54 protein-coding genes and 1 pseudogene (2 of these 55 only partly in view) are annotated in these 57,671 nt (G+C 39.0%); 42 read left to right on the top strand and 13 right to left on the bottom strand.

What is annotated here, in order from left to right; translation table 11 throughout:
• The 6 genes from FF105_RS03115 to FF105_RS03090 form a co-directional block, all read right to left on the bottom strand.
• A protein-coding gene (locus FF105_RS03115; RefSeq protein ID WP_010278514.1) for a methionine ABC transporter permease crosses the window boundary here: on the bottom strand, positions 1-49 show its beginning. It extends 647 nt beyond the left edge of the window; only the first 49 of its 696 coding nucleotides appear in the window; the start codon lies at positions 47-49; its stop codon lies beyond the left edge, outside the window.
• Positions 46-1,134 (bottom strand): methionine ABC transporter ATP-binding protein, encoded by a 1,089-nt coding sequence (locus FF105_RS03110; protein ID WP_010278516.1) that lies wholly within the window; start codon positions 1,132-1,134, stop codon positions 46-48. The genes FF105_RS03115 and FF105_RS03110 overlap by 4 nt, the downstream gene beginning before the upstream one ends.
• Entirely contained in the window at positions 1,131-2,462 is a 1,332-nt protein-coding gene (locus FF105_RS03105; protein WP_010278518.1) for a M20/M25/M40 family metallo-hydrolase, read from the bottom strand. The genes FF105_RS03110 and FF105_RS03105 overlap by 4 nt, the downstream gene beginning before the upstream one ends.
• Positions 2,463-2,511: 49 nt before the next feature.
• Positions 2,512-3,351: a MetQ/NlpA family ABC transporter substrate-binding protein gene (locus tag FF105_RS03100; RefSeq protein WP_010278519.1), complete on the bottom strand. Its 840-nt coding sequence runs from the start codon at positions 3,349-3,351 to the stop codon at positions 2,512-2,514.
• A gap of 45 nt (positions 3,352-3,396) precedes the next feature.
• Entirely contained in the window at positions 3,397-4,242 is an 846-nt protein-coding gene (locus tag FF105_RS03095) for a MetQ/NlpA family ABC transporter substrate-binding protein (protein WP_139967281.1), read from the bottom strand.
• Positions 4,243-4,675: 433 nt separating this feature from the next.
• Positions 4,676-5,332 (bottom strand): YoaK family protein, encoded by a 657-nt coding sequence (locus FF105_RS03090; protein ID WP_290046338.1) that lies wholly within the window; start codon positions 5,330-5,332, stop codon positions 4,676-4,678.
• Positions 5,333-5,478: 146 nt separating this feature from the next.
• On the opposite strand from FF105_RS03090, the gene FF105_RS03085 reads away from it, so the two are divergent.
• From FF105_RS03085 to FF105_RS03070, 4 genes are all read left to right on the top strand, one after another.
• Positions 5,479-7,326, top strand: a complete 1,848-nt coding sequence (locus FF105_RS03085) for a DUF2207 domain-containing protein (protein WP_010278640.1) — start codon at positions 5,479-5,481, stop codon at positions 7,324-7,326.
• 254 nt (positions 7,327-7,580) lie between these two features.
• Positions 7,581-10,244, top strand: a complete 2,664-nt coding sequence (locus FF105_RS03080) for a cation-translocating P-type ATPase (protein ID WP_010278639.1) — start codon at positions 7,581-7,583, stop codon at positions 10,242-10,244.
• 7 nt (positions 10,245-10,251) lie between these two features.
• Positions 10,252-10,695, top strand: coding sequence for a hypothetical protein (locus FF105_RS03075; RefSeq protein ID WP_010278637.1), 444 nt, complete (start codon positions 10,252-10,254; stop codon positions 10,693-10,695).
• Between the two features lie 234 nt (positions 10,696-10,929).
• Positions 10,930-12,267, top strand: coding sequence for a PTS sugar transporter subunit IIC (locus FF105_RS03070; RefSeq protein ID WP_010278635.1), 1,338 nt, complete (start codon positions 10,930-10,932; stop codon positions 12,265-12,267).
• Between the two features lie 10 nt (positions 12,268-12,277).
• Here the strand turns inward: FF105_RS03070 and FF105_RS03065 are convergent, their stop codons facing one another.
• Positions 12,278-13,282 (bottom strand): sugar transferase, encoded by a 1,005-nt coding sequence (locus FF105_RS03065; RefSeq protein WP_010278633.1) that lies wholly within the window; start codon positions 13,280-13,282, stop codon positions 12,278-12,280.
• Positions 13,283-13,455: 173 nt separating this feature from the next.
• Here FF105_RS03065 and FF105_RS03060 point away from each other — a divergent pair, with 173 nt between their 5' ends.
• The 22 genes and pseudogenes from FF105_RS03060 to FF105_RS02955 all read left to right on the top strand — a co-directional run bounded on the left by FF105_RS03060 (position 13,456) and on the right by FF105_RS02955 (position 38,989).
• Positions 13,456-14,511 carry a BMP family lipoprotein gene (locus FF105_RS03060; RefSeq protein WP_010278630.1) on the top strand — a complete coding sequence of 352 codons (1,056 nt, stop codon included), beginning with the start codon at positions 13,456-13,458 and terminating at the stop codon, positions 14,509-14,511.
• A gap of 186 nt (positions 14,512-14,697) precedes the next feature.
• Positions 14,698-15,684 carry a GMP reductase gene (locus FF105_RS03055; RefSeq protein WP_010278627.1) on the top strand — a complete coding sequence of 329 codons (987 nt, stop codon included), beginning with the start codon at positions 14,698-14,700 and terminating at the stop codon, positions 15,682-15,684.
• A 74-nt stretch (positions 15,685-15,758) separates the two neighbouring features.
• A pseudogene (locus FF105_RS03050) lies at positions 15,759-17,202 on the top strand (ABC transporter substrate-binding protein/permease).
• Entirely contained in the window at positions 17,199-17,945 is a 747-nt protein-coding gene (locus FF105_RS03045; RefSeq protein ID WP_004915796.1) for an amino acid ABC transporter ATP-binding protein, read from the top strand. Before FF105_RS03050 ends, FF105_RS03045 begins: the two are co-directional and overlap by 4 nt.
• A gap of 54 nt (positions 17,946-17,999) precedes the next feature.
• The gene (locus FF105_RS03040) at positions 18,000-19,454 is read left to right on the top strand and encodes an ABC transporter substrate-binding protein/permease (RefSeq protein ID WP_010278619.1); all 1,455 of its coding nucleotides are present in this window, start codon (positions 18,000-18,002) and stop codon (positions 19,452-19,454) included.
• A 47-nt stretch (positions 19,455-19,501) separates the two neighbouring features.
• Entirely contained in the window at positions 19,502-20,503 is a 1,002-nt protein-coding gene (locus FF105_RS03035; protein WP_010278617.1) for a competence protein CoiA, read from the top strand.
• Between the two features lie 77 nt (positions 20,504-20,580).
• The gene (gene pepF, locus FF105_RS03030; RefSeq protein WP_010278615.1) at positions 20,581-22,371 is read left to right on the top strand and encodes an oligoendopeptidase F; all 1,791 of its coding nucleotides are present in this window, start codon (positions 20,581-20,583) and stop codon (positions 22,369-22,371) included.
• A gap of 58 nt (positions 22,372-22,429) precedes the next feature.
• The gene (locus FF105_RS03025) at positions 22,430-22,822 is read left to right on the top strand and encodes a cytidine deaminase (protein ID WP_010278613.1); all 393 of its coding nucleotides are present in this window, start codon (positions 22,430-22,432) and stop codon (positions 22,820-22,822) included.
• Between the two features lie 11 nt (positions 22,823-22,833).
• Positions 22,834-23,274, top strand: coding sequence for a nucleoside 2-deoxyribosyltransferase (locus FF105_RS03020; protein WP_010278612.1), 441 nt, complete (start codon positions 22,834-22,836; stop codon positions 23,272-23,274).
• Positions 23,274-24,203, top strand: a complete 930-nt coding sequence (locus FF105_RS03015) for a phosphoglycerate dehydrogenase (protein ID WP_010278610.1) — start codon at positions 23,274-23,276, stop codon at positions 24,201-24,203. The genes FF105_RS03020 and FF105_RS03015 overlap by 1 nt, the downstream gene beginning before the upstream one ends.
• 63 nt (positions 24,204-24,266) lie before the next feature.
• Positions 24,267-24,635 carry a winged helix-turn-helix transcriptional regulator gene (locus tag FF105_RS03010; protein ID WP_010278609.1) on the top strand — a complete coding sequence of 123 codons (369 nt, stop codon included), beginning with the start codon at positions 24,267-24,269 and terminating at the stop codon, positions 24,633-24,635.
• Between the two features lie 256 nt (positions 24,636-24,891).
• The gene (gene pheS, locus FF105_RS03005; RefSeq protein ID WP_010278606.1) at positions 24,892-25,941 is read left to right on the top strand and encodes a phenylalanine--tRNA ligase subunit alpha; all 1,050 of its coding nucleotides are present in this window, start codon (positions 24,892-24,894) and stop codon (positions 25,939-25,941) included.
• A 2-nt stretch (positions 25,942-25,943) separates the two neighbouring features.
• A complete protein-coding gene (pheT, locus tag FF105_RS03000) occupies positions 25,944-28,400 on the top strand; it encodes a phenylalanine--tRNA ligase subunit beta (RefSeq protein WP_010278603.1) in 2,457 nt (818 codons plus the stop codon).
• Between the two features lie 80 nt (positions 28,401-28,480).
• Positions 28,481-29,767, top strand: a complete 1,287-nt coding sequence (locus tag FF105_RS02995) for a UDP-N-acetylglucosamine 1-carboxyvinyltransferase (RefSeq protein ID WP_010278601.1) — start codon at positions 28,481-28,483, stop codon at positions 29,765-29,767.
• A 92-nt stretch (positions 29,768-29,859) separates the two neighbouring features.
• The gene (locus FF105_RS02990; RefSeq protein WP_010278597.1) at positions 29,860-30,126 is read left to right on the top strand and encodes a type B 50S ribosomal protein L31; all 267 of its coding nucleotides are present in this window, start codon (positions 29,860-29,862) and stop codon (positions 30,124-30,126) included.
• A gap of 39 nt (positions 30,127-30,165) precedes the next feature.
• Positions 30,166-31,557 (top strand): 23S rRNA (uracil(1939)-C(5))-methyltransferase RlmD, encoded by a 1,392-nt coding sequence (rlmD, locus tag FF105_RS02985; RefSeq protein WP_010278594.1) that lies wholly within the window; start codon positions 30,166-30,168, stop codon positions 31,555-31,557.
• A 1-nt stretch (position 31,558) separates the two neighbouring features.
• Complete coding sequence (locus FF105_RS02980; protein ID WP_010278590.1) at positions 31,559-32,887, top strand: UDP-N-acetylmuramoyl-tripeptide--D-alanyl-D-alanine ligase; 1,329 nt, start codon at positions 31,559-31,561, stop codon at positions 32,885-32,887.
• 23 nt (positions 32,888-32,910) lie between these two features.
• The gene (locus FF105_RS02975) at positions 32,911-34,053 is read left to right on the top strand and encodes a serine hydrolase domain-containing protein (RefSeq protein WP_010278586.1); all 1,143 of its coding nucleotides are present in this window, start codon (positions 32,911-32,913) and stop codon (positions 34,051-34,053) included.
• A gap of 35 nt (positions 34,054-34,088) precedes the next feature.
• Positions 34,089-35,639: a DEAD/DEAH box helicase gene (locus FF105_RS02970; RefSeq protein WP_010278583.1), complete on the top strand. Its 1,551-nt coding sequence runs from the start codon at positions 34,089-34,091 to the stop codon at positions 35,637-35,639.
• A gap of 131 nt (positions 35,640-35,770) precedes the next feature.
• Positions 35,771-36,952, top strand: coding sequence for a bifunctional folylpolyglutamate synthase/dihydrofolate synthase (locus FF105_RS02965; RefSeq protein WP_010278581.1), 1,182 nt, complete (start codon positions 35,771-35,773; stop codon positions 36,950-36,952).
• A complete protein-coding gene (locus tag FF105_RS02960; protein WP_010278578.1) occupies positions 36,942-38,339 on the top strand; it encodes an MFS transporter in 1,398 nt (465 codons plus the stop codon). The genes FF105_RS02965 and FF105_RS02960 overlap by 11 nt, the downstream gene beginning before the upstream one ends.
• Positions 38,340-38,365: 26 nt before the next feature.
• Positions 38,366-38,989, top strand: coding sequence for a JAB domain-containing protein (locus FF105_RS02955; RefSeq protein WP_010278575.1), 624 nt, complete (start codon positions 38,366-38,368; stop codon positions 38,987-38,989).
• Between the two features lie 5 nt (positions 38,990-38,994).
• On the opposite strand, the gene FF105_RS02950 is transcribed toward FF105_RS02955, so the two are convergent.
• Both FF105_RS02950 and FF105_RS02945 read right to left on the bottom strand, forming a co-directional pair.
• On the bottom strand, positions 38,995-39,963 hold the full coding sequence (locus tag FF105_RS02950; RefSeq protein ID WP_010278573.1) for a thymidylate synthase: 969 nt from the start codon (positions 39,961-39,963) through the stop codon (positions 38,995-38,997).
• 315 nt (positions 39,964-40,278) lie between these two features.
• Positions 40,279-40,758 carry a ComE operon protein 2 gene (locus tag FF105_RS02945; protein ID WP_010278571.1) on the bottom strand — a complete coding sequence of 160 codons (480 nt, stop codon included), beginning with the start codon at positions 40,756-40,758 and terminating at the stop codon, positions 40,279-40,281.
• Between the two features lie 78 nt (positions 40,759-40,836).
• On the opposite strand from FF105_RS02945, the gene FF105_RS02940 reads away from it, so the two are divergent.
• The 12 genes from FF105_RS02940 to FF105_RS02885 all read left to right on the top strand — a co-directional run bounded on the left by FF105_RS02940 (position 40,837) and on the right by FF105_RS02885 (position 50,964).
• A complete protein-coding gene (locus FF105_RS02940; protein ID WP_010278569.1) occupies positions 40,837-41,682 on the top strand; it encodes a bifunctional 5,10-methylenetetrahydrofolate dehydrogenase/5,10-methenyltetrahydrofolate cyclohydrolase in 846 nt (281 codons plus the stop codon).
• 90 nt (positions 41,683-41,772) lie between these two features.
• The gene (locus tag FF105_RS02935; protein ID WP_010278567.1) at positions 41,773-43,626 is read left to right on the top strand and encodes an alpha/beta hydrolase family protein; all 1,854 of its coding nucleotides are present in this window, start codon (positions 41,773-41,775) and stop codon (positions 43,624-43,626) included.
• Between the two features lie 113 nt (positions 43,627-43,739).
• Positions 43,740-44,681, top strand: coding sequence for a competence type IV pilus ATPase ComGA (comGA, locus tag FF105_RS02930; protein ID WP_290046337.1), 942 nt, complete (start codon positions 43,740-43,742; stop codon positions 44,679-44,681).
• Entirely contained in the window at positions 44,620-45,657 is a 1,038-nt protein-coding gene (locus FF105_RS02925; RefSeq protein WP_010278562.1) for a type II secretion system F family protein, read from the top strand. Before comGA ends, FF105_RS02925 begins: the two co-directional genes overlap by 62 nt.
• A complete protein-coding gene (gene comGC, locus FF105_RS02920; protein WP_010278559.1) occupies positions 45,654-45,965 on the top strand; it encodes a competence type IV pilus major pilin ComGC in 312 nt (103 codons plus the stop codon). The genes FF105_RS02925 and comGC overlap by 4 nt, the downstream gene beginning before the upstream one ends.
• Positions 45,949-46,341, top strand: a complete 393-nt coding sequence (locus FF105_RS02915; RefSeq protein WP_290046336.1) for a prepilin-type N-terminal cleavage/methylation domain-containing protein — start codon at positions 45,949-45,951, stop codon at positions 46,339-46,341. Before comGC ends, FF105_RS02915 begins: the two co-directional genes overlap by 17 nt.
• 34 nt (positions 46,342-46,375) lie before the next feature.
• Positions 46,376-46,534 carry a hypothetical protein gene (locus FF105_RS02910; protein WP_210727933.1) on the top strand — a complete coding sequence of 53 codons (159 nt, stop codon included), beginning with the start codon at positions 46,376-46,378 and terminating at the stop codon, positions 46,532-46,534.
• The gene (locus tag FF105_RS02905; RefSeq protein ID WP_010278551.1) at positions 46,521-46,934 is read left to right on the top strand and encodes a prepilin-type N-terminal cleavage/methylation domain-containing protein; all 414 of its coding nucleotides are present in this window, start codon (positions 46,521-46,523) and stop codon (positions 46,932-46,934) included. Before FF105_RS02910 ends, FF105_RS02905 begins: the two co-directional genes overlap by 14 nt.
• Positions 46,931-47,218: a hypothetical protein gene (locus tag FF105_RS02900; RefSeq protein ID WP_010278549.1), complete on the top strand. Its 288-nt coding sequence runs from the start codon at positions 46,931-46,933 to the stop codon at positions 47,216-47,218. The genes FF105_RS02905 and FF105_RS02900 overlap by 4 nt, the downstream gene beginning before the upstream one ends.
• Positions 47,219-47,257: 39 nt before the next feature.
• Entirely contained in the window at positions 47,258-48,250 is a 993-nt protein-coding gene (locus FF105_RS02895; protein WP_290046335.1) for a class I SAM-dependent methyltransferase, read from the top strand.
• 76 nt (positions 48,251-48,326) lie between these two features.
• Positions 48,327-49,589 carry an acetate/propionate family kinase gene (locus FF105_RS02890; RefSeq protein WP_010278546.1) on the top strand — a complete coding sequence of 421 codons (1,263 nt, stop codon included), beginning with the start codon at positions 48,327-48,329 and terminating at the stop codon, positions 49,587-49,589.
• Between the two features lie 76 nt (positions 49,590-49,665).
• Entirely contained in the window at positions 49,666-50,964 is a 1,299-nt protein-coding gene (locus FF105_RS02885; protein WP_010278544.1) for an endolytic transglycosylase MltG, read from the top strand.
• Positions 50,965-50,992: 28 nt separating this feature from the next.
• Here the strand turns inward: FF105_RS02885 and FF105_RS02880 are convergent, their stop codons facing one another.
• A complete protein-coding gene (locus FF105_RS02880; protein ID WP_010278543.1) occupies positions 50,993-51,478 on the bottom strand; it encodes a MarR family transcriptional regulator in 486 nt (161 codons plus the stop codon).
• A gap of 95 nt (positions 51,479-51,573) precedes the next feature.
• Between FF105_RS02880 and FF105_RS02875 the strand changes: the two genes are divergently transcribed.
• Together FF105_RS02875 and FF105_RS02870 are read left to right on the top strand one after the other, a co-directional pair.
• Positions 51,574-52,521, top strand: a complete 948-nt coding sequence (locus FF105_RS02875; protein ID WP_010278542.1) for a quinone oxidoreductase family protein — start codon at positions 51,574-51,576, stop codon at positions 52,519-52,521.
• 234 nt (positions 52,522-52,755) lie between these two features.
• Positions 52,756-53,721, top strand: a complete 966-nt coding sequence (locus FF105_RS02870) for a GRP family sugar transporter (protein ID WP_290046334.1) — start codon at positions 52,756-52,758, stop codon at positions 53,719-53,721.
• Between the two features lie 134 nt (positions 53,722-53,855).
• On the opposite strand, the gene FF105_RS02865 is transcribed toward FF105_RS02870, so the two are convergent.
• Complete coding sequence (locus FF105_RS02865; RefSeq protein ID WP_290046333.1) at positions 53,856-54,362, bottom strand: MarR family winged helix-turn-helix transcriptional regulator; 507 nt, start codon at positions 54,360-54,362, stop codon at positions 53,856-53,858.
• Between the two features lie 118 nt (positions 54,363-54,480).
• Between FF105_RS02865 and FF105_RS02860 the strand changes: the two genes are divergently transcribed.
• Together FF105_RS02860 and FF105_RS02855 are read left to right on the top strand one after the other, a co-directional pair.
• The gene (locus FF105_RS02860; RefSeq protein ID WP_010278540.1) at positions 54,481-55,422 is read left to right on the top strand and encodes a daunorubicin resistance protein DrrA family ABC transporter ATP-binding protein; all 942 of its coding nucleotides are present in this window, start codon (positions 54,481-54,483) and stop codon (positions 55,420-55,422) included.
• Positions 55,423-55,433: 11 nt separating this feature from the next.
• Positions 55,434-56,207, top strand: coding sequence for an ABC transporter permease (locus FF105_RS02855; protein ID WP_010278538.1), 774 nt, complete (start codon positions 55,434-55,436; stop codon positions 56,205-56,207).
• Between the two features lie 40 nt (positions 56,208-56,247).
• On the opposite strand, the gene greA is transcribed toward FF105_RS02855, so the two are convergent.
• Entirely contained in the window at positions 56,248-56,730 is a 483-nt protein-coding gene (greA, locus tag FF105_RS02850; protein ID WP_004910137.1) for a transcription elongation factor GreA, read from the bottom strand.
• 57 nt (positions 56,731-56,787) lie between these two features.
• Positions 56,788-57,671, bottom strand: partial view of a YfhO family protein gene (locus FF105_RS02845; RefSeq protein ID WP_228933877.1) — the 3' end only. 1,726 nt of this gene lie beyond the right edge of the window; only the last 884 of its 2,610 coding nucleotides appear in the window; its start codon lies beyond the right edge, outside the window; its stop codon occupies positions 56,788-56,790.

Raw genomic sequence — 57,671 nt, 5'->3', positions numbered from 1 at the left:
AGCCTTGATATATTACATTAGGGAAAGTATGTGCAAACCATTGGTTCATAATGATTGGCCTCCTTTAATAAGTTCAACTGTCACATGGTGGTCACGCAAGGTACCAAGTGCAGCTTTTAGTTGTGCTGATTCGCCTGATAAAATAACCAACAATGAGCCAACAGGCGTTTCTTGCAAAATCTCAATGTTGCCGTACAAAATATTAGCAGTAACATTGAAATCACGGAATAATCCAGTAATCAGCGGTTCGTCGGTTGTGTCCCCAACATAAGAAAGGCGAGCAAAGACTTCGTTATCTTTTAAGTTGTGAACCAGTGCTTCATGGCTAATTGTTTCGATTGCTTTATCAATATTGGTAGCCGTTTCAATAAATTCACGTGTGAGTTGTTCTTTTGGTTGTGCAAATATTTCTAATAGCGAACCGCTTTCGATAATTTCACCGTCTTGCATGACGGAAACTTTGTTGGCAATTTCTTTAACAGCCTGCATTTCGTGCGTAATTAAAACAATTGTCAAACCAAATTCTTGATTGAGTTTCTTGAGTAATGCCAAAATTTGATTGGTTGTTTTAGGATCCAAAGCTGAAGTAGCTTCATCAGAAATTAAAATTTCAGGATCGTTTGCCAAAGCGCGGGCAATGGCGACACGCTGTTTTTGTCCACCTGAGAGTTGGGCGGGAAATTGATCAGCGCGATCAGATAAATCAACTAATTCAAGTAATTCTGCTACTTTTGCCTTTTTTTCTTCGTCTTTTAATGGACTGTGTTGCAAGGCAAACGCAACGTTTTCAGTGACTGTCCGCTCATTTAGCAAATTAAAGTGTTGAAAAATCATGCCGATTTTGCGGCGTCTGTCACGTAAAGCGTTACCACCAATGATTGTTTTTTTGGCATTTTCATCTGTTGCTTGAAAAAACGTTTCGTTATTCACAATCACAGAGCCACTAGTTGGTTCTTGTAATAAATTAATGACGCGAACAAGGGTTGATTTACCAGCGCCGGAATAGCCAACAATTCCGTATACATCCCCACGATTAACGTGAACAGTAACATTATTAACAGCTGTAATCGTCCGCTTTTTTTGATGGAAAGTGACATTGATATTGTCTAGTTTAATAATTGGTTCTTCTGTCATTTTTCATAACTCCTAATTAGTGCTTTAATGACATCAATGTGCTGATTGTAGTCATCTAGGCGAATATTTTCATTTGGTGCGTGGTCGTTTGTATTGGCATAGCCAATTCCTAAACTGGCAATGGGGGCACCCAATGCTTCATGAATATAATACATAGGACCAGTACCGGGGGATGTTGGGATAACAACAGGTTGTGCTTTGTAGTAATGGGCTGTGACATCAATAACGCGTAAAATTTGTGGGTCTGACATGTCACTACGATAACCAGGCTGCCCCAATGTCTTAGTCACCAGAATATCAGAAAAACCACGGTTTTGAAAGTGTTGCTTGATTTGAAGTAGTGTTTTTTCAGGATCCATTCCTGGAACTAAACGTGCTTCAAGTTTGGCTGATGCTTTGGCAGGCAAGACAGTCTTCACGCCTTCACCAACGTAGCCGCTTTCAATACCCTCAATGTTGAGTGTCGGTGAAAAATATAAAATTGACTTCAAATCATCCCCAGTTTTGTCAGTTATAAGGGGCGCGGTGATTTCATGTTGTGCAACTAGTGCATCATGTGTCAGAGGTAATGCAGACACTAGCTGTATTTCACGGCTGTTTGGTGGCGTCACATCATCATAGAATCCTGCTACCGTAATATGACCGTTTTCATCGTACAATGTGGCTAGTGCTTGTGTCAAACGCCACGCAGCTGAATCGACAACAGCAGCTAAAGACGAATGTAAATCATGACCAGCTGTTGTTGCGCTGACATCAAAAGTCACAATGCCTTTGTTACCGCCAAATATTTCCACTTCTTCGTTGGCATTTTTACCACCCGATTCCCAGATAACGAGGTCACCAGATAAATGCTGTTGATACTTAGCCAAATAATCGTCAAGATGTTGAGAGGAGGTTTCTTCAGAACCTTCTATAATAAAGGTAATATTAATCGGTAGCTGATTGTTATGTTCAGATAAATACTCAGCCACGGCAGTAAGTCTTGCGGTCAAGTTACCTTTGTCATCATCGACGCCACGACCATACAACTTGCCATCTTTTTCTGTCAGCTGCCAAGGATCACTGTCCCACAAATCAAGTGGTTCTGCTGGTTGAACATCGTAATGATTATAAATAATAACTGTTGGCGCTTGGGGAACATTGCTGGTCAATTTGCCAATGATGAATGGTGCAAAGTAGGTATCGTCATATAACACCTCAGCCCCTAAACCACGCAGTGCGTCCGCAATTAATTTAGCAGTTTCTGGTAGTGATTCATGTTTTGCTGAAACACTAGGTAATGCAACCAAATCATGTAAAAGCGTTAAATATTGTGTTCTGATACTCATGTATTATCAATCCTCCCGCAACAACTATGTACGCGCAAAAGCGCATGTATTATTTCTTATAATCCCAAACAGTGATTTCAGCTGTGCCATAGAACTTCTTTACCAAACGCTTTGTTTCGGCAGTTTGTAATGATTTCACGACTTTTTTATAGGTCTCGTTGTTCTTATCTTTCTTGTTAGCGGCAATAAAGTTGAAGTATTGTTCACTATCTTTGTTAAGTCCTTCAACATAAATTGCTGAATTAATGTCTAACTTGGCAGAAATAGCATAGTTAGTGTTAATGACTGCGCCAGCGATTTTGGGATCATCTAACGATTTGGCTGTCTGTGACGCGTCAATTGGTGTGATTTGTAGCTTTTTAGGATTTGATGTAATATCCTTTGGCGTTGCCGTATTAGTATCTTTGATTTTAATTAAACCAGCTTCAGCTAATAAATGAATGCCACGGTTTTCGTTAGTGACATCGTTTGGCACAACGATTTGATCACCTGTTTTAAATTCAGATGTCTTCTTATATGATTTAGAATATAAGCGTAGGGGTGTCGTCCAAGTATCACCGATTGAAATAATATTAGTTTTGTATGTTTTGTTCCAGTTGGCTAAAAATGGATAGTTTTGGAAAGCATTCAGATCAATGTCACCATCGGCTAATGCTTTGTTAGGCTGTGAATAGTCAGTGAATTTTTTTGTTTTTAAAGTGATGCCATATTTGTCTTTTGCGGTCTTGATTGCGGCATCCCAGATTTGATCTTCTTCCTTTGATCCAGCCATAACGCCGATTGTTACGGTCTTTGATTGACTTTTGCTACCATGACCAAACGTATAAATAGCACCAGCAACAATGACAACGGCGATACCGCCAATAATCCAATTTGCTTTTTTACTCATAATATTTTCCTCATAATGGTGATGAGTTAAACTCAAATCACATCCTTATTTACTAAAATCAGCGTCCCAAGCAGCTAATTCAACACCATCATATTGCTTGTTAATGGCTTTCTTAGTGGCTTCTGTTTGGTAGGCTTTAACAACCTTCTTGTACGTAGCGTTGTTCTTGTCCTTTTTGTTAGCAGCGATAATGTTGACCCATTGGTGAGAATTTTTGTTTAAGGGTTCAACAAAGATAGCTTTTTTATAATCTAAACCAGCAGAATCGGCATAAGTACCATTGACCACGGCGCCTTGTACATCTGAGAGTGAGCGAGCTGTCTGATCAGCGGCTAGCTCTTTAATTTTGAGATTTTTTGGATTTTTGGTAATATCTTTAACCGTTGCTAAGGTTAAACCAGATTTGAGATCAATTAATCCTGCTGCTTTTAAAACATAAAGCGCGCGACTTTCATTACTGGGATCGTTAGGAACAGAAATGGTGTCACCTGACTTATACTGTGAGACTTTTGTATATGTCTTTGAGTACAACCGGATTGGTGAAATGACAGTATCACCAATTGACACGATTTTGTCTCCTGTTGATTTGTTTGACTGTGCTAGGAAGGCGTAGTGTTGGAAGGCATTCAAATCAATGTCACCAGATGCAAGTGCTTTGTTAGGTTGTGAGTAATCAGTAAATTCTTTGAATTTTAGCGTGATACCATACTTATCCTTAGCGGTTTTTTTAACCGTATCCCAGATTTTGGCATCTTGTTTTGAACCTGACATAATACCGATGGTGACGGTTTTTGAAGTTGTTTTGGCTTTTTGACCAAAGCTAGCGTAGGCAATACCAGCGATAGCGACGACAGCCACACCACCAACAAGCCATTTAGTTGTTTTACTCATGATACGTATTTCTCCCTGTTTTCTCTAAATGATAATACTTGATTTTTAGAATGGCGATGAATAGGCAAGTTTTTTTCAATCAAAAAAGCCGCTTCTGTACTTTAAAATACAGAAGCGGCTTATCATAAGCGCGATACCATTCTGAGTTTGGACTATTTATTACCAAATAGTTGCTCACTAACCATCGGGCATCGGGAAATGATCCTAGCCGAATGGTGTGCCCGTTAACGGGGGCCAAATCGTTGCAAACTAAACGGTAAACCGATTCGTCTGCACCAATCACAGGTCATTTTCACAATCGCACGCACGCTAACTTACATCACCCGTTAGCTTTCTTGGCTTTGATAAACTGTTACTTTCCTGTTCAATTCGTTTCATTCTAAAAATCGTTATAGATAATATTACATCCCATTCAAACTAATGTCAACAGTTTTTATTTTTTGAATAGTAAGCCAAAGACAATCAATACGATTAAACTGGCACCAAATAGGGCGTAAGTGCCTAGTGCCTGAGCCAATAGCCCTGAAATGAAAGCGCCAAACAGAAACGCTAGAACGAGCCAAAGAAAATGAAAAGTATTGCTCAAAAATTGTTTGTCCCTAGTGTAGAAAAAATTAGTGATGTTAGTACCAACACTACGCAAATTGCCTGTTGACATGACGCTTGTGAACGGAAGACCTTGCAATTTAGGAAAAGAATCAAGTTGAATGGCTAGAAAGAAAGACAAAAAAGCAATGAAAAATGTACTGCTCAAGTACTGGTGCATGGCAACGATGGCCGTAATACCAATAAATTCAAGTAAAATACTGTGCTGTTGGAGGGACAAACGTCCTTCAGGCCATTGCTTTTTCAGAATTGTATTGCAAGCGGCACCAATAGTGAAAAAAAGAATTGGCCAAATAAAAATCATGCTGGCGCCAAAACGTCCATGGGATAAATTGAATCCAGCCTGAATGAGGTTACCTGTTTGTAAACTAGCAAAACGTGACTCATGATATTGAAATGTGTAAGCGTCAACAAATCCAGAATTCATTGCTAGTAGTAAGCCAATCGGCAATCGTTCGTGAATGGGGTGTTTTGTTGTAAGCATTATTGTCTCCCTAAATAATCGTTGCGTATCTTTCCACTTTAGCACTTTGACATTATTTTAGGCAATAAAACCTTTAATTATCTAATTTTCCTAATGGTGAATGCCTTTTTTGATATAATGGGAACAAAGAATTAGGGGAGAATGAGATGAAGTGGCGATTTTTAATACTGACGGTGTTGTTTGCTATGATTGGCATACAACAGGTTTCAGCAGATGATGATTATGAGATAACTAATTGGCAGCAAACGGTTGCAATTCAGCCTAATGGTGACGCTAATGTGACTAAGCAGGTGAGTTATTCGTTTGATGATGATATGCATGGCGTGGTTATGCGAGAGGGTTTGGCAGCAGGTAAAAAAGCGTCAGCACTGACCTGGGGTGGCTTAAAATCGATCAAAGTTGCGGTGAACGGTCAAGCGCCGACAGTCATTCAGCCAAGACAAGGTGCGGCGCAAACCGGTTATGTTGAAACAAAAACGTCAAACGCAGTTAAAGAAAAAGTGTATTATCCAGTTCGAGAGAATGATAAGTTAGTGGTCACTTATCAGTATGTTTTAAAAGGGTTGATCACAAATTGGGATGACGTCGCTGAAATTAATTGGCGACCAATTTCTGACTGGGATGTTGATTTAGATAAGGCAAAATTGATTGTTAAATTGCCTAAAAAATCACCTAAGCAGCTAAAAGCTTGGGTACACAGCCGGGCAAAAGGGGATGTTAAGCTGGATAAGTCACAAGGTGAAGTGATTGCGATGAGTGATACTGTTCCAGCAGATGAATCATTAGAAATTCACATGTATTTTGACAGCGATCAGACACCGCTTAATCAATTACGTCGCTCTGGCAAACGTGCGAAACTGATTAGCCAGCAAGAAGCAGCGATTGTGGTTAAACATAACCGATTTGTTTTTTGGATGATGATTATTGCTTTCTTGGTTTCACCAATTCTGTTTGTGATAGTTCTGTTTATCGTATTTTGGCAAAGCAAAAAAGTGCGTTATCAACAAAATTTGGCAAATCAAAAAAGCGGTACTACTGGTGAACCGGTCCATATCTTTGATTTACCAAATGATCTTGGGCCGGCATTAATTTCTGAGCGATTAGCAGAAAAAACTGATGATGCCAAAATTGTCGTGGCAACGTTGCTGGATTTAGTGGCCCGTCATAAAATAACAATGACTTATCAAGACATGAAGCGACCAGATGAGATTACTTATCAAGTGACTGATGAAAATGGCTTGCAACCATTTGAATTATCTTTTGTGAGAATGATTTTTGGCCAAAATCGTGATTTAGTCCGTCACGGTGATTTTAAAAAGAAACAATCACCAGTTTCAAAAAGTATTAGAAAACGAATTGGCGCTTTCAAGCAAGCATTAGCCAAAGCAGAGCAACAGACACGTATTATTGACAAAATTGCTACGCAAAAAGCGACTGATACCAAAACGATGGCGTTGGGTGGCTTAATTGTATTATCAGTGATTTCAGCAGTTGTGTTAGGCATTATTGCTGACCAAACACAAGTGTCGAGTATCTGGGCCATTATTGTGATTGAGAGCGTCGTAGCGCTTGTAACGTTATTATTGACAGCTACTCAAAAAACGATTTTCTTCACTGTACCAGACGGTATGCAGGAACAATGGCAGTGGCAAGGATTTAAAAAGATGTTACATGATATTGCTCACTTACAAGACAAGCAGGTGCTAGACGTTCAATTGTGGGATAAAATTTTAGCTTATGCAGTCATCTTTGGGGAAGCTAAGAATGTTGCTAATCAAATGAAAATCTGGGCTAAAGACATGGATTGGAATACTGATAATACATTGTTATTTGTACCGTATTATTTGTATGGTAGCGACTGGAGTGATGGTTTTGTCACTAGTATCAATCAAGATGGTGCCTTCCAATCAAGTAGTAACGTGAGTGGTGGCGGTGGCAGTTTCTCTGGCGGTTCATCAGGTGGTGCTGGTGGTGGCGGCGGTGGTGCTTTTTAGCATCGAGTGGGCATAAATTAAACAACATTTTTCCAAAAAATTTGTTATACTATATGTATAAGTTAATTTCTGAGGGAGTAACTGACGAAATGTTCGTGGCTGAATCGTCAAAGCAAAACAGCAATGTTTTATATCGCGCTATGCGCCGGTTCAGCATTAAACAGTGAGACTCATGTAAACGTTTATTTGCGTTTGCATGGGTCTTTTCATTTTGTTAGTCTTAGCTTAACCTCAAGCGTATAAGGAGAATTTCGATGGCAGATAAGCCGTTATATAACCAAGACAGTACGGATGTTTTGGTAGCATTAAAAACTGATGCAAAAGTCGGTTTGACAGGTCAAGAGGCCAAGGCACGTTTTGAAAAAAACGGTCCTAACCAGTTGAACGAAGCAAAATCAACCAGTTTAGTTCAGAAATTCATCAACCAATTTAAGGATTTGATGATTGCTATCTTGTTGGCCGCTGCAATTGTGGCGGCGTTTACTGGTGAACTGGTTGACGCCATCTTCATTTTGGCCATTGTCATTATCAACGCTGTTTTTGGTGTTTTCCAAGAAGCCAAGGCCGAAGATGCCATCAATGCGTTGAAAGAAATGTCGACACCTAATGCAAACGTCATTCGTGATGGCAAGGAAATGTCTGTGAAATCAACAGATTTGGTTGTGGGTGATGTTGTCCGTCTGGAGGCTGGTGACATTGTGCCAGCTGATTTACGTTTGATTGAATCTGCCTCTCTTCAAATTGAAGAAGCCTCATTGACGGGTGAATCAGTACCGGTTGATAAAATTGCAGATACACTAGCAGATAGTGATTTGCCGTTGGGTGATCGTACCAACCTTGGATTCATGAATACTAACGTGACCTACGGTCGTGGTGTTGGTGTTGTAACAGGTACGGGAATGCAAACTGAAATTGGGCATATTGCCGGCATGTTAGAGGCGGCTGATGAAACCAAAACACCATTGCAAGCGAATTTGGTCAAGCTAGGTCAAGTTTTGACATACTTGATTTTAGGCATTGCTGTGGTAACGTTTATTGTTGGTTTGTTGCGCGGTCGAGAGACGATCATTGACATGCTGTTAACATCCATTTCTTTGGCGGTTGCCGCTATTCCAGAAGGTTTGCCAGCTATTGTGACAATCACATTAGCATTAGGTACCACACGCATGGCCTCACGTCATGCCCTCGTTCGTAAGTTGCCAGCCGTTGAAACGTTGGGCTCAACTGATATTATTGGTTCTGATAAAACAGGAACGTTAACTCAGAACAAAATGACAGTCGAAAAGCTGGTGGTTGATGCTGAAATTTCGGACGCTGACAATACCGGAGAATTGACTGATACGTATGCCAGATTAGCTGATATTTTGGCATTAAACAACGATACAAAGCGTACAGAAAACGGTTTAGTTGGTGATCCAACTGAAACGGCGTTAATTGCCTTTAATGAAAAGCATGATCGTGATATTGACAAGTTATTTAACGAGATGCCACGTGTTGCAGAATTACCCTTTGATTCAGAACGTAAGTTGATGTCAACGGTTCATCCGGCTCCGAATGGTTATATTATTACGGTCAAAGGTGCGCCTGATGAATTATTAAAGCGTGCCACACGAATTGAAATGTCCGGTCAAATTGTTGATTTGAGTGATGATATTCGTGCTAAGCTGCTGGGAATTAATTCTGAGCTAGCAACGCAAGCGTTACGTGTGTTAGGATTTGCTTACAAATTAGTTGATGAAATGCCTACTGAGATGACGACACAAGTTGTTGAAAATGATTTGGTATTTACTGGTTTTGTAGGCATGATTGACCCAGAGAGACCAGAAGTTGCACAGGCTGTTGCCGAAGCAAAAGCTGCTGGTATTCGACCAATGATGATCACGGGTGACCATCGTGATACAGCTGCAGCGATTGCGATTCGTTTAGGTATTTTGGATGAGAAAGACATTGATACTGCCGTCATTTCCGGTTCTGATATTGACGCGATGAGTGAAGCTGAATTTGCAGAAAATGTCACTCGTTATAATGTCTATGCTCGTGTTGCGCCAGAACACAAAGTTAAAATTGTCAATGCTTGGCAGAAAAAAGGCAAAGTTGTCGCGATGACTGGTGATGGTGTTAATGATGCGCCGGCTTTGAAAGCTGCTGATATCGGTATTGCAATGGGTATTACTGGAACAGAAGTTTCTAAAGGTGCTTCTGATATGGTTTTGGCCGATGACAACTTTGCAACGATTGTACATGCTGTTGAGGAAGGTCGTAAGGTCTTTGCTAACATTCAAAAAGCATTACAGTATTTGTTAGCTTCTAACTTAGCGGAAGTGATTTCAATTTTTGTGATGACGCTTTTGGGTTGGAATATTTTAGCACCAATTATGATTCTGTGGATTAACTTGGTAACCGATACTTTGCCAGCGATTGCCTTAGGTATTGAACCAGCAGAAAAGGGTGTGATGAAACGCAGTCCTCGTGGTCGTGGTGCTAGTTTCTTGTCTGGTGGCGTTGGTCCTGCTATTATTTGGCAAGGTATTTTGCAAGCGGTTATTGTGTTGAGTGTGTATGGTTTTGCTTTGGCAGCACCCGTTCATGCGGAGAGCCATCTGGCTCACCAAGATGCTTTGACTATGGCATTTATGACACTCGGATTGATGCAAATGTTTAACGCGATTAACGTTAAATCAGTTTATGGTTCAATGTTTGGACCACAGGCCTTTAGAAATAAGATGTTCAACTGGGCATTATTAGGATCACTTGTAGTCATGGCAGCTGTTGTTGTGATTCCACCTTTGAACCCCTTGTTCCATGTTTCGCATTTGGACACTTATCAATGGGCAATTGTGTTAGTTGCGGGAATTAGTATCATTGTGATTGTGGAACTGGTAAAATTGGTTCAACGAACAATTTTCAAAAAAGGATAAGAGAACATTGGCAAAATTTAATCCCAAACAAGCACAAGTTTATGTACAAACTTTGCAACAAGTTTTAACAGCAACTCAGGAAACAGCTGATCGCGTGGCACCATTTTTTACTAAATTGGATGATGCGAAACAAGAGAACAAGGTAACTGACATTCCTGCAGCAGAATTCGCTGAAATTAAAGCCGAGTTTGAAGACGCAGTGACGAGTTATCACGAGAATGCTGCTCGTTTGAACGCAGCACAAGCCCCAATTCGTATTTTGGGTGTGCATAAGTCATTAGCAAAGAATTATGAATTATACGCTCAAGCAACAGCGTTGATGAGCGACTCACTAAATGTAGCCGATCAAACAATTGATGACGTTAAATATGAACAATCTGAGGCCGATCAAGCCCAATATTTGAACAAAGTACAGACAAATGTATCAAAAATAATGACTTCACAAATGTAAATCGGTCTAGACCAAAAAGAGGATAAACACCACATTGAATGGTGCTTATCCTCTTTTTGGTCTAGTTATTTTTTCAAAGAATTTCATCACAAAAGTGATTTAAACCGTGACATGAAAGCGTTTACATGATAAGATAAAGACGAAGCACAACTTAAATGGATGCCACTCATGAAGTAAAAAATGACGCTTCACAGATTCTTTCATTGCATCCAACATGAAGTGGAGGAGACTTTCATGCAGAGAATAACAGATTGGTTACAGAAAAATTTGGTGCCGATTGGCGCGAAACTATCGTCTATTAAGGCACTGAATGCTATTCGTGATGGTATCGCTTTGGCAATGCCACTCATTTTGGTTGGATCTTTGGCGATGATTATTCGTAATTTTCCAACCCCTAATGATATGTGGGTGACATGGATTACTGCTAATGGTGTCTTAAATTGGTTGGTGAAAATCATTTACGGTACGTTTTACTTAGTCGGTATCGTTTCAGTCGTTGGTATCGCTTCCAATTATGCCAAGTTGTTATCACCAAAGGCTGATGGTATTTCAGCAGGTGTATTAGCCCTAGGTGGTTATTTCGTTTCGACACCATATTTAAATGGTGCTAACGGCAACCAAGCGTGGGGTGCTAAAGTCGCAATTGCCGATCAAGGAATTGCATATTCGGCAACAAACGCTAACGGTATGTTTGCAGCGATTATTATTGGACTGGTGTCAGCAGCCATTTATGCTTGGTTCTTAAATCATAACATTACCATCAAAATGCCTGATTCAGTACCACCAGCCGTCGGACACTCATTTGCGGCATTAATTCCTGGATTTGTGATTATTTTGCTCTGGGCGTTGCTTTATGCGCTATTCCAAGCAACTGGCTTGGTCTCTATTCATAATATCTTACAAATGATTTTGGGAGATCCGCTAAAAGCGTTCGGTGGTTCATTAATTGGTGCGATCGTAGTAGCAGTACTTGTCTCACTATTCTGGTTTATCGGTATTCACGGTGGTAACTTAGTTGGTGCTATTATGTCACCTATCTTCTTGCAATTGATGCAAGAAAACGTTGATGCAGCCAAAGCAGGTAAAGCACTACCAGAAGTTATTACACAACCATTTATGGATAATTTTGTCTACATTGGTGGTGGTGGTGCGACATTAGGTTTGATTATCGCACTCGCTATTTTTGCAAAATCAAAGCAAAACAAAGCAATGCGACCACTGACGTTAGTGCCGGGTATCTTTAACATTAACGAGCCGACAATGTTTGGTTTGCCAGTTGTATTGAACGTTTACTTAATCGTACCGTTCCTGATTGTGCCAGTGATGAATGTCTTGATTTCATATTTTGCGATGTCATCAGGATTAGTCGCACGTACAACAGGTACACCTGTACCATGGACAATGCCACCAGTGATTTCTGGTTTCTTGGCAACCTCAAGTATTTCTGGGGCGGTGCTGCAAATCGTTTTGATTCTTTTGGATCTATTAATTTGGATTCCATTCTTCAAAGTGTTTGATAAGGCGCTTTTGGATGAAGAAAAGCAAGCTGATAGCGACGCTGTTGTTGGATAGTATAAAAGCTTTAATCAAATTTTTGATTAAAGCTTTTATTTTGAATCATCATCAATGTTTGTTTGGTAAAAAAACCTTGAGCCAGTTGAGAAGCGATGGGATAAATGTTCTTTTGCCATGTGTGGTATTGATCAAGAGATATGTCATCAATTTTCTTCAGATCAGTTAATTTATTGATGGTCAAGCCAATATCATATTGTTTGATAATAGCTGCAAGCGCACTTTGTTGCCAAGCAATCAATGGCAATCCTGCTCTGAGATAAAGACTTGCTTTGTGTGGTGCGTTGTATTTAGTGTAGCTTTGATATGTCTTATCTTCAAAATCATTATCCCATATCAAACCAAATCCGGATGTGAGCTGGTTTAAAATATCATCCGGGTCAAAATTACCATGGTAACTAACCTGATTAGGGAAAACAAAATCACGCCATTTTTTAGGCACAGAACCAAATAAGTTGATTTCTGGCCCGTCGTAATCTTTTAGCCAAGGTGATTTTTGAAAAGTACCAGCAAAATTAATGAGGTGGCTATATGAAGCTAAATTGTGGACTTCCCCAAGATAATCAAATAAAGGTTGAATAATGAAGGTTGAGTTGACGCTCATACGTCTAAGGGCGTTAGCCATGGCCTCTGAATGAACGATAATAGTATTGTACTGCTTTAAAACAGACAATTCCCAAGCATCGGTTTTGACCAAACGCAGTGGTTCAATATCGTGGATTAAAACAATACTGCGTGCGGAACGTTTATTGATTTCTTGTACCCATTGTTGTTCAAAGTGACAACTCATGTAGCTAGGAAATTGATGAATCACAGTATCATCTGCTTTGACAGTGTTAAGCCAATTTTTAATATGGTTCTGTCGCGTTTCATCGTCAAAACGAACATCGTTATAACGGGCAATAGGTAAAATTGTCCAGCCTTGTGTCTGAGCAATCTGAGCATAATCTGATTTTGCTTTTAAAGCACCTAGTGGCATCCAGGGTTCAATTGTGTGCGTGATGAAGTAAGTCATAGCGATATTATACCAAAATCCGAACCATTTTTCTGAAAGCTGGCTAAAATACGAACTTTATTATAAAAAAGATGGCATTATTCGGTAATTATATACATTTTTAACCAAATTTTAACCTAAAATCCGGCGTAAAGTCGGATAATGTAGGTATTAACTTTTGGGAGAAGAAAAACATGCAACGTTCAGCAAAAATTGGTATTGGTGCGGCGGCAGTCGTCGTTATTGCGGGTGGTATCTACGCAGCAACTCAACACTCAACAAAGAAAAGCTCTGGCTATGCTGTGGCTTTGGTCACAGATGGTGGTGGTATAGATGATCGATCATTTAACCAGTCAGCTTGGGAAGGGTTGCAAGCGTATGGAAAAGCCAATGATTTGAAGCAAGGAAAAGGCGGCTACAATTATTTTCAGAGTACGGATACCTCAGATATCAAGACTAATTTGCAAACAGCCGTTAAAGGTGGCTATAAGTTAGTTTATGGTGTCGGGTTCGCGGCTGCACCGGCTGTAACAAGTGTTGCCAAGGCTAATCCTAAAACAAATTTTGCAATCATTGACGCAGTGATTGCTAAGAAAAATGTTGCTTCATTGACATTCAAAACTGAACAATCATCATACTTGGCCGGCGTTGCCGCAGCCAAGCAATCAAAGAGTGGCACAGTTGGTTTTGTCGGTGGTATTCATGGTGATGTTATCGACACATTTGAGGCCGGCTTTAAAGCTGGTGTTAAGGCAACAAACGCTAATATCAAAGTATTAACACAGTATACTGATTCATTTACTGATGCTGCTAAAGGCAAGACAATTGCGGCGTCAATGACTGCTAATGGTGCTGATGTTATTTTCCAAGCAGCTGGTGGCGCTGGAAATGGTGTTTTTGCAGAAGCTAAGGCAGAAAACCAAAAAGAGAGTGCAAGTTCGGACAAAAAAATCTGGGTCATCGGTGTTGATCGTGATCAAAAGACCGATGGTAACTACAAGGATAAAGATGGTAAGTCATCTAACTTCACATTAGTGTCAGCAGTAAAGCGTGTTGATAGTGCGGTTGAAGACGTTGCAACGAAAGCCAAAAATGACAAGTTCCCTGGGGGAAAAACAATTACCTATGGGTTGAAAGAAAAGGGTGTCAGCCTATCCAAAGATTCTGCTTCTAGCAGTGTTTGGTCAGCAGTTCAGTCAGCACAAAAGAAAATTATTGCTGGTGATATTAAAGTGCCAATTCACCCATAAATATGGCTTCAAAAATCGATCGCAACAATGCGATTTTTTTTTGCAGGAATTTGTGGTGAAACAATCTAAAGACGAACAATTTTATTTATTTTACATTTTATTTCGTCTTTTGTTCATAGATTAGTCACGATTCCGGCTTGAAAGCCTGTATAATAGTCATTGGAGTTTAGGAAAAGGATAACTATAATGGATTTTAATACAGTTTTTGATTATGAAGATGTGCAGCTAATTCCCAATTTGGGCATACTTGAATCACGTTCCCAGGCAGACACATCGGTTAAATTGGGACGATATACCTTTAAATTACCAGTTGTGCCTGCTAATATGCAAACGGTTATTGATGAACCGTTAGCAAGACATCTAGCAGTCAATGGCTATTTTTATGTGATGCATCGTTTTGAACCAGCTAAGCGATTAGATTTTGTTAAAAATATGCAATCTGATCAGTTAATTGCCTCTATTTCAGTTGGCATAAAACCGGAAGAGTACCAATTTATTGATGATCTTAAATCAGCCGGTTTAGTCCCTGAGTTTATCACAGTTGATGTTGCGCACGGGCACGCTGCACCGGTTATCGACATGGTGAAGTATATCAAAAAAACTTTGCCAGATAGTTTTGTGATTGCTGGTAATTTGGCAACACCTGAAGCTGTTCGAGATCTGGAAAATGCCGGTGCTGATGCCACTAAAGTTGGCGTAGGACCTGGAAAAGCTTGTATTACCAAGTTGAAAACTGGCTTTGGGACTGGCGGTTGGCAGTTAGCGGCGCTGCGTTTATGCGCTAAGGCAGCAAAAAAGCCAATTATCACCGATGGTGGTATTCGTCATAATGGTGACATAGCTAAATCCATTCGATTTGGTGCGACAATGTGCATGATTGGTTCACTATTTGCTGGTCATGACGAAACACCTGGTGAAGTAGTCGAAATGAATGGTGATAAATTTAAGATGTATTTCGGTTCTGCTTCACAATTTCAGAAGGGTGAATACAAGCATGTTGAAGGTAAAAAATTGCTAGTCCCTTATCGTGGTAGTGTTGATACCACGCTACGCGAAATGAAAGAAGATTTGCAATCATCAATTTCGTATGCTGGTGGTCGTGAATTAGCAGATCTTAAACGTGTTGACTATGTCATTGTTAAAAATTCAATTAGTAATGGTGACAGTTATTAATAATAAATGAAATATGTTAAGAAAACTGACATGATATTGTACGCTCGTCAGCTTTTTTGCTATACTGGAGTATTATGAAAAAGATATGGATGTTTTGTGTTGCTTTTTTAGCAACTGTCACAATGATGATGGGTATTACAAAGGTTGATGCCGCACAGCCGAACTACATTATCACAACCGATGCGACATACCCGCCGTTTGATTTTCAAGATAAAAATAATCAATATACAGGTATTGATCAAGAAATTTTGAAAACAATTGCCAAACGTGAGGGATTTACTTACACGCTTAAGCCAATGAGTTTTAATGCTGCTACGCAATCAGTAACATCTGGACAAGCAGATGCAGTGATTGCGGGTATGTCAATTACCGACGAGCGTAAACAGGTTTTTGATTTTGGAACCCCTTACTATAAGTCTGGGATTGCTTGGGCAGTTAAAAAAGGCTCAACTATCAAGTCGTTAAAAGATTTGAAAGGTAAAACTGTTGCGATTAAAACCGGAACAGCTGGTGCTGATTATGCGCTATCAATCCAGAAAAAATATGGCTTTAAGGTCACTTATTTTAGTGATTCTGATACGCTTTATAATGATGTGATTAATGGCAACTCACAAGCTACTTTTGGAGATTTGCCGGTTTTGCAGTATACCATTAAAAATGGTACGAAGCTAAAAGTTATGAACCCAACGAACCCTTACGAGGCTGGATGGTACGGTTTTGCGGTCAAAAAGGGTGATAATGCACAATTGTTGGCTGCCTTTAACAAAGGATTCGCTGCAATTAAGAAAGATGGCACTTATCAAAAAATTGTCAACAAATATTTAGGTGCCCCAGCTTCAGAGTTCACTGGCAGTAAATCAGATAATAGCTCAGTGTTTGGTATTTTTAAAGTCTAATGAAAACGCCTTTATGAAAGGATTGTGGCAAACAATCCTGTTAACCTTGTTTGGTATTATTTTTGCTTCGCTTTGGGGTGTTTTACTTGGTATCATGGGCGTTAGTCAAAACAGTGTCATTAGGGGTGTCTCTACTACAATTATTTACATCTTCCGTGGTATGCCGTTAATGGTGTTGGCATTCTTTATTTATATTGGACTGCCGGGCGTAATCGGCACTAAAATCCCTGCGTTTACGGCTGGTGTCATTACACTGATTTTAAATGAGGGTGCTTATACAGGTGCTTTTGTGCGAGGTGGTTTTGAAGCTGTTGACAAGGGACAAATGGAGGCAGCACGAAGTCTCGGATTTACTTATGGTAAGTCAATGTATAAAGTGATTATGCCACAAGGTCTCAAAATTATGGTACCGAGTTTTATTAATCAATTTATCATCACATTGAAAGATACATCGATTTTGTCGGCAATCGGTATTTTGGAATTAACACAAACAGGGACTTTAATTGTCTCTCGTAATTCACAGGGATTTCGTGTATGGGCGATTATTGCTGTGATATACTTGGTTGTAATTACATTACTGACATGGTTTAGTAATTGGGTAGAAAAGAGGACGCGTTCATGAGCGAAGCACAAGTAAAAGTGCATGTTGATAAAGTTAATAAATCCTATGGAGAAAATCATGTTTTACGCGATATTTCATTAGATATTGCTGAAAACGAAGTTGTTGTTATGATTGGACCATCAGGATCAGGAAAATCAACGTTTTTGCGCATGTTGAATCAGTTAGAAACGCCTGATAATGGGACAATCATTGTTGATGGCTATGATATTTCAGACAAAAATACGGATATCAACAAGGTTCGCGAAAACATTGGCATGGTATTTCAAAACTTCAACTTGTTTAATAATTACACTGTGCTAGAAAATATCATGTTAGCACCTGTTGAACTCAAAAAATTAGACAAAGTTGCAGCCGAAAAAAAGGCACGTGAGTTACTTGAAACTGTTGGTTTATCGGATAAAGCGGACATGCCAGTTAGCTCTTTATCCGGTGGTCAAAAGCAACGTATCGCGATTGCACGCGCATTAGCAATGACACCTGATATTATGCTGTTTGATGAACCAACTTCTGCGCTTGATCCTGAAATGGTTGGCGATGTACTTGATGTTATGAAGAATTTGGCAGAGTCAGGAATGACAATGATTATTGTGACCCATGAAATGGGATTTGCTAAGCAAGTAGCTGATCGTGTTGTTTTCTTTGAATCAGGTAAAATTCAAGAATCAGGAACGCCGGATCAAGTATTTGATGCACCAAAGAATGAACGTCTACAAGAATTTTTGAGTAAAGTCACGCATGCTTAAGCGTGATGTATGAATGACAGGTGGCCATAGCGCCACCTTTTTTGGGGAGAAAAAATGTTTAAAAAAGGTATACTTGTCGGTTTGTTGACAATACTGTCAATAATTATTATGTTTGGCTTTACAGCTGGAAATCATTTGGTTTATGCGGATGAGCCTGATTATACAATTTCAACTGATGCAACTTATCCACCGTTTGATTTTCAGGATAAAAATAATCAGTATGTGGGTATCGATCAAGATATTTTGAAAGAAATTGCTAAACGAGAACATTTCACTTATACGTTAAAACTAATGAGCTTTACTTCGGCAGCACAACTTGTTGCAAATGAGCAGGCTGACGGCATCATTGCTGGCATGGCGATTACGGAAGAGCGAAAGGCTGTTTATGATCATTCAACGCCGTACTACAAAACGGGTGTGGCTTGGATTGTTAAAAAAGGTAGCAAAATTAAGTCGTTAAAGGACTTAAAAGGCAAAACGGTTGCGTTAAAAACCGGTACGGCGGCTTCGGAATATGGTAAATCGTTGCAAACTAAGTATGGGTTTAATGTTAAATACTTTAATGATACAGACACAATGTACAATGATGTTGCGGTAGGCAATTCTGCTGCAACATTTGAGGACATGCCGGTCATTCAGTATGCTATCAAAAACGGGGTTAAGCTGAAAGTTATGAACGCCGACCATCCAGGAAACGCTGGTTGGTATGGATTTTTTGTTAAAAAGGGTGAGAACCAAGCGCTGTTATCGGCATTCAACCGTGGATTTGCAGCTATTAAGAAAGATGGCACGTATGACAAAATCGTTGCAAAATATTTAGGTGCCAACCAATCTACCTTTACAGGGGCAAAAAAGGATAATTTTTCTATTTGGGGCATATTAAAGGCAAATAAAAGTGCCTTTTTGAAAGGTTTATGGCAAACGATTACGCTCACATTCCTTGGCATTATTTTAGCTTCAATTTGGGGTGTTGTATTAGGTGTAATGGGTGTTAGTCAAAATAAATTTGTGCGTGGTGTGTCGACGATGATTATATATATTTTCCGTGGCTTACCACTCATGGTGTTGGCATTCTTTATTTATATCGGTTTGCCTGGTGTGATTGGCGCCAAAATTCCTGCTTTCACTGCCGGTGTGTTGACATTAGTTCTCAACGAAGGCGCTTATACGGGTGCTTTTGTCCGTGGTGGCTTTGAAGCGGTGGAAGCTGGTCAAATGGAGGCAGCACGATCGTTGGGACTACCTTATCGAACAGCGATGCGGCGAGTAATTATGCCACAAGGCTTAAAAATTATGGTGCCAAGTTTCATTAATCAATTCATTATTACATTGAAGGATACTTCAATTTTGTCAGCGATTGGCTTGTTAGAATTGACCCAAACCGGTTCCCTAATTGTTGCACGTAATTCACAAGGTTTCCGTGTATGGGCAATTGTGGCTATCATGTACCTGATCATCATTACATTACTGACTTGGTTCAGCAACTGGGCGCAAAAAAAATTGCAATAAAACAAAAACACTTCCAAATCGTATGATATGATTGGAGGTGCTTTTTTATGATTGTAGCCTATAACCAGCGTCAAAAATACATTTTGGCTAAAGATGGACAAAAAGATCAATCGTATTTTTGTCCTGGTTGTCGTGAGCCTGTGATGTTAAAAGTTGGTGATGTTAAGCAAAAACATTTTGCCCATTATTCAGGCACGCTTTGCCAAACACTAACTGAAAATGAAACGACAGCCCATTTGTCGGGCAAAATGCAGTTAGCACAGTATTTGCAACAATTCGGACATGTTGAAATTGAAGCTGTAATTGCAAGTATACAGCAACGTCCTGATATTTTGCTGACCCGTGGAAAGCAAAAATTAGCAATCGAATATCAATGCAGCCCAATATCTCAAAAAAGGTTAATGCAACGCAATGCAGGCTACCAATCCTGTCAAATCAAAGTTCTTTGGATTTTAGGTGAGACTTATTATAATCGTAATCTAAGTCAAAAAACCATTCTAAAGTTTATGACTGCACGACAGCTTGTTTTTTATTTGTCTAATGACAAAACGTTTGTCCACCGTCATCATTTTATCAAAGCTGATTTTTCACGTGTAAAATACACTGAGAAAAGGCATCGTGACCTGTTTATAAAATCACTGCAATTACCGACTTATCAACTTGATGTGAATAAGCAACGTTACAAAGTCCACAGTCTACTTATGCAACAGCGTGTTGATAAATTTTTAATTAATCACTTATATCAACATAATCGACGACTACCTGATGCGCCCGAATGGATATTTCAAGGGTGCACGTTTGGTTTGAATATTGCGAATTGGCATTTCAGATTATTGGTCGTGTTATTGTTAGAAAAAATTGGTTTACAACATGTCATCAAAAAACAGAAATTAAGCCAAATATTACTTCAGTACTTCTTGGGTGATGATGATTTCAAAATAGTTCAGTTACAGCAAATATTCTCCAGCTTGGAAAAGCAAAATTTTATTTTACAGCAAGGTGGTTATATTTTAATTCGGCGATTACCCAAATGGTTGAACGCAAAGTAACATCATTTACTGCGAATATGATAAAATGATTAGTATTGAATGATAAGGAGAGTGCGGCGTTCCGCACGTTTATAATTATGGCACAACAAATATTACGTTCCGAAGTTCCTGAAAATTTAACATGGGATCTCACCACCATTTTTGAGTCAGATGATGCGTTTGAAGTGGCATTCAAGTCAGTTCAATCTGCAGCAAAACAATTAAGCCAATATATTGGTCATGTTGGTGAATCTGCCACTGCATTGTTGGCTGCATTAGAAGCAGATCTTGCAGCTGAACGAGAATTTGAAAAAGTCTATGTGTATGCACATCAGATTTTTGATCAAGACACTACTAATCCTAAATATGCGGCTTATAATGCGCAGGTTCAGAGTTTATATGCGGAGTTGAGTGCAGCAACGTCATTCTTTCAACCAGAAGTCTTAGCTATTCCTGATGAGACATTGGCAAAATATCTTGCCACAGATAAGTTAACCAAGTATCAGCATTTTTTTGATGTTTTACTTGCTCAAAAGCCTCATACGTTGCCTGCCGATCAAGAAGCGCTCTTAGCAGGTGCGAGTGACATTTTTGGTGCGTCCGAGCAAACATTTGGTGCACTTGACAATTCTGATATTACATTCGGCAATGTTCATACTGAAACTGGAGAAGTGGTGCCACTGACAAATGGTTTATACTCACTTCTGTTGGAATCACAGAACCGGAATTTACGTCAAGAAGCTTTTACAACCCTATATGATAGTTATATTGGATTACAAAATACGTTTGCCTCAACCTTATCTGCTCATGTAAAGGGGCACAATTTTTTGGCTAAGGCTCGCCACTATGATTCAGCCCGCCAAGCTGCTGTTTCAGGAAACAATATTCCTGAAAGTGTTTTTCAAACACTAACGACAACTGTGGATGAAAACTTACCATTATTACATCGATTTGTTGCGTTGCGTAAGAAAATACTGGGTGTTGATGATGTACATTCTTATGACTTGTACGTGCCTTTGGTTGATGAAATCGATTTTGATGTCACCTATGAAAAGGCGCAACAGATTGTCTTATCAGCATTGGCGCCGTTGGGGGAAGATTATGTCGCGATTGTTCAAAAGGCGTTTGATGAGCGATGGATTGATGTTGTCGAGAATAAAGGTAAGCGTACTGGTGCCTATTCAAGTGGTGCTTATGACACTAAACCATTCATTTTGTTGAATTGGCAAAATAATTTGAATAATGTTTATACCTTGGTTCATGAAATGGGACATTCCGTTCACTCTTATTTAACACGGCATAACCAAGAGTATCATTATGGCGATTATCCTATTTTTTTGGCAGAAATTGCCTCAACAACTAATGAAGGATTGTTGACGGACTATTTGCTGGAAACAAACAGTGATCCTAAGTTTCGTGCGTATGTTTTAAACCAATACTTAGACGGCTTTAAGGGAACGGTATTTCGCCAAACTCAGTTTGCGGAATTTGAACAGTGGATCCACGAACAAAGTGCTAATGGGACTGCTTTAACAGCTGAAGTTATGAGTGATTATTATGCTGAGTTGAATCAAAAGTTCTATGGACCAGATCTTTTTCCTGATGAAGCTATTGCTTATGAATGGTCTCGTATTCCTCATTTTTATTATAATTTCTACGTTTATCAGTATGCTACTGGCGAAGCTGCTGCAACCACACTGGCAGAACGTATTTTGAATGGCAACGGTGCTCAAGATTATAAAAACTATTTAAAGTCGGGTAATTCAGATTATGCGTTGAATATTATTCAAAAAGCAGGTGTCGACATGAGTCAAGCTGAATACTTGAAGCAAGCTTTTGCAGTCTTTGAGACACGACTATCTGAATTAGAAACACTGCTATCCAAGTGAAAATAAACGGTCCAACGGGCTGTTTTTTTGTTAAAATAACAGTTAGGAGAGAAAAATTATGACTGTACCAAGCACACTTGCTGATGTTGCCAATGCGGCGTTAAATGATACTTATACCCCATATTCACATTTTCCAGTTGGCGCTGCTTTGTTGGGTGAAAATGGTGAAATTTTCAAAGGTGTTAATATTGAGAACGTGTCATTTGGCTTAACTAACTGCGCTGAAAGAACTGCCATATTCACAGCTATTGCAGCTGGTCATCGTCATTTTCATGGTCTTGTCATTTCTGGAAAGACAGACGAACCAATTGCACCATGCGGCGCTTGCAGGCAGGTAATGGTAGAGTTTTTTGAACCCGACATGCCAATTTGGCTAATTAATGATCAAGGGCAAGAAATTGAAACTAACATTGCACAATTAATGCCAGGCGCATTTAATAATTTACACTAAGGAGTTTACCCATGCCTCAGATTTATCTTGCAGCACCTTTTTTTTCAGACGAACAAATTGACCGTGCCAAACGTATTGAATCTGCGTTAGATGCTAATCCAACGGTTAAAGATTATTACTCACCACGACAGAATCAAAAAACCGAAAATCCGGAATTTAGTGCCCCTTGGGCGGCGGAAGTGTTTCAAAGAGACGTTACCAATGTCATGGCAGCTGATATTATTGTATCAGTGATTGATTATCGAGATAATGATGCTGATTCCGGTACGGCCTTTGAACAAGGAATGGCTTGGGTTGCTAAAAAGCCAATAGTGGTCGTCAATGAGCTACAGTTTCCTGTTAATTTGATGTTATCTGAGTCTTTAACGGCTTATGTGACAGCAGCAGAAACTTTAAAAACATATAATTTTGAGCAAACACCGAAAATACCATTTACAGGAGAATTATTCTAATGAAAAAAGTTTTGGTTGCGAATTTAACAGCAAAAAAAGCGGTTAAATATTTGGAAGAAAAGGGTTTCGAGGTTATTATTAGCGATCAGGCGAGTGACGATGACTTTTTGTCGCACACAGACGTTGATGGTATTCTGATAATGATGCACCCTTTTGGTGAATCATTGATGGCTAAGATGCCTAATTTGAAAGTGATTGCACGACACGGTGTCGGTTATGATAACGTTGATTTGGCTGCTGCCGCCAAGCATGATATTGTCGTGACAAATACACCTGGTGCAAATGCTACCGCTGTTGCCGAGACGGCTATCATGCACATGTTGATGGCTGGTCGCCTGTATTACCAGCGTCGTGAATTACTCACAGATGCAACAAATGCCGCATACTTATCAGCGCATAATGGCCAGGAAATATCAGGCAAAACAGTAGGAATTATTGGTTTTGGGCACATTGGTCAAAATATCGATCGATTGTTAACTGGTTTTGATGTGAATGTTTTAGCTTACGCAAGACATTCACATGAGGTAGTGAACGGTCGGATGGCCACGCTAGACGAAATTTATGAACAATCTGACTTTATTGTGACCGCGTTACCAGCAACACCAGAAACGACGCACATGATTAACGCAGATGTTTTTTCAAAGATGAAATCTTCAGCGGTGCTAGTTAATATTGGGCGGGGTGCATTGATTGACGAAGCAGCATTGATTGATGCCCTGAAAAATGATGTGATTGCTGGCGCTGGTTTGGACGTTGTCGAACATGAACCAATTAGTGCTGATAATCCATTACTACAATTACCCAATGCATTTGTGACGCCACATGTCGCCATGATTTCGCAAGAAGCAATGGATAATGTTGCCATTAAAGCAGCGGAAGATATTGTCAGAGTCTTATCAGGGGGGCAACCACGTTTCCCTGTTAATTAGCTTACTTTTTGTCAATAGTATAAGATTGTGTTAGAATGAACACAAGAGCCTGGAGGAATAATTATGGCAAAGTTGGCAGAACATACAGAAAATCTTTTATGTCAAAATTTTACAAAAACATTCGAAATTCTTGGTCGTAAATGGAACGGAATGATTATTGAAACGTTACTGGTCAGTGGTCCAAAGCGGTTTTTAGAAATTTCACGTGCTATTCCAGCTTGCTCAGACCGCGTTTTGGTCGAGCGTTTAAAAGAACTAGAAGCAGCGCATTTAGTGATTCGTCAAACTTATGAAGATTCTAATTTGATTGAATACAAATTGACTGAGGCTGGCGAAGCGATGCGACCAATGATGAAAGCAGTTCACGAATGGGCTGATAAATTCAATAATGTTGCAAAACTCGAAGTGCCTGACAGCATGACAGAAGTTTGATACAATAGACATAGTAAGATTGCGATGAATGACCTAGTAATGATTAAGCGCCAATAGCGAGCGGTGAATAGTGGAAGACCGTGGGTAGCTAATGATGAATTTCAGTCAGGAGTAATGGCTTAATCGCCAACGCTAGTCCACGTTACGGACACCAAAGCTGGCGATGTTCAGAAATTTGGGTGGTACCGCGTTTATTTGACGTCCCATGTTATCTTTTTTGAGATAACATGGGATTTTTTGTTAGAAAGGAAAAATGATGAGTTTAATTGATGATTTAAAACAGCTGAAACAATCTGCTGTTTCACGTATTAATTCACAAGATGCCGATATTGAACAATTGCGTGTTAAATTATTGGGCAAAAAAGGTGAGTTGACTGCTTTATTGAAGGGCATGAAGGATGTCGCTGCTGAAAATCGTAAAGCAGTCGGTGAAATTGGCAATGATGTTCGGCAAACGATTACTGAATTATTGGCCGAAAAAAAAGCTGCTGAGGCAGAAGCAGCTTTGTCCAAGCAGTTGGAAGCAGAAAAAATTGACGTCACAATGCCAGGCACCAAAGCACTAATTGGTCAACCGCACGTATTACAACAGATTATTGATGAAATTGAGCAACATTTTTTGGGTCTTGGCTTTCAAGTAATTGATGATACAGTTGATTCACCAGAAGTTGAGACGGATGAGTATAATTTCGAAAGAGAAAACTTGCCTAAAGATCATCCAGCCCGTGACATGCAGGATACATTTTATATTACGCCAGAAATTTTGCTTCGCACGCAGACCTCACCTGTTCAGTCACGTTCATTAGAGAAACATGATTTTTCTAAGGGGCCTCTTAAAATGATTGCACCGGGAAAAGTTTACCGTCGTGATACTGATGATGCCACACATTCGCACCAATTCCATCAAGTTGAAGGCATGGTTGTTGGTGAAAATATTACTATGGCAGACTTAAAGGGCACTTTATTATCCGTTATGCAGGAATTGTTCGGCGAAAAGCATCAAATTCGGATGCGCCCATCATACTTTCCATTTACGGAACCGTCTGTTGAAGTCGATGTTTCCTGGGATGAGGTGACACCTGATACAAAACCAGAAGATATTAAATGGATTGAAGTTTTGGGAGCGGGTATGACGCATCCCAATGTATTACGCATGGACGGTGTTGATCCTGAAAAATATTCAGGGTTTGCCTTTGGATTGGGACCGGATCGACTTGCAATGTTGAAGTATGGTGTAGATGATATTCGACAATTCTATCTGAATGATGTTCGGTTTTTGTCACAATTTAATCGGAAGGGGAATTAATCATGAAAACGAGTTTAGCTTGGTTAAATGAATATTTGGATGAGCCGCTTGCTTTGGATGAGGTTGCTGTTAATCAACTGGCTGAGCAAGTTGCGCGTACAAGTGTTGAAATTGATAGCTATACCACTATTGCGCGACAACAAGATGGTTTGGTTGTGGCAAAGGTTTTGAGCGTTAACCCACATCCAGATTCAGATCATATGGTTATTACACAGATTGATGCTGGTGAATCTGAACCGATTCAAATTGTTACTGGAGCGCCCAATGTCGCTGCCGGTCAATTTGTTATTTTGGCCAAAGTTGGTGCCCATATTATCAATCATGGTAGTGGCGAATTAGTGACGCTTTCTGCAGTGTCATTACGAGGACAAATGTCTTATGGCATGTTGGTTGCGTTACAAGAAATAGGATTTGATAACAAGATTGCACCTAAAGATTTTGAGGCCGGTATTTATGTTTTTGGACCAGATGATGGTGTAAAACCTGGCGATGACGCAATTGCGGCTTTGGGGATGAATGAACCAGTCTTAGATACGGACCTAACACCAAATCGCTCTGATATGCTTTCAATGATCGGAACAGCATATGAGTTTGGCGCAATGCGACAGGTGAAGGTTCAAGAACCCGACTTTGAATTAATTGAATATGAAACACCGGCCGATAGCCAGATATCGATTCAGATTGATGACCCGTCTTTGGCACCAAAATACGCATTGCGGGTTGTAAATCAAGTTACGGTGAAGGATTCACCGCTGTGGTTACAAAAAAAGTTGTGGAACGCAGGCATGAGGCCAATCAATAATATAGTTGATATTACCAACTATATGATGTTAATGTATGGACAACCCCTACATGCCTTTGATTTGGACAAGTTATCACACAAAGATATTCATGTTCGTCTTGCCAATGATAATGAGTCTTTGGTCACATTAGACGGTCAAAATCGGGCACTTCGATCTGGAAAAGATATTGTCATTGCCAGCGGACAAGATGGTTTAATGTTAGCCGGTGTTATGGGTGGCACTAGTTCAGAAGTTGATGCCAACACCAAAAATATTGTGATTGAAGGTGCTATTTTTAATCCAAGTCTTATTCGCGCCACAGCACGTCGACATAATTTGCATTCAGAAGCTTCGGCACGATTTGAACGTGGTGTTAACTGGGACAATACGTTCACTGCTTTAGATCATGCTGCAAGTTTGGCAGATGATTTAGCTGATGGTCAGGTGGCACGTGGTCGTATCGAAGCGGCTAATCAGCAACGTGAAGCCGTGCATCTTTCATTAACTGCTAAACGGGTTAATCAAATATTGGGCACATCTCTTGATGTGGCTGCAATTGCAGGTTATTTTGATCAATTAGCATTCACATATCAGATTAATGGTGATCAGATTTTAGTTGATGTTCCTGCGCGGAGACCAGATATCAGTATCGAAGCAGATTTGATTGAAGAAGTGGCAAGACTATTTGGTTATGATAATTTGCCATTGACATTACCGTATGGTCCAACAACGCCAGGTAAGTTGAGCTTGCTGCAACGTCAAATCAGAGGGACTCGACGTATTTTGGAATCATTGGGATTAAATCAGGCCATTTCCTATGTCTTAACGACACCCAACAAGGCACAACTATTTGCTGAAAATTCGGCAGACAGCGTCGTGACACTTGACTATCCAATGAGCTCGGATCGAACAACTGCACGACAAAATTTATTGGCTGGTCTTTTAGATGATGTTGTTTATAATGCAGCACACGCTGTTCATGATATTGCGCTATATGAGCAAGGACGTGTTTTTATTGCCAAACAAGAAGATCAGCAGCCAGCAGAAATTGAACATGTGGCTGGGGTATTAACGGGTAGTCGTCTTGAATCAACTTGGCAAAAGGGTAAACAGGCAAAAGCAGTTGATTTCTATGATATGAAGGGTGTGGTTGAAAGTTACTTACAACAGATTGGTGTAAGTGACGTCAGTTATCAAGCAACAAGTCGCCATCTTAATATGCATCCTGGCCAAACAGCCGATGTCTATGCGGGCACAGAATACTTGGGATTTGTAGGACAAATTCATCCGCGTTTGACGAAAGCGCAAAAATTGTCACCAGTGTTCGGTTTCGAGTTGAATATTTTTGCTGTGTTGAAAAATGTCCATTCGAGTGTCTCTTATCGGCCTATTTCACGCTTTCCTCAAATGAGCCGAGACATAGCGCTGCTAGTAGACAGCCAGGTTTCATCAGCTGAAATTGAAGATACCATTCACAAAACTGCTGGGCATCATTTAGTTGATGTGACATTATTTGATGAATATACAGGTAATAATTTACCAGAAAACAAGAAGTCTTTGGCTTATACTCTGACGTATCAAGATAATGATGAAACGCTTGTTGAGGCTGAGGTTAATGCTGATTTTGAAAGCGTTATAAGCGGATTACAATCGCAATTTAATGTGACGATTCGTTGATTATTTTTCTAATTTAATTTGAGTTGTGCTTGAAAACACGTTATAATTGAATGCAGACTATAAAGTTACAGGATAATTTCATGGCAAAAATAATCGTACAAGGCGGCCATCGTTTACGTGGTGAAGTCACTATTGGTGGCGCTAAAAATTCAACAGTAGCACTGATTCCAGCGGCAATTTTAGCTGATACACCAGTTAAATTTGATACAGTGCCACAAATTTTGGATGTCAAGAATTTGCAGCTAATTTTGCAAGCAATGAATGTCAGTTCAACGTTTGAAAATGGTGAATTGACAATTGACCCAACACATATTACTGAAAGTGATTTACCAAGCGGTGCAATTAAGTCGTTGCGGGCCTCATACTATTTTATGGGCGCCTTACTAGGCCGTTTTGGTCGTGCGACAGTAACTTTCCCTGGTGGTGATAATTTAGGACGACGTCCAATTGACCAACACATCAAAGGATTTGAGGCGTTGGGAGCGACGGTGACTGAAGTCAACGATATTATTCACATAGACGCTACCAGCCATGGCTTGATTGGTGCGCGTGTCGCTCTGGATACAGTTTCTGTGGGTGCAACAATTAATATTATCTTGGCAGCCGTGCGTGCTAAAGGGCAGACGATCATTGAAAATGCTGCACGTGAGCCTGAAATTATCGATATCGTAACATTCTTAAATAACATGGGTGCTAGTATTCGTGGTGCTGGAACCGATACAATTCGTATTGCTGGCGTACCTAGTTTGAAAGCGCGAAACACACATACGGTTATTCCGGATCGGATTGAGGCTGGCACGTATATGAGTATGGCTGCTGCATTCGGTGACGGCGTAACGATTAAAAACGTCATTCCAGAACATTTAGAATCATATACGTCTAAACTGATTGAAATGGGCGTTAACTTAGATATTGGTGAAGATGCCATTCATGTTTATAAGTCTGATGAATTAAAGCCTGTGGCTATTAAGACAATGCCTTATCCTGGTTTTGCGACTGACCTGCAACAGCCAATTACACCGTTGCTATTGTTAGCCAAAGGCGAAAGTACAATTGTCGATACGATTTACCCCAAACGAGTGAAGCATATCGCTGAACTACGTCGAATGGGTGGCGATATTGATTCAGCTGTTCCTGGACAAATCAAAATCAATCAATCACCACGTCTATTAGGAACGAGCGTTCAGGCAGCAGAAATTCGAGCAGGGGCAGCACTTGTTATTGCTGCTATTATGGCAGAAGGCGAAACTGTCATTAATGATGCGGATCATATTTTGCGTGGTTATGATCGCATTCAAGAAAAGTTAAGCCATTTGGGCGCTGATGTGACAATTGAAGGGATTGATTTGATTAATTTGATGCCTTAAACAGTTGCATGTTAATAGAAATTTTGATACAATTATCTAGTTAATAACTGACTCTAGGTCACGAGACTTAGGGCGCTAAGGAGAAACGAATCATGCAAGCAGAAATTCACCCAGATTATCACGCAGTTGTGTTCGTCGATGCTTCAACAGGTAAGAAGTTCTTGTCAGCTTCTACTGTGACATCTGATACAACAACTGAATTTGAAGGTAAAGAGTATCCATCAATCCGTATGGATATTACATCAGACTCACACCCATTTTATACTGGTAAGCAAAAGTTTACTCAAGCCGATGGTGCAGTCGACAAGTTCAACAAAAAGTTTGCTGGATTTGGTTTCAAGAACAACGAAGACAAGTAATTGTTCATTCAAAAACGTTCACCTTGGTGAGCGTTTTTTATGTATGAGGGCAGAACTATCGCACGTACAATTTTACCGGTTAAATTAGGGCAGGAAATAACGGCAGTTGTGGATGACATTCGTATTGATGGCATGGGTATTGTTCACGTAACCGAACACTATCCTTTATATATTGCTGATGCTATTCCCAATGAGAAAATTCGTCTATGTGTCACACAGGTGGATAAATTTTCGGGTTATGCAAAAGTCATTGAGCGGATAGTATCTTCCGATGCCAGACAAAATAATCACCGTCAATACTTGATTGAAGCTGGTACAGCACCTCTGGTCAATTTAAAATATGAAGCACAATTGGTTTTGAAACAAAAGCAAATTCAAAAATTATTTGCCAAACAAGGTCTAACAGTGACTGTTGCACCAACTGTTGGAATGCGAAAGCCAACGTATTACCGTAATAAGACGATTGTACCGGTGAAGTGGCAAAATGAAAAATTAACCAGTGGATTTTATCGCCGTGGTAGTCATGAATTAGTGCCCATGACAGATTATTTTGTCAATGACCAAGCAATTGATCAAGCAATTGTAATCGTTAGAGATATTTTGGAAAAATATCAAATTTCAGCCTTTGATCCAGATACGCAGCAAGGTGCAATCCGTTATATTATGGTTCGGAGAGGTTATTATTCACATGAATTAATGGTGGTTTTAGTTTCTGACGTGCCAACTTTGCCTAATGAATCGGAAATTGTTAATGAAATACACACACAATTACCTGAATTAAAAAGCTTGCGATTAAATTATAGTCCAAAACGTGAGTATGTGTTGTTGAGTCCTAATAACAGGACTCTATGGGGCGAAGATGCCATTCATGATACGTTGTTAGGGTATGATTTTATTATTGGTCCTAATTCTTTCTATCAAGTTAACCCGCAAATGACTGAAATATTATACGATTTAGCAGCTCAAAAAGCTGAATTACAAGCGAATGATATTGTTATTGATGCGTATTCGGGCATTGGCACTATTGGTATTAGTGTGGCTAATCGTGTTAAAAAGGTGATTGGTGTTGAGGTTGTGCCTGGTGCGGTTGCTGATGCACAGTTGAATTTGGTTAATAATCAGATTACCAACGCGACATACATTTTAGCTGATGCGCCTGAGCAGTTTAAACGCTGGCAACAAGAAAGATTAAAACCGGATGTTGTATTTGTTGATCCGCCTCGGCGTGGGTTAACTGCTGAATTAATTGAAGCAACAGTTGATATGGGACCAAATCGATTTGTATATATTAGTTGCAATCCTGTAACACTTGCGAGAGATGCTGTTGAAATCATTCGACGAGGTTATCACATTGATGGCTCCATACTACCAGTTGACCAATTTCCACAAACGTCCCATGTGGAAAGCATAACTGTATTTCGAAAGGATTAGCATGAATTATTCGGTATCAAAAATAGGACAAATTTTACAAGCACCTGTTCAATTTGGAGATGTGGTTGTTAGCGGTGTTTCTTTTGACTCGCGTCAAGTTAAACCTGGTGATTTATTTGTGGCATTAGTAGCACAAAACGATGGACATGATTACATCGAACAAGCATTAAATCATGGCGCAGTAGCTGTACTTGCTGACAATCAACACCAAATACCATCAACTATTGCTGCCGTGATAGTGCCTGATACTTTAACGGCTCTGCAAAAGTTGGCGCGATATCGACGACAAGATATTAACCCCAAGGTTGTAGCAATCACAGGCTCTAATGGTAAAACGACCACCAAAGATATGGCTGCTGCAGTTTTTGCCACGAGGTATAAAACTTTCAAAACACCCGAAAACTTCAATAATGAAATCGGTGTACCGCTAACACTTTTGACGATGCCAGAAGACACTGAAGTGCTCGTTGTTGAATTGGGTATGGATCGGTTTGGGCAACTGTCTGTTTTGTCGGAATTGACATTGCCAGATGTCGCGATTATCACGATGATTGGCGAGGCGCATATTGAATTTTTCAAAACGCGTGCCAATATTGCTAAGGCAAAATTGGAAATCACCCAAGGACTAAAAGCTGACGGCACATTAATTATACCTTTTGATGAACCTTTGTTGACAACAGCTGCTATTAATCAATCGGTTGTTCATTTTGGAAAGAAAATCAGTGATATCGATGAAAATAAAGCTGAAACTTCTTTCACATTCGATGATACTCGATTTGCTATTCCGCTGAGAGGTCGGTATAATATAATGAATGCGCTCGCAGCGATTTCAGCGGGTATCTTATTACATATTGACACAAAAGACGCCGCAAAGGCACTAAAACATTTTGATTTGACTAAAAATCGTACTGAAACGCTCACGACAGCTCACGGCGTGACTTTGATTAGCGATGTTTATAATTCAAATCCAACTGCTGTAGCTGCCGTTTTGGCAACACTGAAAATGATTCCTAGTACACATCGGTACATTGTGCTAGGAGACATGTTAGAATTAGGCGAGCAAACGCAAAAATTGCACGCTGGTCTGGCAAAAACGGTGATAGAGGCGGATGTTGATGGCGTTTACTTGGTTGGAAAATTTATGGGGATGTATCTTTATCCCATTTTGCAACAGCGCTTTGATTCAACGCACTTGCACCAATATGAAACAGATCAGTTAGCCGAATTAATCACAGATTTACAGACGTTAGGTGAAAACGGGGACGTGATTTTGCTCAAAGCAAGTCACGGTATTCATCTTGAAAACGTTGTTAACGCATTAGTAAAATAATTTAATGTGTCGGGGACACACTTATGCAACGAAAGCAAAGTCGAAACATTAAGCGAAGGAAATGGGTGCTTGTAATTTTTTTACTGAGCTTGTTATTAGGTACTTTTTGGCCCTTAAAACTCAAAGAATCATCTGTTAAATTGAAGCCAATTAAAAATGATGACTTCAGCGTTAACAATGTCGCCATGTTAAGTACCAACGTCGTGCCTAAAGTTGCGTTGGCTAAAGATGCTGATAACCAGTTAAAGCAGGCGCACTATATTGGAACTGCATTAATTGTGCATAACAATAAAATTATTTTACAAAAAGGCTATGGTTACGCCGATGCTAAAACGAAACGTGTTAATGACGCCAAAACATTGTTTCAAATTGCATCAGTTCAAAAAGGATTAACAGCAACACTAGTTATGAAAGAAATTGAAGCAGGTAAGCTATCTTTTGATACAAAGCTGAGTCAGTTTTACCCTAATGTTGCTAATTCGGATAGAATTACAATAAGTGATTTGATAACAATGACTAGCGGGTTAAGTCAACATATACAGCCAGTAACTTTTGAATCAGAAGCGGATAATATTGATTTTTCTGCGGATCATGCGGTTGTTATTGGTGAGCCGGGTGTTGGTTATGGCTGGTCATATCAGGCGGTTAACTATCGCTTGTTGGCTGGCATATTGATGAAGGTGACACATAAAACTTATACGGAATTGTTTGAACAAATGTTTGATCGTCACTACCATTTAAATGCAGTGCAATATGATATGTTCAAAACGTCCGCTAATCGTGCGATTGGTTATGATGATTCATATGATAAGCCGTATAGTGATGACAATGTTGCCTATCATCGTGAAACAGGAACTGGTAACGTTGCAATGACAACAGGTAACCTGTATCGCTATTATTATTTGATGATTAACAAAAAGCTGATAGACAGTCCGGCACAGTTATGGCGAACTAAGCTTGGTGAAAGTTATGCTGCGGGGATGTATCATTTTCCAAAATATATGACCGCACATGGCATATTACCAGGTTATGAACCAACTGTAATTTTGTCAAAAAATGGACAGAATGCTGTTGTGCTATTGAGTAATCAGTATTACAAATCACATAGTTTCCAGCCACTAGCCAAAAAAATATTTACACAAATGACTGCCATTCCTGTAAAGTGAATGGCTTACGCACAATAGGTGCAAGGAGAAAAATTTTGAAATTTAGCGAATTAGGTTTGTCACAAGATATTTTAGATGCCATTAAAACACATGGTTATGTCGAAGCGACACCAATCCAAGAAAAAACAATTCCGTTGACATTATCAGGACGTGATGTCATTGGACAAGCGCAAACGGGAACTGGTAAAACAGCTGCTTTTGGTTTGCCAATTTTGGAACATATTGATTTAGAGAATAAAAACATTCAAGCTTTGATTGTTTCACCAACACGTGAATTGGCAATCCAAACGGCAGAAGAATTAAAAAAGCTTGGACATGATAAGCATGTTGATGTACAAGTTGTGTTTGGTGGCGCTGACATTCGCCGTCAAATTCAAAATTTGAAGTCACATCCACAAATACTTGTTGGTACACCGGGTCGTTTGCTAGACCACATTAACCGCAAAACAGTTAGATTGGATCACGTTCGTACACTTGTTCTAGACGAAGCCGATGAAATGTTGAACATGGGATTCTTGGATGATATTGAATCAATTATTGATAAGACACCAGCCGAGCGTCAGACGTTGTTATTCTCAGCTACAATGCCACCTGCTATTAAGCGTATTGGTGTTAAGTTCATGACTAACCCAGAGCATATTCAAATTGAAGCTAAAGAATTGACAACTGATTTGGTTGATCAATACTTTGTACGGATGCGTGAAAATGAAAAATTTGATACGATGACTCGTATTTTTGATGTGCAAGCACCAAAATTGGCCATTGTGTTTGGTCGCACAAAGCGTCGCGTGGAAGAATTAGCTCGTGGTTTAGAAGCTCGTGGTTATCATGCTGCTGGCTTACATGGTGATTTAACGCAACAAATGCGTTCACGTGTTTTGGCTCAGTTTAAATCACATGAAATCAATATTTTGGTGGCAACAGATGTCGCAGCTCGTGGCCTTGATGTTAAGGATGTTTCTCACGTCTATAACTTCGATATTCCACAAGATCCTGAAAGTTATGTGCACCGCATTGGCCGTACGGGCCGCGCGGGTGCTAAGGGTGTATCAGTGACATTTGTAGCACCAAATGAAATGGATTATCTACGTGCAGTTGAAGATTTGACTAAAAAACGTATGACGCCTCTCGAGCCTGCAACATTACAACAGGCTCGTGTTGGTAAAATTAATAATGCCGCTGGAGAAGTCGCAAAGTTAATTCAGTCAACTGATGTCGCAGAAATTCAAGATCAAGTTAATGCTTTGACTGCACAATATTCTGCTGAACAATTAGCGGCAGCCTTGTTATCTAGTGCAGCTGACTTAGAAAAGCAAAACACACCAGTAGAAATCACACGCGAACGTCCATTACCACGACGTAAGGGCGGTGGTTCACGCAATGGTGGCGGTCGCCGTGATGGTAATCGTGGTGGTGGCTATCGTGGTAATCGCAATCGACGTGGCAATGGTGATCGTAGTAATGATCGCCGTGGTACAAGTGAACGTCGCTTTGGTGATTACAAGCGTCGTGATGGTCGTTCAAATGAGAGCCGCCGTAATAGCGGCGGGAATCGCCGAGAATTTACCGTTCGTGAAAAAGGCTAAAATGCCGTTGCTCGAGTAAATAGTAAGAGAAATAAACACGATGAAACCGTCCAAACAAAATGGACGGCTTTTATTTTTTAAAATGATATGAGATTATAATGGGTGTAAGAATATCTTTGATGGAGGAAGACATGAGAACAGTTGCAGAAGCCATTGCCTATATTCATAGTCGCCCAAAAGGCGGGCAAAAGGAGTCACTAGAACGCATGCACGCCTTACTTGATCGTTTGGGCAATCCAGAAAAGATTCTGCCACCAGCGATTCATGTTACAGGAACTAACGGAAAAGGTTCAGTTGCTACGATGTCCAGCAACATATTACAATCTGCCGGACTTCATACGGGTTTGTTTATTTCACCGTTCATCACCGATTTTCGGGAGCGAATTCAAATTGATAATAAAATGATTGCATCAGAGGATTTGTTATCGGTCACTCAAGATGTCGCGGACATTTTAATTGACCTAGATTGTGAGTTGGCACCGGATATTCCGACTGAATTCGAAGTTTTGACAGCTATTATGTTTACTTTTTTTGCGCGACAAGACCTTGATGCGCTAGTGATTGAAGTTGGTATCGGTGGTTTGCTTGACTCGACCAATGTAATGCCAAATGCCCGTGTGGCTGTCATTACAAGCGTTGGTTTAGATCATCAAGCCCTATTGGGTCCGACTATTGCTGATATTGCCCGTCAAAAGGCAGGTATTATTCACAAGAACATGCCTGTGGTTATTGGTCAAATTTCTAGTGAAGCGCTATCTGTTATTAAAGAACATGCTACGAATGTTATAGTCGGCCAATTGGGCGAGTTTAAACCTGGATTACCCGGAGAGTATCAAATTGTGAATACAGCTACTGCGGTCGCGGCTGTACGTGCTTTTGATAAACGTATTCCAAATTCTGCCATCATTCATGGTTTGGCGTCAACGCGATTTCCCGCACGGTTTGAGTTGCTGAATAAAAGCCTAATGATTGACGGTGCTCATAATGCGCAAGGGCTACATGCCTTGTACAAAGCACTAATCAATTCTTATCCAACGGGTAAGATTCACTTAATTATTGGTAGTTTAATGGATAAAAATGTGACTGATTCTTTTTCTGAAATTTTAGCGCAGAATCGTTTTGCCATTACCTTAGTGCCGTTTACTGGACCAAATGGTAGACATAGTTTGAATATTGAAGCAACTGCCAAAAAATATCCAGTGGGCACGGCAGTAAACTGGCAAACAGCCCTCAGACAATCTGACGCTGATTTAACAGTATTAACGGGTTCGTTGTATTTTGTAAGTAAAGTGAGAGAAGAGTATGCAAAGTGAAAAATTATCATTACGCTTAGTTTTTAGCGTTTTGGCAATTGGAATTTTAGGGTTTACTGATATTATGTTAGAAACAGCATTAAATGTTAGTTTCCCGATATTAATGACAGAATTTAATGTCACGTCTAATGTCGTGCAGTGGTTGACGTCTGGTGTTATTTTACTGACCAGCATGGTGGTTATCTTATCACCATGGTTAAAGAAAAATTTTACTAACCGCAGTCAATTTATCACTGCAACTATTATTTCTTTAATTGGTGTGTTAATTAATGCTATTAGTGGCGATTTTGGCTGGACATTATTTGGGCGTCTGTTACAAGGCATTGGCGGTGGCGTTGGTTTTCCTTTAATGTATAACGTGATTTTTGAACAAGTACCAGAGAAAAAGCGCGGAACGATGGTTGGATTGGGGTCATTGATTATCTCGTTTGCCCCAGCCATTGGACCAGCATTTGGTGGGTTTTTAACACAAAATTACGGTTGGCATATGGTATTTTGGGTAGTGCTACCGATTCAACTTTTTTCACTCGTATTAGGTTGGTGGACCATTCAACAGGTTGCACCATTAAAAAAAGAGAAGCTAGATTTAATCGGTTGGCTACTCCTGAGTATTTTTTTTGTGGCGGGTATTTCTGTTATCGAACGAACGAGCACTCATGGATTGATCAATACTTTGAGTTTGAGCATGATTGTGGCGATGATAGTTGGGTTAGTGGGGTATCTATTTCACGCAAAGCGAATTGCTAACCCACTGATTAATCCGGCAATTTTTAAATATAAAACTTTTCGTTTTGGTATGGCAGCTTCATTTACAACGCAGGTTGTTAATTTAACGTTTAATTATGCGGTGCCAATGGTTTTACAGATTGTATTATTGCAAAACTCGCAAGTAGCAGGATTGGCATTACTACCTGGGGCACTGGGATATGCGCTGATGGCTATTTTGTCAGGTAGGCTATATGATCGCTTTGGTGCGCGTGTGCCAATCATTACCGGCTTGATATTAATGTTGATAGGGACTGTTTTGATGGCATTCTTGCCGATTAGTTTGACTTGGTTAACACTTGGCTTTATGGTCATTCAAATTGGTGCTGGTTTTTGGTTTGGAAATAACATGACTTTCACAATTAGTCAGGTGCCAGTGAATTTCCAGAGTGCCGGTAATTCAATTTTTTCAGCAACTAATAATTACTCTGCGGCCATTGGTATTGCCTTAGCTGCCGGCATTATTGCAACTTTTCAAAAGCACGCGGACGATGCTCGCGACTTGGTCGTAGCAACGCATTCAGGCACGATTTGGACGTTTAGGGTTGATGTTGTGTTGATTGTGTTGTCTGCCATTTTGTCATTAAGTGCATTACATTTTGGGAGAAAGAGACTGTACTAACGTATTATGTTGTAGAGGCAAACAACATGATTACTAATAAAATTAAACAATTTTACAGACTATTTGGCCAAGATGAAAACCATGCACTACGTAATTTTCAACGTTACTTTCCTGAACCTTATACATTAAATGAAATAACACATGATACAGCTGAGGACTTTGTCTCACATAATGAAGTTGCGAATCAAGCGTTATTGATCGGTGTTGAAATAGGAAAAGCAGTTGCTTTTCAAAAAAGACAGGTTTTACTGAACGCAAAATATTCGACTAAAATGGGGACATTTGCGCAAAAAAAAATCGGGCATTTACCTCAGGAACAGCTGTGCTTGGCGCTTTTAGATGCACAGCTAAACGTTATTGGTTGGGAAACGGTTTTTGTGGGTACTGTGAGTCATGTGCAAGCGTCACCTAGAGAAATTTTTCAACGTGTTTTGAAAGCAAATGCTGTGGGATTTATGATTGTTCATAATCATCCGAGTGGTTATGTCATGCCATCTAAAGCAGATATTGTTTTTAGTCAGCGACTAGCAACACTTGGCCAACAAATGGATATTCATTTGTTTGATTCATTTGTTGTGACGCACAGTGATTATTGGAGTATGTCTGAAAAGAAGCAATTAAAAAAGCTATCCCGCAGTAATCAGGGATAGCTTTTTTAAACGGCAACAGGTGCTTTGATAGCTGGTTCGCTATCGTAATCCAAAACTTTGATGTCATCCATCGTGTAGTCAAAGAGTGACTTTACTTCTGGATTTAGCCAGAGTTTTGGTAGTTTGTGCATTGGTCGTGAGAGTTGCTCGTTAATTTGATCAATATGGTTGTTATAAATATGTGTATCGCCAATTGTATGAATAAAATCGCCGACTTCATAGCCAGTTTGGGCAGCAACCATATGAAGCAATAGGGAGTATGAAGCAATGTTAAACGGCACACCAAGGAAAAAGTCACCGGAGCGTTGATATAGTTGTAAACTAAGCTTACCATCAGCAACATAGAATTGACTTAAAACGTGGCAAGAAGGTAGAGGTGCTTGAGGTGTGGTTTCAGCGTTCCATGCCGTCAAGATTAATCGCCGAGAATCAGGGGTTGTTTTGATTTGATTGATAAGACGATTGACTTGATCAATCGTGTCTTCACCGGCAGTTAAGCTGTTTGTTTTCCAACCACGCCATAATTTACCATAAACATCACCAATGTAGCCGTACGTTTCCTTAAAATCGTCATCATGAAGGATTTTGTCGACAAAAATAGCTTTTTGTTCCTGATAGGCTTTGTTGAATTCAGCATCATGCTGTGAGCGTTGGCCAAAGCCGCTCATATCAGGGCCATCATAGGCATCAGATTCAACCCAGTTTTTAAAAGCCCATTCATCCCAAATATGGTTATTGTGTTCGAGCAAAAAACGAATGTTATTGTCACCACGTAAAAACCATAAAAGTTCACTTTTAATTAAGCCGAAAAAGACCTTTTTTGTGGTTAAGAGTGGAAACCCTTCCTGTAAATTAAAACGCATTTGTGTGCCAAACAGTGAATGTGTGCCGGTTCCGGTACGGTCACCTTTTAAAGTACCCTCATCGAGAATTTTTTGTGCTAGATCTAAGTATTGCTGTTCATTTTGAGACATGTTTTTTATTGTACGCGCTTTAGCTATTTTGGATAGTTTGACACGCGTGATTCCTTTCAAAAATCATTACTTAAATATTAACGAAAACGCGATTTAATAGCAAATTTGTACGCTTTTTAAAACGTTGTTCTGACGCTTGTATTGACGTGTTACAAAATTGTAATAAACTCTTGAGTGCTTGTCGTTATTGGTTTTTTATTGAATAATAATAACAAAAAATACTTTTAAATGCTATTCGTTTTCTAAAAGTAAAAAATATGGTAAACTTAAAAATAGTTCGTGAATTGCATGGGTTTTCTGACGAACTAAAAGTTATCATTCATGCGCGATAAATTGGTTTAAATCAATTTGATGGGCTGTTTGTGATGAAAATGGTACTTGCTTAAGTGAAACATGTTTTTGACGTAATAGTTCTTCAGCAAATGGATCATTATGATAATTGCGCATAAAGTTAATGTTACGAATGCCTGCTTGGAGCAAGAGCTTAGTACATTGCACGCATGGTACATCTGTAACGTAAACTTCTGCACCGTCAACGCTAATGCCCATTTGCGCTGCTTGCATGAGCGCATTTTGTTCAGCATGAACGGCTCGTACACAATGACCATCGACAATGAGATCACCAACCTCAGTGCAATGGGGTGTACCTGCAACACTACCGTTATAACCACTTGCTATTATGCGATGATCTCGCACGATAATAGCGCCTACGTGTAATCTTGTGCATGTTGATCGTGTGGACAGAATGGCTGCCTGTGCAATAAAATATTGGTCCCAACTAATACGTGTATCCATATAATGTGCCTCGTTTTGTTTTTGAATCTGATAGAATGAGTATAACAAAATATTGTGAAGATTGAAGGAGATTTTTGAATGACAGAGCTACTTGACGGTGCCAAAGTTGCCAAAATAATTAACGACAAAACGGCTCAACGTGTGACAAAACTAGATAAGCCAGTCACGCTTGCTGTGATTTACGACCCAGACAATGAAGGTAGTCAATTGTATGTTGGCATGAAGTCTCGGAAAGCAGCCAAGCTTGGTATTCAAACACGTGATATTCCTGTTGGCGCAGATGAAACAACGGACAGTGTTATCGCTTTGGTTGAATCGTTAAACGCGGATGATGATGTGACAGGAATTTTAGTTCAAAGTCCATTGGCTAAAGGCATCAAGGAACGACAGGTATTTTCTGCAGTTGCGCCTCAGAAAGATGCTGACGGTTTAGGTGCAACTGTTCAAGGTATGCTGTTTGGGGATGCTTTGGAGCCGTATACTGTCGCAGCGACGCCACAAGGTGTGATGTCGTTATTGAATTACTATCATATTCCTATAAAAGGCAAAGTGGCTTTAGTTGTTGGTAGATCTCAACTATTTGGGCGACCAATGTCAGCTTTATTAAATAATGCTGATGCAACGGTGACGGTTGCACATCGCTACACAGAACCCGCGGTTTTGAAACGTTTGCTTAAATTTGCTGATATTGTAGCCGTTGGTGTGGGTATTCCTAATTTTATTAAAGGGGAAGATTTGAAACAAGGTGCCACCGTGATTGATGTGGGGATGAACGTCGTTGATGGCAAAGCCACTGGAGATGTTGACTTTGATTCAGCACAAGGTATTGCAGATTTTATTACGCCAGTGCCCGGTGGTGTAGGGCCAATGACAATCGCTACTTTATTGGAAAACACAGTGACATTAGCGGAATTAAATCAATAATTTAATGAGAGGTTATGGCACTGAAATGCGTTATAACCTCTTTTTTGTTCACGATTTATGATAGACTTGAAATTATAAGTGAGGTAAATGATGAAAAAATTAGATAAATCGTTGTTTAACATTAAAAGTTTAAGTCAATTGATTAAGATTAGTGAACGTTATTATTTTACACAAACACAGTTGCGTGAAGTTGAAAACGATACACAACATCGTGTTTGTCAATTGGTTGATGGACAAGTGAATGTGATTGCTGAAGATGCATGGCTACCACAAAATGTGAATGGACAATTAGCCTATCTACAAAAAATTGATGGAGTTGCGCAATTGTTTGTTGCTGGTGAACAAAAAACATTCGAAGCTGCAGGTGTACACCAATACACAGCAACAGCGGATAATAATCATGTTTATTATCTCACCATAACGAGCCATCAGTCGCCAATACCAGTATTATCAGAGCGACCAATACCACGTCGCATTACTGAAAAAAATTATAAAGCTGACGGATATGGTCTCATTGATGAATCAACTCAATATCGTATTACCTATTTAGATATTTCTAAAGATCTGACAAAAGTTGTTCTAAATACTACAACGCGTACAACTTTATTAGACCAATTTGATCATAAATTATTATTGACACAAACTGATAACATTGCTGGGCTTGGGGAGAGTAATAGAACATTTTTGTTGGTCAATGGTCAAATGATTGAAGTGAGTCAAAATTTGCCACATGGACTTACTGCGGATGGAATTTTTGATCCAAAGGGTGAAAAAATTGCATTGATCGCTCATGATGGGCAGTATACTAATGCAAGAATTTTTGGTGTGTATCTATATGACATTAAACGATCTACTCTCACGCCTATATTTGATTCTGATGTTGATGCTTTGCAAGATACGATGAGTGATGTAGTCTTTTTAAAGAGTATGCATCAATTGTTTTGGCGAAATGACACGGAAATTGAATTCGTTGCGACTTATCATGGTCACAACCGTCTATACCGTTTGACAACAGATGGTATTTTGACGTTACTAGATGATACGCAACGCGCTATTTTGTCTTTTACGTCAGAAGCGCTGATCACTTCTTATACCAATATACCTTCACAAATTGAAACTAGGCACGGTGATATTTTGTATCGACCGGATTCACAAGAGGCGTTTGTAGTGGCTCAAAAATATCAATTTGCTTCGGAAGATGGTTCGATGGTTGATGGCTGGTTTATGCATGCGCAACGACAACCAGCGCCAACATTATTGTACATTCACGGTGGACCACATGCGGCTTATGCTGATGCCTTCTTTTGGGAATTCCAAATGTGGGTTTCACTTGGATATAATGTCGTTTTTACCAATCCGCATGGCTCAACTTCTTACGGTCAAGATTTTGTGAAAAGTGTGATTGGACATTACGGAGAGCAAGACTATCGTGATGTTATGACCGGCTTTAAAGCGGCACTATCCAAATTTTCTGATGTGATTGATGTGCGTAATGTATTTGTGGCAGGTGGTTCCTATGGTGGTTATATGACCACTTGGATTATTGGTCATGATCAACGTTTTAAAGCAGCTGTTGCTCAAAGACCGGTCATTAATTGGATTAGCATGTTTGGTACAAGTGACATCGGTTATGATTTTTCAAAAGCTGAATTGAAATTGGATTTGCAGGACAATAATATTTCAAAATTATGGGCAATATCACCATTAGCTTATGCCAAAAATGTACGAACACCGATTTTACTACTTCATGGTGAATACGATCTACGGACGCCATTAGGCCAGTCAGAAGAATATTTCATGGCGATTAAAACACAAACAGATACACCGATTGAATTAGTGAGATTGCCTGAGAGTTTTCACGGTGTTTCAAGAAATGGTCGACCAAATCTTCGTATTGCGCGGTTGAAAGTCATGGATGATTGGTTTTCTAAATTTAAAAATTAATTTGTTAAAAACATTTAGCGCAGCATGAACTAAGTGTTTTTTTGTGAGTTAAATTGTTTGTTCACGTATGATACTATGAGCTCAAAAAAATAGAAGGGGGAGATTTTGGCATAATGATTGATGATATGTTGGAAAAAGCTAAAAAACAACGAGTGAATGATATTTATATTTTGCCAAATGATGATAACAAGTATGTCATCAAGTTTCACATGAATGGTGGATTAGCGTCCAAATCAAATATTTCTGATGAGGATGCAGAAAAATTAATATATGCAATTAAATATCGTGCAAAGATGAATATCTCAGAAAGACGTCGACCACAACTAGGTCGTTTTCGTGGGGCACATGTATGGATTCGTGTTTCCAGCGTTGGTGATTTTTTGAATCGTGAAACTGTGGTCTTGCGTCTTATCTATTCTGAGCAGCATAAGCAACATTGGCTATCTTCAAAGCAATTTGAGCAAATGCAACTTGGTTTACCGGAGTCGGGTTTATTTCTCATCTCTGGACCGACTGGTTCAGGAAAAACAACGACGCTTTATCAGTTGTTGCAAAATATTGCCGACAACAAGCTAGTTTTAACGATTGAAGATCCAGTAGAAATTAGAAATCCTAACTTTGTTCAGTTACAAGTTAACGAAGCAGCTGGTATTGGTTACGAAGCGTTAATAAAAGTTGCTTTGCGACATCGTCCAGAGATTTTATTAATTGGGGAAATTCGAGATTATCAAACGGCTAAAGCAGTCGTACAGGCTGCTTTAAGTGGTCATCTAGTTATCAGCACGATACACGCCATGTCAGCGCGAGAAATTGTGTTGCGCTTGCTAGAGTTAGGTGTGGATCGTAATCAATTGTTGGCAGCACTAACAATGGTAGTTTATCAAAGATTAGTACCAATGACATCAGGCAATCAAGCAGCGATTGTTGATGTGCTTTGTGGCAGTGATATTACGATGGCTACTGGTTTCACAATACAATGGCAGGAGGTTCTTGATGAAGCATTTTTGGCAGGCAAAATTACATCAGCAACGCGAACAACATTTCAGTCGCTTTAAATCAAGTGATCAGGTGCAATTTTTTCAAGAGCTTGGTGATTTGCTAGCCTCCGGGTATAGCATTAGTGAAAGCATTGATATTATGAAAGATGCGCATCAGAAGTGGCAGCAGCAATTAAGCGCGATTAAGGATGGACTCCATGAGGGACAGACTTTTCCTAGTGTTATGTCTATGTATGTGAACCAAAACATATTGGTTCAGCTGAATTTAGCTCATGAACATGGCGATTTAAGCACTACTTTGGTGAAAATGGGACAAAATTTATCTCAAATTGCACAACAACAAAATAAAGTGAAACAAGTGATGCATTATCCGATTATCTTGTTAGCAATATTAGGTGCCATGCTATTAGGACTTAAATTTTTTCTTTATCCAATATTGAATCAATGGCAAAATTCGTCTCAAGAAACAGGGGTTTATGATGGTCGCGCCATTGCAATATTAATGATGGCACTGCTACTGATAACAATCATTTGGCGATCTTGGCGTCGTATGAACTGGATAAAAAGGCTTAATGTTATGTCTAAAATACCAATCATTAGTTTGATGACTAAAACGGTTGTGTCGTATCAAGCTAGTCAACAAATAGCTTCAATGCTATCGGGTGGCTTAACGCTACCAGATATTATTAACGCCATTGCATGCCAAAATAGTCGTTCAGCTTCAGTTTATTTAGCCCAAGATGCACAAAAATTTTTAAAAGCAGGTGGACAGATCGATCGTTATATTTTGTCTAAGCAATTTTTTAATCAATCATTGGCTGGGTATTTTATGAGAGGTTATACCCCAAAAACATTAGCGCGATATTTAGATTATTATGCAAAAACACAGTTTAAACTGTTAATGCAGCAAGCCGACCGGTTAATCGGTACATTGCAGCCCATTTTTTTTGGCATCATTGGCATAGCGATTATTGGTTTATATCTCAGCATGCTACTACCGATGTATCATGCCATAGGAGGATTATATAAATGAAACTTTTTAGAAAAAAATATAGTGGATTTACATTAATTGAAGCAGCAATTGTTTTATTTATTGTTAGCTTACTAATGTTAATTATTTTGCCTAACTTAAATGCACAACGTAAACATGCTGTGACAACTCATGCTGCCGCAATGGTGACAACAGTACAAACACAAATTGATTTGTATCAAAATGATCACCCAGATGACAGTGAGGTGACCATTTCTAAACTAAAAGCAAATGCTTATTTAACTGACAAGCAACTACAAAAAGTGCAAGACCTTAAAATTACAATTGTGAATAATGAAGCTCACCAATAGCGGATTCACGTTGGTTGAGTCAGTAATCACATTACTCATCGTTAGTTTATGCTTGGTAGTTGGCGCGCAACCACCAAAGACAGTAGGAAAAAATACAGATCAATGGTTGGTAACGTTTAAAACGAGGTGGCAAAATGCGCGGCTAACTGCTCAGAGTCAAGGACGTTCGGTGACAGTTATTTTTGATCGGTCTGAGATGTTAATAGATGCTGAGCACATACCTTATCCGAAAAATTATTCAAAATGTGTTCACCAACAAATAAGCGTTTTGCCAACAGGTTATGTTGCGCCAATTACCATCACACTTAATGGTTCGCCAAACATCAAGATTATTTTTAGTTTAGGAGGTGGTGAATTTCGTGTATCTAAAAAATAGCCATAAACAAAAAGGATTTGTTTTGGGAGAAGCAATGTTGTCTTTAAGTTTAGTAGGAACGTTTGTGGTTTTTGAATATGATCAATTTCATCAATTTCAAAAGCAACAGCGTCAACTCAATAAGGAATTAACTACTTTGCAAAAAGAAAAGATTGAAGCCTTGGAATCGTGGGAAGAATATGCTGGCAAATAGAGCGTTTACACTATTAGAATCATTGATTGCTTTAAGCCTGGCAGCATTGGTTATGGTTACAATTCAGTTTTTGATACCTCATTTAAATCAAGTGACTCAACCAGACGACAGGACAACATTTCAAACAGCTTTGCATCAATTAGAAATCCAAAAATATAGTGTAAAAGATAATAATAATCATGTTATTAATTTGATGAGTGCAGACAGCAAAAAAATGACGTTAATGTTGCGAAACAATAAATTACAGTTGAGTGCTAAAGGTAGTGGACAAATTATTTTAATGGAAAATGTTGATGATTTGCTCATTACGGCCAGTGGTAGTCTTTTTAAACTGACGATAAAAATTCATCATCGCACCATTCATGGTATTTTATATTTACAGAAGGTGGCAACCTCATGAGAAAAAAACAAGCCTACGTTTTGGTTACTACAGTCATTATATTGGGTGCGTTGAGTACAGTATTTGTCTTACAAAACATTGCCTTTAATGAGCAATTAAGGGCGCAAGCAAAGTTGATACAACTGACGAAAATTAACGTATTGCAGGCTCGGGTGAGCTTGTTATATGCGACAAATGGTGATAAATCATTGATGTTTGATGGTATCATGGCAACAGTTGATGATCAGGAAATTTGTGTGTCAATTCAAGGTCGCCAATTAAAGGTTCCGCTGCTTGTGAAATAATCATTGAAAATGCTTGGAAAACCGTCTAAAATGTTACTTATGACACAAGAAAAAGTTGCACAATATTTTGACGCCTTATCCAGTACTACACACGAATTATCTCAGGAAATCGATGTGAGTTACGTTGATGCCCTAATCGAGGTGATTGATGATATTAACGCTGGGGATGTTCACCGAGAACTAGGAAGACCCAGTCAATCAGTCGCTGAAAAAATTGAACAAGCTATTCATTTGAATTGGTCACAAGCAAGTGATACTGATAAGCGTAAAGCAGTTCAACTGGCTATTTTGCAAGCAAACCGGGATGATAGAACTCCGGCGAACTATCAAATTACCCCAGATGGTATTGGTTATTTACTTGCTAGTTTGATTAGCCAAACAGCAAGTTTAGTCGATGATGATACGATAATTGATATCACGGTTGGATCAGGAAATTTACTATGGACAGTTTCAGAGAATTTAGATTTTCGTTTAAATAAGATTGGCATTGATAATGATGAGACCCAGTTAGCTTTGGCTGCTGCAGGAGATGAACTAATCAATCCAAATGCACCAACGACATTTTATCAAGCAGATATCTTATCCTTAGATGAGACACCGAAAGCTAAAGTCGTTATCGCAGATGTACCGGTCGGCTATTATTCGGTTGATGATGCTAATCAATTTGAAACTCAGTCATCAAATGGGCAAGCGTGGGTACAAAATTTGATTGTCGAAAAATCATTGTCTTTTGTGAGTGATGAGGGTTGGGTTTATTTAATTGTCCCAGCTGCACTATTAAGCGGTGATAATGCTAAACAATTGTTACAATTTGTAACTTCTCATACACAACTAAAAGCTTTTTTACAGTTACCAAATGATTTTTTCCAAGATGAACGAGCAGCAAAAGCTATTTTAGTATTGAAAAAAAAGTCTGACCAAACCCAAAAAGAGGTATTGATGGGGCAGTATCCATCTTTGAAAAATCCCAAAAAAATTCAAGAATTTTTGCAAGATATTGAAGCGTGGGTTAAACTGGATAAAGAAGTGTAATAGTCGTATGATTATATTATCAAATTAGTTTTCGTAAGTGTAACAAGTTCAAGAAAGACAGGTAAAAAGGAAAATCATGGCTAAAACAATGGCTGTTAACGCTGGAAGTTCATCACTAAAGTTTCAATTATTGGAAATGCCGGCAGAACAAGTTATCGCGCAAGGTGTTATTGAACGAATTGGCATGGATGATGCAATCGTTACAATCAAATACGGCGCTGAAATTGTAGCTGAACGCTTGGTTGGCCATTCAGATGATGATGAAGACCACATCACAATCACAAAAGATGGTAAGGGCAAAAAGTATGAAAATGTTGTTCCTATCAAAGATCATCAACAAGCAATCAACTTCATGTTACAAAAATTAACAGATTTGGGTATCATTGAAGATTTCCAAGAAATTACAGGTGTAGGCCATCGTGTTGTTGCAGGTGGTGAGTGGTTTAACCATTCAGTTGTTGTTACAGATGAGGTATTAGCTAAGATTGATCGTTTGGCTGATTATGCGCCACTGCACAATCCAGCAAATGCTATGGGCATTCGCGCATTCCAGAAATTGTTACCAGATGCATTGTCGGTAGCTGTGTTTGACACATCATTCCATCAAACAATGCCTGATGTTAATTATCTTTACTCAATGCCTTATGAATATTACACAAGATATGGTGCACGTAAATATGGCGCTCATGGAACATCACATCGTTATGTTTCGGCGCGAGCAGCAGCGATGTTAGGAAAAGATTTAAAAGATCTTAAGTTGATTACGTTACATTTGGGTGCAGGTGCATCTATTACTGCGATTAAAGATGGTAAGTCATTTGATACCTCAATGGGATTTTCACCTTTGGCTGGTGTCACAATGGCAACACGTGCAGGTGATGTTGATCCATCACTAGTTTATTATATTCAAGAACGTGAAGGCTTAACAAATGATGAAATGTTGAATGTTTTAAATAAAAAGTCAGGATTACTTGGCATTTCAACTATTTCCAGTGATATGCGTGATTTGTTGGATGTTCAAGATACGAATGAACATGCTAAGTTAGCAATTAATATCTTTATTAATCGCGTAATTAAATATGTCGGTCAGTATGTAGCAGAGATGAATGGCGTTGATGCTATTGTATTTACCGCGGGTATTGGGGAAAATTCAGTACCGGTTCGTAAAATGATTGTGGATAAATTAAGCTACTTTGGCATCAAGTTAGACAATGAAAAGAATAATGTCCGTGGCGAAGAAGTCGAAATATCAACATCAGATTCAAAAGTTAAAGCATTGTTGATTCCAACCAACGAAGAATTGATGATTGCGAGAGATGTAGAATCTTTAAAAGGATAAGCATAGTGTGATAAAATGGTAAACGGCTGGTGTTTCGAAACGCTAGTCGCTTTATTACGTTTACGAGGTGAAAAGCATGGAGTCGAGAAAACAACGACATCAGCATGAAATTAAGAACGCTGAAGCGCAAGACGCTGGTATAGACCCGTTTGCTGATGATTATCAAAATGGTAAAGGTGGACCACGAAAAATAAAACGTGGGACACGAAATCGTTTTGTTGCTTTTGTGTTGCTAATTATTATCGTTGTTGGTGTTTTCTTTGGTGGAAAAGCGTTGTTTACTGATCAGTATGCTGCTTTGAATCCAAAGGATACCACGTTTAAGACAGTGAAAATTGCTTCTGGATCAACTTCAATCCAAATGGCAAATATTTTGCAAAACAAAAAGATTATTAAAAGCGCAAAATCGTTTAATAAATATGCCCAAAAACAAGGTGCTGCCAGTCTTCAAGCTGGAACTTACAAATTTTCTCCCTCTCAAACAGTTCAGTTGATTTATAAACAAATGACTTTGGGACCAGGGGTAGCACCGCAGTTAGGCAAGGGCTATATATTGGTAGCCACTGGGCAGAGCCAAAGTCAAATTGCTAAAAACGTTGCTGATGAAACTAAGTTATCCAACATTAAAGTTAATAACGCCTTTACAGACAAAACTGTAATTGCAAAAATGAAGATCAAATACCCTGATTTGTTAAAAGGTATGGCCTCGGATGGTAATCTTTCTGACTATATTTATCCAGCTGCATACGATTTGAATGGCGTTAACACCATTAATGATGCGATTACTCAACTATTGGCTACTTCTGATAAACAGCTTAAACCTTATTATAAGGATTTAAATAGCGATGGCATTAACAAAACTGCTGTGATTACTTTGATGGCAACGACAGGAAAAAAAGAATTTGAACATCGATTGGCATTTGTTAATAAAATTGCGCCCTATGCACAGACTTTGAGTAAAAAATATGGTATTTTAGCATCTATTTCAATTGCTCAGGCTGCGCATGAATCAAATTGGGATAACTCAGTACTATCTTCTAAATACAACAACTATTTCGGTGTGAAGACTCAGGATGAAACTGCCGGCAAATCTGTTGTATTAGAGACAACTGAATATGTTGATGGACAGCCAGAAACACAAAAAGCCCGATTCGCAGTTTATAGCGATTGGAAAGAAAGTATGAAAGAACATGCCGAAACTTTGGTTAATGGTAATACCTGGAATCCTACTCAATTCCAAGATGTCTTGAACGCCAAAAATTATAAAGCAGCTGCTAAAGCGCTTTATAAAGACGCTTATGCAACTGATACGAATTATCCCACGTTGATTATTAATTTAATTGAAACATGGAATTTACAGCGTTTTGATAAGTAAAAAAACTGCCAAAATTGGGCAGTTTTTTTTAAATGTGTTGACGTGCATTAATTAGTTTAGATAGAATCTCTAACATAGTATTGATTTCTTGTTCCGTATACTCCCCAAGTATTTGTTTTTCGTTTGCTGAGATACGTCGATGAAGTTCACAATGTAAGCGTCCTAATTCTTCTCCTAAATTAGTTAAACGCAAGGAAATTTCTTTTTTGTTATCTTGAGGATGAAATTTCTCGACTAAAGTTAATTGAGCAAGATGATTAACATATCTTGATAGCATACCTTGTGACAAATTAGATGTCTGTTGTAAGATTTTAAAAGTGGTGACGTTGTCGTTGACTACCAGTTGACTCAAAATTTGTAATTCAGAATGTGTGAAACGCTTTTGTGTTGCAATAATAGTTCGCGCATCAGCAGATTGAGCGTGCTTTAAAAACCATTGTTGTTCTAAGTCGTTTTCACTATGGCTGTCTCGTAAAAGTTGTTTTATTTTTTCGAATTGTTGCTGTTTTTCCATTTTAATTACCTGTAATAAATATTGACTTTAAAGTATTTAAGTTATATACTTATTTTACATTACCGGTAAACAAAAAACAAATGGAGATAATTACTATGAAAGCAGCAGTTGTAAGAGATTTTAAACAAGGACCACAATATGAAAAAAACTTTTCCGAACCAAACGTTGATGAAAATCAAGTGATGATTGACGTGACGGCATCGGCTTTGTCAAATCGTGCTCGCGGTGACGCGACAGGCACTCATTATGCTGCCGAAGGTATTTTGCCAATGGTACCAGGTGTTGACGGCGTTGGTTTATTGCCGACTGGTGAGAAAGTATTTTTTGTTGGCAATGGGGGATTTGCTGAGAGGGTTGCGATTAAAAAAGGACATTGGGTCGGCGTACCAAAACAACTAGATGATCAAAAAATCGCTGGTATGATGAATCCTGCTTTGTCGTCATGGATGGCCTTGAAATACCGTGCTCATTTTCAAAAAGGACAAAGTGTTATGATTTTAGGGGCAACTGGTAATGCAGGAATGCTGGCCGTACAAATTGCCAAACGTATGGGAGCAACTGAAATCATCGCAGTTGGACGGAATCAAGATAAACTCGAAGCACTGTTAGATTTAGGCGCTACTGCAACAATACGTCTCACGGATGATGTCAAAGCTTATCAAGATCAATTAGCAGCAGCTGGGCGGCAGGTTGATGTCGTTTTGGATTACCTTTGGGGTGACATTACCGCCAACGCAATGAAAGCTATTATTCCAAATAGAACACATGATGAGCAAGAACTAAAATGGGTTGAAATTGGTAGTATTGCTGGTCAAGCTGCACCCATCCCAGGCGCAGCATTTAGAGCTGTTAAGCTACAATTGATTGGTTCGGGACAAGGATCGGTTGGTGTTAAAGATATGATTCAATCTTTTAATGACATTATTGCAGCTGAAGTGAGTCAGCCATTCGCTTTCACTGTTAAAACAGTTGGTCTATCAGAAATTGAAAAATATTGGACAATTCCTAGTTCTGAAAGATTAGTTTTTGTACCAACTCATTAATTAATGAGTAATATGACTAAACAACAATTAGGCGCAATTTTACCTCAAAACGGGGGTATTACGCGTCTTTTTGTTTGGTCAAATACTAATTGTGATGAAAGGCACAATATCAACGATGAAAACGTTTACAGAAATTAAATTTTAGGCTTGTGTAAACGTTTTCACTAGTGTACAATTAGTAGTGTTAAAAATGATGATTTAAAGCATCACAAATAAGAAGGAGTTTTATCAGTTATGAACGCAGCAATTTTACTGGCTTTGGTGCCGGCATTGGCATGGGGATCGGTTGGATTAGTCAATACAAAAATGGGCGGAACCGCAGGGCAACAAACATTAGGCATGACTTTTGGTGCTTTAATATTTGGATTAGCCACCATGTTTTTCTTTGTGATGCCACGTCACATTGAACTCAATAGTCACATTTGGGTTGTCGGCGTTGTTTCTGGACTTGTTTGGGCAGTTGGAACCGCCGGTCAATTTTTGGCAATTAAAGACTTAGGGGTATCTTTAGCTATTCCTTTGTCAACAGCTGGTCAAATTGTGACTAATGCGTTGATGGCTGCAGCTGTTCTGGGTGAATGGAAGACTGGCAAAATGTGGGCGATTGGTGCAGTTTCAATCATTGCTGTTGTTATTGGCGCCACATTAATTTCAGCTCGTGATAAAGCTAAAAATAGTAATGGCATTGAAGCAGAAGAGAGAACCAAAAGCTTGACCAAGGGACTGATCTACTTGGCAATCTCAACGGCTGGATTCATGTTTTACTTTGTTTTGCCTAACTTTTTGAACAAAATTGGCTATATTTCAGATGCTATCAAGGCGCGTGGCAATGGTGTTGATTATATGACAGCAATTGTTGGTCCACAATCAATTGGACAAGTAGTTGGTGCTTTCTTAATTGTGATGTTTGTCTTGAAAGAATCAGAAATTATGTTCCAGCTGTCAACTTGGAAGAACATTCTGACAGGTTTGGTTTGGGCAACCGGTAATATTTTCATGTTCATTTCTGCGGCAAATCCTGATATTGGACAAACAATTGCCACAACTTTTTCTCAATTAGGCATCATCGTGGGTACTTTTGGTGGCATCTATTTGTTGGGTGAGAAAAAGTCAAGCTATCAAATGAAGATGATTGCAATTGGTACAATATTAGTTGTTATTGGCGCTATCATCATTGGTAATATTAATAGTTTTGCATAAAAAATGAACGGGCAAACATTGTTTGCCCGTTTTTTAGTACAAAAATATGTGTATTTCGTTTGCTTAGTACAAAAACCATAGCAGTAAATTAAGTCATTATTGATACGCTTAATAAAAATGAGGCATGCCGGCAATTACTTTTTATATTGTTTTAAATACCGGTTTGCTAGTAATTTATGGAATTTAACGCCAAGTGTTGGATTAGCCTTATCAATATCTTCATACATAGCAGCAATAATTTTGGTCATTAAACGATTGAATTGGTCCATTTCTTCATTTGATAAGACGGTTATGAATTTTGGTACTTCTTGAAAAGAAGATTCAATGTCTTCTCGTCCTTTTGTCGTTAAGCTAACAAGATTGATTCGTCTATCTTTTTCAGATTTGCTCAATGATACTAAATCACGCTTGGCTAATTTTGAAACAAATTCACCCGTAGATTGTGGTGAGATTTCAAGTCGTGACGAAATTTGGCTTTGAGATAAATGATCTTCATCTGCTAAAGCAAGTAATACCTTTCCTTGACCTTCTACTGTCAATCTTGGTTTGACGTCTTGCACGATATCGTCATATATTTTTGTTAATTGTTCGTATTCGGCTAATTTTCCGGCAATTAATTCTGACTTGATTTTGCGTTCCATAATTGATGTTAACCTCCGCTCAATTATTTTAGTATACACTATTCTACTTGACAAATTAATCAGGGGACCTTACAATAATAATCAAGGGTCCCTGATTAAATGTAGTGAGGTATATGTTATGGAAAATGAAGTAGCGATAAGCGTTAAAAACATTTCAAAAAAATTTGGACAACATGTTGCAGTCAATGATATTAGTTTTGATGTGAAAAAAGGTGAAATTTTTGGATTACTTGGTCCAAATGGTGCTGGTAAGTCCACTTTAATTAATATGATGACCACACTTATGCACCCAGACCAAGGTGAAATTGTGATTAATGGTTTGAATACAATTTCTCAAAGTCGTCAGGTGAGATCACAGTTTAGTGTTACTGGGCAAAGTGCAACAATTGATAAAGAACTCAGTGCACGAGAAAATTTGTTTTTATTTGGTAGATTAAACGGATTAAATCGTGATTCTGCACATCAACGTTCAGAAGAATTACTAGTTGATTTTGACTTAGTTCAGTCGGCAAATCATTCTGTTTCAACATTTTCTGGTGGGATGTTACGACGATTAGACTTAGCCATTAGTCTGATCGGTAATCCCAGTATTTTATTTTTGGATGAACCCACAACGGGGCTAGATCCGAGAACACGTACACAAATGTGGGTAGCAATTCAAAAATTAGTAAAAAATGGCACCACGGTTCTTTTGACCACTCAATATTTGGAAGAGGCTGATCAGTTAGCGGACAGAATTGCATTGATTGATCACGGTAGGTTAATAGCTGAGGATAAACCAAGTGAATTGAAAAAGCTTGTCGGTGGATTGCAGCTGAAAGTGACTGTTGAGCAGAATGAGTCAGTCATTCCAACGCAAAGTATCATTGAAAAAGTTTTAGGAAAAACGGTTAATGTTGAAAATAGAAATCTAACCGTTATATTAGACAATAATGCTTTTAACAAAGTGTCTGAAATTTTGGACAAAATCCTAGCATCTAAAATCATGCTAAGCAGTTTTAAAATTGATGCACCATCTTTAGATGAGGTATTTTTATCAATGACAGTGGGTAAAAATTGAGGAGACATATCATGAAAAATCAAAAAAAAGCCAGTACTATGAGCACAACTTTAGCAATGGCGCATCGGAACTTGCTCAAGACGTGGCATAATCCAGATAATCTGAGTGATGTTATTATTCAACCGATTATCTTCACGCTTTTGTTTGGATTTCTTTTCGGCGGTGTGATTGCTGGAAGTGTGCATGCGTATTTGCCAATGCTTGTGTCTGGTATCTTGATTCAAAGCATTCTAAATGCGGCAGCGGGATCGGGTCAGCAATTGCGAGAGGACATTAATAGTGGTATTTTTGATAGATTTAAAACGTTACCAATTTCTGCATTTGTTCCGCTAGCTGGTCAACTTATTGGTGACGCACTTCGATTGTTGTTGTCCGGTTTGATTTCCTTAGGAACAGCGTTTGCAATTGGATGGCGGCCCTCTGTCAATCTAATAATGATTGCTTGTGTCTTAATTTTAGCAATATTTATTGGATGGGCAACTTCTTGGATCTTTGTTTTGGTTGGTTTATTAGTGAAAAATGCAGAATTGATAGGAAGCCTTTCCATGATCATTATATTGGTGATGACATTTCTATCAAATGCCTTTATTCCAATCAGGACATTGCCATTATTTTTACAAAGCATTGTGCAATTGAATCCTGTGACCATAACGATTAGTGCTATTCGGGCAATCATGAAAACAGGTTACTGGAATACTGAAGCAACTCTGGTTATTATTAGTGGTATTATCATCATTGCGATTTTTATGCCATTGTCTCTCATGGTGTATCGCAAAAACAATTAATCAACAAAAAAAAGAAAGCACGGCGCTTTCTTTTTTTTGGTTATTTTTTAACTTCTAAAATTTGAACATTAATGTTGATGCCGTTTGGAAGTGGTACCGCGACTGTGTCGTTGACCTTTTTACCAATTAATGCGGTTGCCATTGGTGATTCGTTTGAAATTTTACCGGCTAGTGGATCAGCCTCAACAGAACCAACAATTGTATAAGTTTCAGGTTCTTCATCAGGTAATTCTTTAAAAGTAACGGTTTTACCGAGAGAAACTTCATCCTCAGCAGTTGCATTAGAATCAATGATTTCAACGTTTTCAAGCATCTTTTTGATTGTTTGAATGCGACCTTCAACAAAGGCTTGTTCATCTTTTGCTGATTGATATTCTGAATTTTCAGACAAGTCACCGTATGATCGCGCAATTTGGATACGTTTTGTAATTTCTGGGCGTTGGTTAGCAATGAGGTCGTCTAATTCAGCTTGTAGCTTATCACGACCTTCAGTTGTCATTGGATATGTTTTTTCTTCTGACATAAGTGTTTTTCCTTTCAATTTGCGTGTTTTTCCGCAAAATATAACGAAAAAAGCATATCATGTGGTGACCTTTTTTGCAATAGATAAATTGCTAAATATTACTAATATAACTGTCGCAATGATTGTAATAGCAAGACCCGACCATAAAAATGGTGGGGTATAGGTCATAGATATTGTGTGCCGCCCTGGTTTTGTTTTAATACCGATAAAATAGTTAGCCACTTTGTCGGCTTGAACGGTTTTGCCATCAACCGCTATATGCCACCCAGCAACAAATGGAATGGTAGTCATAATCAATGGCTTTGTTGATGTCGTCGTGATTGTCCCCTTAATGTGTCGTTCGGAACGTTTTGTGATCTTAAGGCTATTTTGCTTTAACCCGCTAGCATCATCTGCAATCCGCTTGTTATCGACATGATAGAGGGTGACGTTAGACAAGGCTAATGTTTGGGTATCTTTCATTCTAAAAGTGATTGTCTGCAACTTATTTTTGGCATTTGAATTAAGATTAACAATAACAGTGTGGCGATAAGAGCTAAATTGTGTAATGACCTTACCGTTAATTAGGAGGTCAAAGTTTTTAATATCCAGACCGCTGCCAATGGTCAAATAGTAGCTATCATTAGTTGTTGGGGTAAATTGCAAGTCCAAACTAGCAGGTTGACTCGCATTTTGACGTGTTATGATCGCATTTGTAATTGTTGTTGGTGCTTTGACATTATGACCAATAGCTTTTTGAAAATTGTCTGTGTCAACTGTCGATGTCAAATCACCAGTCAAACTTTGCCAGAGATTGCCCTGGTTTTGCAAGGGATTATTATAGAGCATTTTGGTATTAAGTGCGCCGGAGTTGGCTGCAAACGCTATTGGTAGGGCATTTTGATTCTGATAAATATTAGTAGTCGATGTTGTTGCTTTTAAACTGTAATTACTGGTGTCCG

The sequence above is a fragment of the Leuconostoc sp. UCMA20149 genome (assembly GCF_030400235.1).
Classification (GTDB): Bacteria; Bacillota; Bacilli; order Lactobacillales; family Lactobacillaceae; genus Leuconostoc; species Leuconostoc pseudomesenteroides.
The sequence above is the reverse complement of the archived record's forward strand: the minus strand, read 5'-3'. Positions and strand labels throughout refer to the sequence as shown.

What these genes read in the sequence shown, in the direction of transcription:
- FF105_RS03035 (WP_010278617.1), top strand. Translation starts at nt 19,502, where the DNA reads ATGATTGTAGCCTATAACCAGCGTCAAAAATACATTTTGGCTAAAGAT.
- FF105_RS02965 (WP_010278581.1), top strand. Translation starts at nt 35,771, where the DNA reads ATGAGAACAGTTGCAGAAGCCATTGCCTATATTCATAGTCGCCCAAAA.
- FF105_RS02945 (WP_010278571.1), bottom strand. Translation starts at nt 40,758, where the DNA reads ATGGATACACGTATTAGTTGGGACCAATATTTTATTGCACAGGCAGCC.
- FF105_RS02995 (WP_010278601.1), top strand. Translation starts at nt 28,481, where the DNA reads ATGGCAAAAATAATCGTACAAGGCGGCCATCGTTTACGTGGTGAAGTC.
- greA (WP_004910137.1), bottom strand. Translation starts at nt 56,730, where the DNA reads ATGTCAGAAGAAAAAACATATCCAATGACAACTGAAGGTCGTGATAAG.
- FF105_RS03025 (WP_010278613.1), top strand. Translation starts at nt 22,430, where the DNA reads ATGACTGTACCAAGCACACTTGCTGATGTTGCCAATGCGGCGTTAAAT.
- rlmD (WP_010278594.1), top strand. Translation starts at nt 30,166, where the DNA reads ATGTATGAGGGCAGAACTATCGCACGTACAATTTTACCGGTTAAATTA.
- FF105_RS02875 (WP_010278542.1), top strand. Translation starts at nt 51,574, where the DNA reads ATGAAAGCAGCAGTTGTAAGAGATTTTAAACAAGGACCACAATATGAA.
- FF105_RS02950 (WP_010278573.1), bottom strand. Translation starts at nt 39,963, where the DNA reads ATGTCTCAAAATGAACAGCAATACTTAGATCTAGCACAAAAAATTCTC.
- FF105_RS03085 (WP_010278640.1), top strand. Translation starts at nt 5,479, where the DNA reads ATGAAGTGGCGATTTTTAATACTGACGGTGTTGTTTGCTATGATTGGC.
- FF105_RS02860 (WP_010278540.1), top strand. Translation starts at nt 54,481, where the DNA reads ATGGAAAATGAAGTAGCGATAAGCGTTAAAAACATTTCAAAAAAATTT.
- FF105_RS02880 (WP_010278543.1), bottom strand. Translation starts at nt 51,478, where the DNA reads ATGGAAAAACAGCAACAATTCGAAAAAATAAAACAACTTTTACGAGAC.
- FF105_RS02895 (WP_290046335.1), top strand. Translation starts at nt 47,258, where the DNA reads ATGACACAAGAAAAAGTTGCACAATATTTTGACGCCTTATCCAGTACT.
- pheS (WP_010278606.1), top strand. Translation starts at nt 24,892, where the DNA reads ATGAGTTTAATTGATGATTTAAAACAGCTGAAACAATCTGCTGTTTCA.
- FF105_RS02900 (WP_010278549.1), top strand. Translation starts at nt 46,931, where the DNA reads ATGAGAAAAAAACAAGCCTACGTTTTGGTTACTACAGTCATTATATTG.
- FF105_RS02990 (WP_010278597.1), top strand. Translation starts at nt 29,860, where the DNA reads ATGCAAGCAGAAATTCACCCAGATTATCACGCAGTTGTGTTCGTCGAT.
- FF105_RS03065 (WP_010278633.1), bottom strand. Translation starts at nt 13,282, where the DNA reads ATGACTTACTTCATCACGCACACAATTGAACCCTGGATGCCACTAGGT.
- comGA (WP_290046337.1), top strand. Translation starts at nt 43,740, where the DNA reads ATGATTGATGATATGTTGGAAAAAGCTAAAAAACAACGAGTGAATGAT.
- FF105_RS02855 (WP_010278538.1), top strand. Translation starts at nt 55,434, where the DNA reads ATGAAAAATCAAAAAAAAGCCAGTACTATGAGCACAACTTTAGCAATG.
- FF105_RS02885 (WP_010278544.1), top strand. Translation starts at nt 49,666, where the DNA reads ATGGAGTCGAGAAAACAACGACATCAGCATGAAATTAAGAACGCTGAA.
- FF105_RS02905 (WP_010278551.1), top strand. Translation starts at nt 46,521, where the DNA reads ATGCTGGCAAATAGAGCGTTTACACTATTAGAATCATTGATTGCTTTA.
- FF105_RS03105 (WP_010278518.1), bottom strand. Translation starts at nt 2,462, where the DNA reads ATGAGTATCAGAACACAATATTTAACGCTTTTACATGATTTGGTTGCA.
- FF105_RS02915 (WP_290046336.1), top strand. Translation starts at nt 45,949, where the DNA reads ATGAAGCTCACCAATAGCGGATTCACGTTGGTTGAGTCAGTAATCACA.
- comGC (WP_010278559.1), top strand. Translation starts at nt 45,654, where the DNA reads ATGAAACTTTTTAGAAAAAAATATAGTGGATTTACATTAATTGAAGCA.
- FF105_RS03015 (WP_010278610.1), top strand. Translation starts at nt 23,274, where the DNA reads ATGAAAAAAGTTTTGGTTGCGAATTTAACAGCAAAAAAAGCGGTTAAA.
- FF105_RS03070 (WP_010278635.1), top strand. Translation starts at nt 10,930, where the DNA reads ATGCAGAGAATAACAGATTGGTTACAGAAAAATTTGGTGCCGATTGGC.
- FF105_RS03060 (WP_010278630.1), top strand. Translation starts at nt 13,456, where the DNA reads ATGCAACGTTCAGCAAAAATTGGTATTGGTGCGGCGGCAGTCGTCGTT.
- FF105_RS03095 (WP_139967281.1), bottom strand. Translation starts at nt 4,242, where the DNA reads ATGAGTAAAACAACTAAATGGCTTGTTGGTGGTGTGGCTGTCGTCGCT.
- FF105_RS03090 (WP_290046338.1), bottom strand. Translation starts at nt 5,332, where the DNA reads ATGCTTACAACAAAACACCCCATTCACGAACGATTGCCGATTGGCTTA.
- FF105_RS02925 (WP_010278562.1), top strand. Translation starts at nt 44,620, where the DNA reads ATGAAGCATTTTTGGCAGGCAAAATTACATCAGCAACGCGAACAACAT.
- FF105_RS03020 (WP_010278612.1), top strand. Translation starts at nt 22,834, where the DNA reads ATGCCTCAGATTTATCTTGCAGCACCTTTTTTTTCAGACGAACAAATT.
- pepF (WP_010278615.1), top strand. Translation starts at nt 20,581, where the DNA reads ATGGCACAACAAATATTACGTTCCGAAGTTCCTGAAAATTTAACATGG.
- FF105_RS02975 (WP_010278586.1), top strand. Translation starts at nt 32,911, where the DNA reads ATGCAACGAAAGCAAAGTCGAAACATTAAGCGAAGGAAATGGGTGCTT.
- FF105_RS03100 (WP_010278519.1), bottom strand. Translation starts at nt 3,351, where the DNA reads ATGAGTAAAAAAGCAAATTGGATTATTGGCGGTATCGCCGTTGTCATT.
- FF105_RS02955 (WP_010278575.1), top strand. Translation starts at nt 38,366, where the DNA reads ATGATTACTAATAAAATTAAACAATTTTACAGACTATTTGGCCAAGAT.
- FF105_RS03010 (WP_010278609.1), top strand. Translation starts at nt 24,267, where the DNA reads ATGGCAAAGTTGGCAGAACATACAGAAAATCTTTTATGTCAAAATTTT.
- FF105_RS02940 (WP_010278569.1), top strand. Translation starts at nt 40,837, where the DNA reads ATGACAGAGCTACTTGACGGTGCCAAAGTTGCCAAAATAATTAACGAC.
- FF105_RS02935 (WP_010278567.1), top strand. Translation starts at nt 41,773, where the DNA reads ATGAAAAAATTAGATAAATCGTTGTTTAACATTAAAAGTTTAAGTCAA.
- FF105_RS03110 (WP_010278516.1), bottom strand. Translation starts at nt 1,134, where the DNA reads ATGACAGAAGAACCAATTATTAAACTAGACAATATCAATGTCACTTTC.
- pheT (WP_010278603.1), top strand. Translation starts at nt 25,944, where the DNA reads ATGAAAACGAGTTTAGCTTGGTTAAATGAATATTTGGATGAGCCGCTT.
- FF105_RS02890 (WP_010278546.1), top strand. Translation starts at nt 48,327, where the DNA reads ATGGCTAAAACAATGGCTGTTAACGCTGGAAGTTCATCACTAAAGTTT.
- FF105_RS02910 (WP_210727933.1), top strand. Translation starts at nt 46,376, where the DNA reads ATGTTGTCTTTAAGTTTAGTAGGAACGTTTGTGGTTTTTGAATATGAT.
- FF105_RS02960 (WP_010278578.1), top strand. Translation starts at nt 36,942, where the DNA reads ATGCAAAGTGAAAAATTATCATTACGCTTAGTTTTTAGCGTTTTGGCA.
- FF105_RS02870 (WP_290046334.1), top strand. Translation starts at nt 52,756, where the DNA reads ATGAACGCAGCAATTTTACTGGCTTTGGTGCCGGCATTGGCATGGGGA.
- FF105_RS03055 (WP_010278627.1), top strand. Translation starts at nt 14,698, where the DNA reads ATGGATTTTAATACAGTTTTTGATTATGAAGATGTGCAGCTAATTCCC.
- FF105_RS02865 (WP_290046333.1), bottom strand. Translation starts at nt 54,362, where the DNA reads ATGGAACGCAAAATCAAGTCAGAATTAATTGCCGGAAAATTAGCCGAA.
- FF105_RS03080 (WP_010278639.1), top strand. Translation starts at nt 7,581, where the DNA reads ATGGCAGATAAGCCGTTATATAACCAAGACAGTACGGATGTTTTGGTA.
- FF105_RS03045 (WP_004915796.1), top strand. Translation starts at nt 17,199, where the DNA reads ATGAGCGAAGCACAAGTAAAAGTGCATGTTGATAAAGTTAATAAATCC.
- FF105_RS03040 (WP_010278619.1), top strand. Translation starts at nt 18,000, where the DNA reads ATGTTTAAAAAAGGTATACTTGTCGGTTTGTTGACAATACTGTCAATA.
- FF105_RS02980 (WP_010278590.1), top strand. Translation starts at nt 31,559, where the DNA reads ATGAATTATTCGGTATCAAAAATAGGACAAATTTTACAAGCACCTGTT.